At 56.1% G+C, this 57,282-nt stretch carries 50 protein-coding genes and 4 pseudogenes (2 of these 54 running past the window's edge); 27 read left to right on the forward strand and 27 right to left on the reverse strand.

Annotated features, from left to right (window positions below; translation table 11 throughout):
• On the reverse strand, positions 1-65 hold the 5' portion of the coding sequence (coaBC, locus tag AC07O1_RS04570; protein WP_495088040.1) for a bifunctional phosphopantothenoylcysteine decarboxylase/phosphopantothenate--cysteine ligase CoaBC. It extends 1,144 nt beyond the left edge of the window; 65 of the gene's 1,209 nt are visible here — the first part of the coding sequence; the start codon lies at positions 63-65; its stop codon lies off the left edge, out of view.
• Positions 66-204: 139 nt separating this feature from the next.
• Here coaBC and radC point away from each other — a divergent pair, with 139 nt between their 5' ends.
• The gene (gene radC / locus AC07O1_RS04575) at positions 205-879 is read left to right on the forward strand and encodes a RadC family protein (RefSeq protein ID WP_495088041.1); all 675 of its coding nucleotides are present in this window, start codon (positions 205-207) and stop codon (positions 877-879) included.
• A 12-nt stretch (positions 880-891) separates the two neighbouring features.
• On the opposite strand, the gene AC07O1_RS04580 is transcribed toward radC, so the two are convergent.
• Complete coding sequence (locus AC07O1_RS04580) at positions 892-2,478, reverse strand: ABC transporter substrate-binding protein (RefSeq protein ID WP_495088042.1); 1,587 nt, start codon at positions 2,476-2,478, stop codon at positions 892-894.
• A 545-nt stretch (positions 2,479-3,023) separates the two neighbouring features.
• Between AC07O1_RS04580 and rpmB the strand changes: the two genes are divergently transcribed.
• Positions 3,024-3,260 (forward strand): 50S ribosomal protein L28, encoded by a 237-nt coding sequence (rpmB, locus tag AC07O1_RS04585; RefSeq protein WP_150803776.1) that lies wholly within the window; start codon positions 3,024-3,026, stop codon positions 3,258-3,260.
• A gap of 11 nt (positions 3,261-3,271) precedes the next feature.
• Positions 3,272-3,427 (forward strand): 50S ribosomal protein L33, encoded by a 156-nt coding sequence (rpmG, locus tag AC07O1_RS04590; protein ID WP_274106790.1) that lies wholly within the window; start codon positions 3,272-3,274, stop codon positions 3,425-3,427.
• 58 nt (positions 3,428-3,485) lie between these two features.
• Here rpmG and AC07O1_RS04595 read toward each other — a convergent pair whose 3' ends face one another.
• On the reverse strand, positions 3,486-3,848 hold the full coding sequence (locus AC07O1_RS04595; protein WP_494990892.1) for a cupin domain-containing protein: 363 nt from the start codon (positions 3,846-3,848) through the stop codon (positions 3,486-3,488).
• A 237-nt stretch (positions 3,849-4,085) separates the two neighbouring features.
• On the opposite strand from AC07O1_RS04595, the gene AC07O1_RS04600 reads away from it, so the two are divergent.
• Both AC07O1_RS04600 and AC07O1_RS04605 read left to right on the forward strand, forming a co-directional pair.
• Positions 4,086-5,579: an aldehyde dehydrogenase gene (locus AC07O1_RS04600; protein WP_495088043.1), complete on the forward strand. Its 1,494-nt coding sequence runs from the start codon at positions 4,086-4,088 to the stop codon at positions 5,577-5,579.
• 187 nt (positions 5,580-5,766) lie between these two features.
• A complete protein-coding gene (locus AC07O1_RS04605) occupies positions 5,767-6,909 on the forward strand; it encodes an MFS transporter (protein ID WP_494990890.1) in 1,143 nt (380 codons plus the stop codon).
• A gap of 114 nt (positions 6,910-7,023) precedes the next feature.
• Here AC07O1_RS04605 and AC07O1_RS04610 read toward each other — a convergent pair.
• A pseudogene (locus AC07O1_RS04610) lies at positions 7,024-7,232 on the reverse strand (phospholipase D family protein); the annotation flags it as partial.
• 60 nt (positions 7,233-7,292) lie between these two features.
• Complete coding sequence (locus tag AC07O1_RS04615) at positions 7,293-8,726, reverse strand: aminotransferase-like domain-containing protein (protein ID WP_495088044.1); 1,434 nt, start codon at positions 8,724-8,726, stop codon at positions 7,293-7,295.
• 179 nt (positions 8,727-8,905) lie between these two features.
• Between AC07O1_RS04615 and AC07O1_RS04620 the strand changes: the two genes are divergently transcribed.
• Entirely contained in the window at positions 8,906-9,151 is a 246-nt protein-coding gene (locus tag AC07O1_RS04620) for a DUF1127 domain-containing protein (RefSeq protein ID WP_495088045.1), read from the forward strand.
• Positions 9,152-9,229: 78 nt separating this feature from the next.
• Here the strand turns inward: AC07O1_RS04620 and AC07O1_RS04625 are convergent, their stop codons facing one another.
• Positions 9,230-10,543 (reverse strand): NAD(P)/FAD-dependent oxidoreductase, encoded by a 1,314-nt coding sequence (locus tag AC07O1_RS04625; RefSeq protein ID WP_495088046.1) that lies wholly within the window; start codon positions 10,541-10,543, stop codon positions 9,230-9,232.
• A gap of 148 nt (positions 10,544-10,691) precedes the next feature.
• Here AC07O1_RS04625 and AC07O1_RS04630 point away from each other — a divergent pair, with 148 nt between their 5' ends.
• Positions 10,692-11,045, forward strand: a complete 354-nt coding sequence (locus AC07O1_RS04630; protein ID WP_494990886.1) for a YkgJ family cysteine cluster protein — start codon at positions 10,692-10,694, stop codon at positions 11,043-11,045.
• A gap of 43 nt (positions 11,046-11,088) precedes the next feature.
• Here AC07O1_RS04630 and AC07O1_RS04635 read toward each other — a convergent pair whose 3' ends face one another.
• Complete coding sequence (locus tag AC07O1_RS04635; protein WP_494990885.1) at positions 11,089-11,577, reverse strand: Lrp/AsnC ligand binding domain-containing protein; 489 nt, start codon at positions 11,575-11,577, stop codon at positions 11,089-11,091.
• Positions 11,578-11,733: 156 nt separating this feature from the next.
• Between AC07O1_RS04635 and dadA the strand changes: the two genes are divergently transcribed.
• The 6 genes from dadA to AC07O1_RS04665 all read left to right on the forward strand — a co-directional run bounded on the left by dadA (position 11,734) and on the right by AC07O1_RS04665 (position 17,917).
• Positions 11,734-13,038, forward strand: coding sequence for a D-amino acid dehydrogenase (gene dadA, locus AC07O1_RS04640; RefSeq protein ID WP_495010430.1), 1,305 nt, complete (start codon positions 11,734-11,736; stop codon positions 13,036-13,038).
• A complete protein-coding gene (locus tag AC07O1_RS04645; protein ID WP_495088047.1) occupies positions 13,010-13,375 on the forward strand; it encodes a RidA family protein in 366 nt (121 codons plus the stop codon). The genes dadA and AC07O1_RS04645 overlap by 29 nt, the downstream gene beginning before the upstream one ends.
• A 95-nt stretch (positions 13,376-13,470) precedes the next feature.
• A complete protein-coding gene (gene alr, locus AC07O1_RS04650; protein ID WP_495088048.1) occupies positions 13,471-14,544 on the forward strand; it encodes an alanine racemase in 1,074 nt (357 codons plus the stop codon).
• A 128-nt stretch (positions 14,545-14,672) separates the two neighbouring features.
• On the forward strand, positions 14,673-15,221 hold the full coding sequence (locus AC07O1_RS04655) for a cupin domain-containing protein (protein WP_489069446.1): 549 nt from the start codon (positions 14,673-14,675) through the stop codon (positions 15,219-15,221).
• A 168-nt stretch (positions 15,222-15,389) separates the two neighbouring features.
• Complete coding sequence (locus tag AC07O1_RS04660; RefSeq protein WP_494990881.1) at positions 15,390-15,815, forward strand: c-type cytochrome; 426 nt, start codon at positions 15,390-15,392, stop codon at positions 15,813-15,815.
• 182 nt (positions 15,816-15,997) lie between these two features.
• Positions 15,998-17,917 (forward strand): acetyl-CoA hydrolase/transferase C-terminal domain-containing protein, encoded by a 1,920-nt coding sequence (locus AC07O1_RS04665; protein ID WP_495088049.1) that lies wholly within the window; start codon positions 15,998-16,000, stop codon positions 17,915-17,917.
• A 128-nt stretch (positions 17,918-18,045) separates the two neighbouring features.
• Here AC07O1_RS04665 and AC07O1_RS04670 read toward each other — a convergent pair whose 3' ends face one another.
• The gene (locus AC07O1_RS04670) at positions 18,046-18,618 is read right to left on the reverse strand and encodes a xanthine phosphoribosyltransferase (RefSeq protein WP_495010425.1); all 573 of its coding nucleotides are present in this window, start codon (positions 18,616-18,618) and stop codon (positions 18,046-18,048) included.
• A gap of 70 nt (positions 18,619-18,688) precedes the next feature.
• Positions 18,689-20,698: a DNA helicase Rep gene (rep, locus tag AC07O1_RS04675; RefSeq protein WP_495088050.1), complete on the reverse strand. Its 2,010-nt coding sequence runs from the start codon at positions 20,696-20,698 to the stop codon at positions 18,689-18,691.
• Positions 20,699-20,963: 265 nt separating this feature from the next.
• Here rep and AC07O1_RS04680 point away from each other — a divergent pair, with 265 nt between their 5' ends.
• Positions 20,964-22,634: a putative bifunctional diguanylate cyclase/phosphodiesterase gene (locus AC07O1_RS04680; RefSeq protein ID WP_495088051.1), complete on the forward strand. Its 1,671-nt coding sequence runs from the start codon at positions 20,964-20,966 to the stop codon at positions 22,632-22,634.
• Here AC07O1_RS04680 and AC07O1_RS04685 read toward each other — a convergent pair.
• Complete coding sequence (locus AC07O1_RS04685) at positions 22,631-24,043, reverse strand: NorM family multidrug efflux MATE transporter (protein WP_495088052.1); 1,413 nt, start codon at positions 24,041-24,043, stop codon at positions 22,631-22,633. The genes AC07O1_RS04680 and AC07O1_RS04685 overlap by 4 nt on opposite strands.
• 152 nt (positions 24,044-24,195) lie before the next feature.
• Here AC07O1_RS04685 and AC07O1_RS04690 point away from each other — a divergent pair, with 152 nt between their 5' ends.
• Positions 24,196-25,116, forward strand: coding sequence for a LysR substrate-binding domain-containing protein (locus AC07O1_RS04690; RefSeq protein WP_494990875.1), 921 nt, complete (start codon positions 24,196-24,198; stop codon positions 25,114-25,116).
• A gap of 198 nt (positions 25,117-25,314) precedes the next feature.
• Positions 25,315-26,529: an aldose 1-epimerase family protein gene (locus AC07O1_RS04695; protein ID WP_495010422.1), complete on the forward strand. Its 1,215-nt coding sequence runs from the start codon at positions 25,315-25,317 to the stop codon at positions 26,527-26,529.
• Positions 26,530-26,617: 88 nt separating this feature from the next.
• Here AC07O1_RS04695 and AC07O1_RS04700 read toward each other — a convergent pair.
• Together AC07O1_RS04700 and AC07O1_RS04705 are read right to left on the reverse strand one after the other, a co-directional pair.
• Positions 26,618-27,178, reverse strand: a pseudogene (locus tag AC07O1_RS04700) (ATP-binding protein); the annotation flags it as partial.
• Between the two features lie 150 nt (positions 27,179-27,328).
• Entirely contained in the window at positions 27,329-27,892 is a 564-nt protein-coding gene (locus AC07O1_RS04705; RefSeq protein ID WP_495088053.1) for a hypothetical protein, read from the reverse strand.
• A 640-nt stretch (positions 27,893-28,532) separates the two neighbouring features.
• Between AC07O1_RS04705 and AC07O1_RS04710 the strand changes: the two genes are divergently transcribed.
• A complete protein-coding gene (locus AC07O1_RS04710) occupies positions 28,533-32,600 on the forward strand; it encodes a KAP family P-loop NTPase fold protein (RefSeq protein WP_495088054.1) in 4,068 nt (1,355 codons plus the stop codon).
• A 284-nt stretch (positions 32,601-32,884) separates the two neighbouring features.
• A complete protein-coding gene (locus AC07O1_RS04715; protein WP_495088055.1) occupies positions 32,885-33,364 on the forward strand; it encodes a LysR substrate-binding domain-containing protein in 480 nt (159 codons plus the stop codon).
• A gap of 138 nt (positions 33,365-33,502) precedes the next feature.
• On the opposite strand, the gene AC07O1_RS04720 is transcribed toward AC07O1_RS04715, so the two are convergent.
• Both AC07O1_RS04720 and AC07O1_RS04725 read right to left on the reverse strand, forming a co-directional pair.
• Positions 33,503-34,003 carry a hypothetical protein gene (locus AC07O1_RS04720; protein WP_495088056.1) on the reverse strand — a complete coding sequence of 167 codons (501 nt, stop codon included), beginning with the start codon at positions 34,001-34,003 and terminating at the stop codon, positions 33,503-33,505.
• Between the two features lie 26 nt (positions 34,004-34,029).
• The gene (locus AC07O1_RS04725) at positions 34,030-35,703 is read right to left on the reverse strand and encodes a hypothetical protein (RefSeq protein WP_495088057.1); all 1,674 of its coding nucleotides are present in this window, start codon (positions 35,701-35,703) and stop codon (positions 34,030-34,032) included.
• A 193-nt stretch (positions 35,704-35,896) separates the two neighbouring features.
• Here AC07O1_RS04725 and AC07O1_RS04730 point away from each other — a divergent pair.
• Positions 35,897-36,454, forward strand: a pseudogene (locus tag AC07O1_RS04730) (LysR substrate-binding domain-containing protein); the annotation flags it as partial.
• Positions 36,455-37,369: 915 nt separating this feature from the next.
• On the opposite strand, the gene AC07O1_RS04735 reads toward AC07O1_RS04730, so the two are convergent.
• A complete protein-coding gene (locus AC07O1_RS04735; RefSeq protein ID WP_017337405.1) occupies positions 37,370-37,501 on the reverse strand; it encodes a hypothetical protein in 132 nt (43 codons plus the stop codon).
• Between the two features lie 62 nt (positions 37,502-37,563).
• Complete coding sequence (locus tag AC07O1_RS04740) at positions 37,564-38,046, reverse strand: toll/interleukin-1 receptor domain-containing protein (protein ID WP_017337404.1); 483 nt, start codon at positions 38,044-38,046, stop codon at positions 37,564-37,566.
• A gap of 755 nt (positions 38,047-38,801) precedes the next feature.
• Between AC07O1_RS04740 and AC07O1_RS04745 the strand changes: the two genes are divergently transcribed.
• A complete protein-coding gene (locus AC07O1_RS04745) occupies positions 38,802-38,999 on the forward strand; it encodes a hypothetical protein (RefSeq protein WP_495088058.1) in 198 nt (65 codons plus the stop codon).
• 81 nt (positions 39,000-39,080) lie between these two features.
• Here the strand turns inward: AC07O1_RS04745 and AC07O1_RS04750 are convergent, their stop codons facing one another.
• Complete coding sequence (locus AC07O1_RS04750) at positions 39,081-40,097, reverse strand: hypothetical protein (RefSeq protein ID WP_495088059.1); 1,017 nt, start codon at positions 40,095-40,097, stop codon at positions 39,081-39,083.
• Positions 40,098-40,936: 839 nt separating this feature from the next.
• Between AC07O1_RS04750 and AC07O1_RS04755 the strand changes: the two genes are divergently transcribed.
• Positions 40,937-41,266 carry a helix-turn-helix domain-containing protein gene (locus AC07O1_RS04755; protein WP_495088060.1) on the forward strand — a complete coding sequence of 110 codons (330 nt, stop codon included), beginning with the start codon at positions 40,937-40,939 and terminating at the stop codon, positions 41,264-41,266.
• A 107-nt stretch (positions 41,267-41,373) separates the two neighbouring features.
• Here AC07O1_RS04755 and gmtX read toward each other — a convergent pair whose 3' ends face one another.
• The 4 genes and pseudogenes from gmtX to AC07O1_RS04775 form a co-directional block, all read right to left on the reverse strand.
• Positions 41,374-42,003, reverse strand: a complete 630-nt coding sequence (gene gmtX / locus AC07O1_RS04760) for a gamma-mobile-trio protein GmtX (RefSeq protein WP_495088061.1) — start codon at positions 42,001-42,003, stop codon at positions 41,374-41,376.
• Positions 41,996-47,080, reverse strand: coding sequence for a VPA1269 family protein (locus AC07O1_RS04765; RefSeq protein WP_495088062.1), 5,085 nt, complete (start codon positions 47,078-47,080; stop codon positions 41,996-41,998). The genes gmtX and AC07O1_RS04765 overlap by 8 nt, the downstream gene beginning before the upstream one ends.
• Positions 47,081-47,085: 5 nt before the next feature.
• Positions 47,086-48,462, reverse strand: a complete 1,377-nt coding sequence (gmtY, locus tag AC07O1_RS04770; RefSeq protein ID WP_495088063.1) for a gamma-mobile-trio recombinase GmtY — start codon at positions 48,460-48,462, stop codon at positions 47,086-47,088.
• A 159-nt stretch (positions 48,463-48,621) separates the two neighbouring features.
• A pseudogene (locus AC07O1_RS04775) lies at positions 48,622-49,557 on the reverse strand (YifB family Mg chelatase-like AAA ATPase); the annotation flags it as partial.
• Positions 49,558-49,690: 133 nt separating this feature from the next.
• Between AC07O1_RS04775 and AC07O1_RS04780 the strand changes: the two are divergent.
• Positions 49,691-49,969: a type II toxin-antitoxin system RelE/ParE family toxin gene (locus AC07O1_RS04780; protein WP_495088064.1), complete on the forward strand. Its 279-nt coding sequence runs from the start codon at positions 49,691-49,693 to the stop codon at positions 49,967-49,969.
• A gap of 8 nt (positions 49,970-49,977) precedes the next feature.
• Positions 49,978-50,283 carry a HigA family addiction module antitoxin gene (locus AC07O1_RS04785; protein ID WP_494990871.1) on the forward strand — a complete coding sequence of 102 codons (306 nt, stop codon included), beginning with the start codon at positions 49,978-49,980 and terminating at the stop codon, positions 50,281-50,283.
• 54 nt (positions 50,284-50,337) lie between these two features.
• Here AC07O1_RS04785 and AC07O1_RS04790 read toward each other — a convergent pair whose 3' ends face one another.
• Together AC07O1_RS04790 and AC07O1_RS04795 are read right to left on the reverse strand one after the other, a co-directional pair.
• The gene (locus tag AC07O1_RS04790) at positions 50,338-50,865 is read right to left on the reverse strand and encodes a BRO-N domain-containing protein (protein ID WP_494990870.1); all 528 of its coding nucleotides are present in this window, start codon (positions 50,863-50,865) and stop codon (positions 50,338-50,340) included.
• Positions 50,866-51,250: 385 nt separating this feature from the next.
• Positions 51,251-51,511, reverse strand: coding sequence for an accessory factor UbiK family protein (locus tag AC07O1_RS04795; RefSeq protein WP_494990869.1), 261 nt, complete (start codon positions 51,509-51,511; stop codon positions 51,251-51,253).
• A gap of 419 nt (positions 51,512-51,930) precedes the next feature.
• Here AC07O1_RS04795 and glnK point away from each other — a divergent pair, with 419 nt between their 5' ends.
• The 4 genes from glnK (at position 51,931) to sutA (ending at position 54,718) form a co-directional block, all read left to right on the forward strand.
• Positions 51,931-52,269 (forward strand): P-II family nitrogen regulator, encoded by a 339-nt coding sequence (gene glnK / locus AC07O1_RS04800; protein ID WP_002555808.1) that lies wholly within the window; start codon positions 51,931-51,933, stop codon positions 52,267-52,269.
• A gap of 33 nt (positions 52,270-52,302) precedes the next feature.
• Positions 52,303-53,640 (forward strand): ammonium transporter, encoded by a 1,338-nt coding sequence (locus AC07O1_RS04805; RefSeq protein ID WP_495088065.1) that lies wholly within the window; start codon positions 52,303-52,305, stop codon positions 53,638-53,640.
• Positions 53,641-53,866: 226 nt separating this feature from the next.
• Positions 53,867-54,292, forward strand: coding sequence for a secondary thiamine-phosphate synthase enzyme YjbQ (locus AC07O1_RS04810; protein ID WP_494990867.1), 426 nt, complete (start codon positions 53,867-53,869; stop codon positions 54,290-54,292).
• A 102-nt stretch (positions 54,293-54,394) separates the two neighbouring features.
• Positions 54,395-54,718 (forward strand): dormancy-specific transcriptional regulator SutA, encoded by a 324-nt coding sequence (gene sutA, locus AC07O1_RS04815; protein ID WP_494990866.1) that lies wholly within the window; start codon positions 54,395-54,397, stop codon positions 54,716-54,718.
• Between the two features lie 204 nt (positions 54,719-54,922).
• Here sutA and AC07O1_RS04820 read toward each other — a convergent pair whose 3' ends face one another.
• The 4 genes in view from AC07O1_RS04820 to dapF are tightly spaced (at most 13 nt apart) and all read right to left on the reverse strand, a layout consistent with a single transcriptional unit that may run on beyond the window.
• Positions 54,923-55,627 (reverse strand): HAD family hydrolase, encoded by a 705-nt coding sequence (locus AC07O1_RS04820; RefSeq protein WP_495088066.1) that lies wholly within the window; start codon positions 55,625-55,627, stop codon positions 54,923-54,925.
• Complete coding sequence (xerC, locus tag AC07O1_RS04825; RefSeq protein ID WP_494990864.1) at positions 55,627-56,523, reverse strand: tyrosine recombinase XerC; 897 nt, start codon at positions 56,521-56,523, stop codon at positions 55,627-55,629. Before xerC ends, AC07O1_RS04820 begins: the two co-directional genes overlap by 1 nt.
• A gap of 2 nt (positions 56,524-56,525) precedes the next feature.
• On the reverse strand, positions 56,526-57,251 hold the full coding sequence (locus tag AC07O1_RS04830; protein ID WP_495088067.1) for a DUF484 family protein: 726 nt from the start codon (positions 57,249-57,251) through the stop codon (positions 56,526-56,528).
• A gap of 13 nt (positions 57,252-57,264) precedes the next feature.
• Positions 57,265-57,282 carry the end of a diaminopimelate epimerase gene (dapF, locus tag AC07O1_RS04835; RefSeq protein ID WP_495010419.1) on the reverse strand. The gene runs 813 nt beyond the window's last position, so the window shows 18 of its 831 coding nt (coding positions 814-831); its start codon lies beyond the right edge, outside the window; the stop codon is at positions 57,265-57,267.

A 57,282-nucleotide genomic window follows, 5' to 3' on the forward strand; every position in this document is an offset into this window, starting at 1 on the left:
CTCTTATAGGCGGCGATGCCGCCGCCGACGCCGAGAACAATGCGTTTCCGATACAGCCGCTGCATAGGCCTGCCTTTCAGTTCAGTGATGACTACGTTGCGGGTGCGATGCCCCCTCCCCAGGTGAAATCGCACGCAAAAAAGATGGGCTAAGATAGCACAGCGACCGCTATGGAACAGCGGCGCCCACACACATGGAGGTGCTATGAGCATTCGCGATTGGCCTGCGGCAGAGCGCCCGCGGGAGAAGCTTCTTGATCAAGGTTCGGCGAGCCTTTCCGATGCCGAGTTACTGGCAATCTTTCTACGAACCGGGGTTGCGGGCAAAAGTGCCGTCGATCTTGCGCGACACCTGCTGATTCAATTTGGCAGCCTGCGGACATTGCTGGAGGCGGATCAGCTGACGTTCAGCCGCCATCTGGGGCTGGGTCCGGCGAAGTTTGCCCAATTGCAGGCGGTACTGGAGATGGCCCGGCGGCACTTGGCCGAGAGGTTGCGGCGGGACTCCGTGCTGGAAAGTCCGTTAGCCGTACGCGATTACCTCAAAGCGTTGTTGCGTCATGAGCCGCACGAAGTGTTTGGCTGTTTGTTTCTGGATGCCAAGCATCGCGTGCTGGGATTCGAGGCGTTGTTCAGAGGCACGATCGACACCACCAGCGTCTATCCCCGGCAGGTGGTCAAGCGTGCTTTGGCGCACAACGCGGCGGCGTTGATTCTGTGTCATAACCACCCTTCGGGCATCGCCGAGCCGAGTCAGGCTGACCGCGTACTGACCAAGCGCCTGCAGAAGGCGCTGGATCTGATAGATGTACGAGTGCTCGACCATTTCATCATCGGTGATGGCGACCCCCTGTCGATGGCCGAGTACGGCTGGATGTAGCCGCACAAAGGATCAGGGCTTGATACTGACCTTTGAGAAGTCCTGACGACCGAACGGGCTGACCTGGTAGCCTTGAACCTCCTTGCGCGTCAAGGCGAAGGCGGTCGGGTGCGCCAGCGGCAGCCAGAGCGCCTGTTGCTGGATCTGCACCTGAGCCTGTTGGTACAGCTTGCTGCGCACACCTTGCTCGGTGGTGGTCTTGCCGGCGCTGATCAGCTTGTCCAGGCCTTGCTCGCAGTAGCGGGCGAAGTTGGTGCCGGACTGCACCGCGGCGCATGAGAATTGCGGTGTGAGGAAGTTATCCGGGTCGCCGTTGTCGCCGGCCCAGCCCATGAACAGCAGATCGTGCTCACCGGCTTTCGCACGGCGGATCAGCTCACCCCATTCGATCACCCGAATCTCGGCCTGAATGCCGATCTCGGCCAGATCTGCTTGCAACAGCTGGGCGCCCAGGCTTGGATTCGGGTTGAGCAGGCTGCCTGTCGGGCGGGTCCAGATCGTGGTTTTGAAGCCGTCCTTAAGTCCGGCCCTTACCAGCAAATCCCGAGCTTTTGCAACGTCATGGGGGTAGCCCGAAAGCTCCTTGGCGTAGCTCCAGGTGTTGGGTGAGTAAGGGCCGTTAGCGGGTTGGGCGGTGTCTTCGAAGACAGCTTTGAGGTAGCTGGTCTTATCGAAGGCGAGGTTGATTGCCTGGCGGACTTCAGGTTTGTCCAGCGGAGGGTGTTGGCTGTTGATGGCGACGAAGGCGGTCATGAAAGCCGGTGTTTTCTCGACTCTCAACGCCGGTTCCTGGCTGGCGGCTTGCACATCCAGCGGTTTGGGCGACAGGGCAATCTGGCATTCGTTACGCCGCAATTTTTGCAGGCGCACGTTCGCGTCTGGTGTGATGGCGAACACCAGGCTGTCCACCGGAGGTTTACCGGCGAAGTAGTCACGGTTGGCCTTGTAGCGAATCGACGCGTCCTTCTGGAAACGCCCGAAAATGAACGGGCCGCTGCCGATCGGCTGGCTGTTGAGCTTTTCCGGGGTGCCAGCCTTGAGCAATTGGTCGGCATATTCAGCGGAGTAGATCGATGCGAAACCCATGCTCAGGGTCGCAAGAAAAGTCGAGTCCGGATGGTCGAGGGTGAAGCGCACAGTCAGCGGGTCAAGCGCGTCGATCTTTTTGATCAGGGCCGGCAATTGCATTGATTGGGCATGCGGGAAGCCGCTCTGGGCGATTCGATGCCATGGGTTGGCGGGGTCGAGCATCCGCTCGAAGCTGAACTTCACGTCTTCTGCGGTGAGCTCGCGGCTTGGGCTGAAATAATCGGTACGATGAAATTTCACCTGCGGATGCAGTTTGAAGACATAGGTCAGGCCGTCGACGGAGACTTCCCAGCTGTCAGCGAGGCTGGGGACCACTTTGCCGCTGGCGGTATCGAAGTCCACCAATCGGTTCATCAGTACGTCAGCGGACGCATTGGTGGTCGTCAGCGAGTTGTATTGAACGACATCGAATCCTTCCGGGCTGGCCTCTGTGCAGACGCTCAGGGCGGCGGCATGGGCCAGCGGGCTCAGAAGAGGGGCGAGCAGCAGCGTTAGGGCAGCGAGACGCATATTCAGTTTCCTTTGCAGATCGAAGGCCCATCTGCGAGTGCAGTCTGGAAAAGGCTTACCCTAGTGGCCTCTTTTGAAAATGACTATCCAATTTTTCAGATTGCCGCTTTTCAGGTTTGTCGTTTATTAAGTGGTAAATTGCCAGATAACCGGCTTTTCTGACAAAGCCAGAGCCTTGTTTTCGGGAAAGCATCCGCTTTTTGGGCATTTTATCGGGGCAATTTACGGCTAATCTTTGTCGGTAGGTCGCGGGTAGGGCATCAAATCCCAAGCTCGGCGACGAGCGGTAACTACCTTTGTCAGCCTTTGGTTTGGGCGCCCGGAGCAAGAAAACCGGGACTTTATGAAAGACAGATCACACCGACTGTTGTTGCTATGGGGTCTTTCTGGTATAAAGCAGCGCTCTTTTCTAGGGGCCCGGTTCCTTCGCTTGTAGGTGTAGCCGGTAAGACCCTTAAAGAAACGCGGCGCCTGGCGCCAAATGACTGAGAGATTAAGCGGCCAACCCATGCCGGGTTGGGCATGTGGTTTTAGAGGGCTGAGGCATGTCGAGAGTATGTCAAGTTACCGGTAAGGGTCCGGTGACTGGGAATAACATTTCCCACGCAAACAACAAAACCCGTCGTCGTTTCCTGCCGAACCTGCAGCATCACCGCTTCTGGGTCGAGTCCGAGAAGCGTTTTGTGCGTCTGCGCGTATCTGCCAAAGGCATGCGTATCATCGACAAGCGTGGCATTGATGTCGTGCTGGTCGAAATTCGCCGCAATGGCGCTAAGGTCTAAGGGAGAGAATCATGCGTGAATTGATCCGTTTGGTGTCGAGCGCTAACACTGGCCACTTCTACACCACTGATAAGAACAAGCGCACCACTCCGGACAAAATCGAAATCAAAAAATTCGATCCGGTTGTTCGCAAGCACGTGATCTACAAAGAAGCCAAAATCAAGTAATTGGTTTTGCTTCTGACAAAAAAACCCGCCTTTTGGCGGGTTTTTTTGTGCCTGCGATTCAAGCCTTCTGTTCAAACACCACGTAGATCTTGCGGCAGTGTTCCAACACCTCCCAAGTGCCTTTGAAACCGGCCGGGATGACGAAGCGATCGCCAGCGCGCAAGGTCTTGGCGTTGCCTTCTGTGTCGCGCAAAACGGAAACGCCCTGCACTATCTCGCAATATTCATGCTCGGTGTAGTTCACCAGCCACTGACCCACCGCACCTTCCCACACGCCCGCGTTCATCTGGCCACAAGGGCTGTTGTAGTGGTTGTAGAGGGTTTGCTCGGGGTCGCCCTTGAGGATTTTTTCCTGCGCTGGGCGAAAGCGTTCCACCTTGGTGTTGGCCTGGTTGAAGTCTACGATGTCTTGGATGCTCATTCTTTTTATCCCCCGTGATTGCGGCGCGAGTGGCTGGAAAGCCCAAAGTCTATGTTTATTAAAATGAACATCGCAAGGCCGTTTGATGGCATTGTGTCAAATATATTGAAACTTGTGGTGCCGCTGGTTTAGGGTGGCAGTTGCCTTGGGCCGATGTGAAGGCTGGCCGGGCAGAATTCTTGAGGGTGCCTGCGTAGAACGCGTGGCGCTTGTATTCAATAAGAGGAGGACACTCGTATGACCACCCTGACTCGTGCCGATTGGGAACAACGCGCCCGCGATCTGAAGATCGAAGGCCGTGCTTATATCAATGGCGAATACACCGAAGCGGTCTCCAGCGAGACCTTCGAGTGCATCAGCCCGGTCGATGGCCGTCTGCTGGGCAAGATCGCCAGCTGTGACGCCGCCGACGCCCAGCGCGCAGTAGAAAATGCACGCGCCACATTCAATTCCGGTGTCTGGTCGCGTTTGGCGCCGAGCAAGCGCAAATCCACCATGATTCGTTTCGCCGGCCTGCTGAAAAAGCACGCCGAAGAGCTGGCGCTACTTGAAACCCTCGACATGGGCAAGCCGATCAGCGATTCCCTGGGCATCGACGTTCCGGGCGCAGCGCAAGCGCTGAGCTGGAGCGGCGAAGCCATCGACAAGATCTATGACGAAGTCGCTGCCACACCGCACGATCAGCTGGGTCTGGTGACCCGCGAGCCGGTGGGTGTTGTCGCGGCTATCGTGCCGTGGAACTTCCCGTTGATGATGGCCTGCTGGAAACTCGGCCCGGCGCTGTCCACGGGTAACTCGGTAATCCTCAAACCGTCCGAAAAGTCGCCGCTGACCGCCATCCGCATCGCTGCACTGGCCGTTGAGGCGGGTATCCCGGCTGGCGTGCTGAACGTGCTGCCGGGCTTCGGTCACACCGTCGGCAAGGCCCTGGCCTTGCATATGGATGTCGACACGCTGGTATTCACCGGTTCGACCAAGATTGCCAAGCAATTGCTGATCTACTCCGGCGAATCGAACATGAAACGCGTCTGGCTCGAAGCCGGTGGCAAGAGCCCGAACATCGTGTTCGCCGATGCGCCGGACTTGCAGGCTGCCGCCGAAGCCGCAGCCGGCGCTATCGCTTTCAACCAGGGCGAGGTTTGCACCGCCGGTTCGCGTCTGCTGGTCGAGCGTTCGATCAAGGACACCTTCCTGCCTTTGGTGATCGAAGCCCTCAAAGGCTGGAAACCTGGCAATCCCCTGGACCCGGCGACCAACGTTGGTGCACTGGTGGACACCCAGCAGATGAACACCGTGCTGTCTTACATCGAGGCTGGTCATTCCGATGGCGCCAAACTGGTGGCCGGCGGCAAGCGCATCCTGCAGGAAACCGGTGGCACTTATGTTGAGCCGACGATTTTCGACGGCGTGAGCAACGCGATGAAAATCGCTCAGGAAGAAATCTTTGGCCCGGTGCTTTCGGTCATTGCTTTCGACACCGTGGAAGAAGCCGTTCAGATCGCCAACGACACGCCATATGGCCTGGCCGCAGCGGTGTGGACAGCCAATATTTCCAAGGCTCACCTGACTGCCAAGGCCTTGCGTGCCGGTAGCGTCTGGGTCAACCAATACGACGGCGGCGACATGACCGCACCGTTTGGTGGCTTCAAGCAATCGGGTAACGGTCGTGACAAATCGCTGCACGCGTTCGACAAGTACACCGAACTGAAGGCGACCTGGATCAAGCTGTAAATTGTGGCGGGCCCCGGTCGCATCCGGGGCTCAATACAACGCAAATTCCTTGTGGGAGCGAGCTTGCTCGCGATAGCGGTATGACAGTCGACGTCAATGTTGAATGTTGCGCCGTCATCGCGAGCAAGCTCGCTCCCACATTGCTTTGTATGGCATGTAAAAAACAACAATCCACAGGAGCGTGGTAATGCGTTGGGCGACTTATTTCGCCGTATTGGCGTCTGTCCTGAGTGTCGGTCTGGCGCTGGGTGTCAGTATGCCTCTGGTGTCGCTGCGGCTGGAAAGTTGGGGCTATGGCTCGTTCGCCATTGGTGTGATGGCGGCGATGCCGGCGATTGGCGTGCTTCTGGGCGCCAGGATCTCGAGTCGCCTGGCGGCACGTTTCGGTACGGCGGCCTTGATGCGCTTGTGTTTGTGGGCGGGAGCAATCTCCATCGGTCTGTTGGCGCTGTTGCCCAGCTACCCGATCTGGCTGGTACTGCGCCTGATGATCGGGGTCATCCTGACCATTGTCTTCATCCTCGGCGAGAGCTGGATCAACCAGTTGGTGGTGGAGCAATGGCGTGGACGGTTGGTGGCGCTGTATGGCAGCAGTTATGCCTTGAGCCAACTGTCCGGGCCGTTGCTGCTGGGTGTTCTGGGAACCGAAAGGGATTTTGGTTTCTGGGTTGGCGTCGGGCTGTTGGTGGTCTCGCCGTTGCTGCTGCTGGGGCGAAGTGGAGCACCGACCAGCGAGTCGCTCAGCGTGACCTTGAGCGACTTGCTGGGTTTCTGCCGAGGGTTGCCGGCGATTGCCTGGGCGGTGGCGCTGTTTGCCGCGTTCGAGGCGATGATACTGACCTTGTTGCCGGTCTATTGTTTGCGCCAGGGTTTCACCACCGAAATGGCCTTGGCTATGGTCAGCACGGTGGTGGTTGGCGATGCCTTGTTGCAACTGCCGATTGGCGCGCTGGCTGACCGGCTGTCGCGCCGTACGCTGTTTACCGGTTGTGCAATGGTTCTGCTGGTGTCGAGCCTGGCGATTCCACTGCTGATCGACACGTTGCTGATCTGGCCGCTATGGGTGCTGTTCGGTGCCAGTGCCGGTGGGTTGTTTACCTTGTCGCTGATTCTGATCGGCGAACGCTATCGCGACGATGCGCTGGTCCGCGCCAACGCCCATGTTGCACAGTTGTGGGGCATTGGCTGCCTGATCGGACCGTTGGCGGCAGGAGCGGGCAGTCAGTGGATCAGCGGGCATGCCTTGCCGTTGCTAATGGCGGCCGGGGCTTTAGGGTTGGTGATTCTTGTATCGCGCCAAGGGGCGTTTGGCGCTGTGCAGCCGGTGTAACGTTTATCGGGGAGTTGGTAGTCCTGAAAGCTCGTGCGAACGCGGCCCGAACCTTCGGCAGCTCACAGCATCCGCTCCGGGCCGACGCTGAGCATGTCGATGTCGGTGAAATTTCAGCTCGGCGCGGGCCATGAAAGCTTCGCTGCTGTTGGGCAGCAAGCGAAAGCCGGAGCGGCCCTGATAAGGCGCTGCCTGGGCCTGGATCGAACGACCAAACGCCGAATCCGCCGCTGGCAAGGTTCTCGCGGTACGTCGAACGTGGCGCAACCGCCAAAGGGCAGGGCGAAAAGCAGAAGAAAGTGCAGTGTCCGTGTGGGTCTCAAGTCGGATCGTCCCGATTGGCGGCGGTTGTCCTCATGTGGACGCTGGCTTGTGGTCAAAGGTCAGTCGACGGCGCCATCGGTTTCGGCCAGCAGCTTGATTGCCGCAGCCCCCACCTTGCGCACAGCTTCTTCAATCTGTGCCGTCGGCTTGGCTGCGTAGTTCATCCGCAGACAATTGCGATATTTGCCTGAGGCCGAAAAGATACTGCCGACAGCGATCTGTACGCCTTGTTCAAGCAGCACGCGATTCAGTTTCAAGGTGTCGAAGCCCTCGGGCAGCTCGACCCACAGCATGAAGCTGCCTTGCGGGCGGCTGGCGCGGGTGCCGGCGGGGAAGTAACGGCTGACCCAGTCGATCATCAAGTCGCGGTTACGTTGGTACTGCGTGCGCATGCGCCGCAAATGCGGCTCGAAATGTCCGGCCTTGAGGAATTCGGCGATAGCGATCTGTGGTTGCGGTGCAGTCGAGCCAGTGCTGATGTATTTCATGTGCAGGACCCGCTCCAGGTAACGCCCCGGCGCTACCCAGCCAATGCGCAAACCCGGTGCCAGGGTTTTCGAGAACGAACTACAGAGCAGGACGCGACCGTCTTCGTCGAAGGATTTGATGGTCCGTGGGCGCGGGTAGGTGTAGGCCAGTTCGCCATACACATCGTCCTCGATGATCGCCACGTCGAAGCGCTGGGCCAGGGTCAGCAAGGCCCGTTTGCGCGACTCCGGCATGATGTAGCCCAGCGGGTTGTTGCAGTTGGGGGTCAACTGTATGGCCTTGATCGGCCATTGCTCCAACGCCAGCTCCAGGGCCTCGAGGCTGATCCCGGTGAGCGGGTCGGTGGGGATTTCCAGGGCTTTCATGCCCAGGCCCTTGAGGGTCTGCATGGCGCCGTGAAAGCTCGGCGAGTCCACGGCGACGATGTCGCCTTGCTCGCAAGTGGCGCGAATGCTGGTGGACAGCGCTTCATGGCAGCCGGTGGTGATCACCAGATCGCTGGCACCTAGCTGACAACCGGAGTCGAGCAACAACCGGGCAAGCTGTTCACGCAATTCCAGGGTGCCATAGATGTTGTCGTAATACAGGCCGGGCATGTCCTGCCGGCGGCTGATCCGCGCCAGGCCACGTAGCAGCGGCTGCATGGTCGGCGTGGTGATGTCCGGCATGCCGCGGCCCAACTGGACGACATCCTTGCGCGGTACGGCGCGGATCAATTCGAGTACCTGATCCCACTGGGAAATTTCCACCGGCCGTTGTGCGGGGCGCCCGACCGCGGGCAGCGCCGGCAACTCGCGGCCGACCGGGACGAAATAGCCGGATTTGGGCTTCGGCGTCGCCAATCCGCTGTCTTCCAACACCCGATAGGCCTGCTGCACCGTGCTCAAGCTGACCCCGTGCTCGACGCTCAAGGCCCTCACCGAAGGCAACCGGTCACCAGGGCGATAGAAGCCCTGTTCGATACGCGTGCCGAGCAGTTCAGCAAGATTGACGTAAAGGGTCATGGCGGGGCCTCGATGGGATCGATTCGGATAAGCAGTACAGATGGAGCAAAAATACAGGATTCAGTGCTGCGATTGGAAATTCTGTATGGAAATAATACAGCTACTTTGAATCTGTAATGGTTTTGGACACCCGCGCATCATGTCTGCTCATGGCTACCCAAGTAAACAGGAGCAGAAAAATGAACGGCTTGAGCGATGTGCGGCTCACATTACACAGTCAGGAACTAGTGGCAGGGCAGGAGAAAGGGTCACGTGCGGCGACTATGCGCAACGCCCCGTCCGGTCCGAGCCGTTGGGGCCTGTTCTGGCATCGCCTGCGCACCCGCAAAACCCTGCTCGATTTGACGACCGAGGAGTTGCGCGACATCGGCTTGAGCCGTGAACAGGCGCGGCAAGAAGGGTTGAAACCGTTCTGGCGGATTTGAGGAGAAGCCTGGCGGCAACACATCCCGTAGCAGCTGCCTGGCGGCAGCTGCTACGCGGAAGGGTGTCTTCCCTCAGCCTCAGGTCAGCTCTTTAAGCCTGTGCCAGAGCATTCCCAGCGCCAGCAGCGGAGAGCGCAGGTATTTGCCGCCGGGAAAGGTGATGTGTGGAACCTGGGCGAACAGATCGAAGCCGCCGCTCTGCTGGCCGCTGATGGCCTCGGCCAGCAACTTGCCGGCCAGGTGCGTGGCGTTTACGCCATGACCTGAGTAGGCCTGGGCGTAATACACATTCGGCTGGTCCTTGAGCCGTCCGATTTGCGGCAGGCGATTGGCGCCGATGCCGATCATCCCGCCCCATTGATAGTCGATCTTCACCCCGGCCAGCTGCGGGAATACGTCCAGCATTTTCGGCCGCATATAAGCGGCGATGTCCTGCGGGTCGCGCCCGGAATAGTGACAAGCACCGCCAAACAGCAAGCGCCGGTCCGCCGAGAGACGGTAGTAATCCAGCGCTACCCGTTGATCGCAGACCGCCATGTTCTGTGGCAATAACGCGTGAGCCTGGGCTTCACTCAAGGGTTCGGTGGCGATGATATAGCTGCCGGCCGGCAGCACTTTGCCGCTGAGTTGCGGGTTGAGTCCGTTGAGGTAGGCGTTGCAGCCCAGCACTAACGTTTTGGCCCGCACTGAACCCTGAGCGGTGTGAACACGAACTTCAGGGCCGTAATCGATGCGGATAACCGCCGATTGCTCGAACAGCTTGACGCCCAGTTGCTGCGCGGCGACGGCTTCGCCCAGCGCAAGATTCAACGGATGCAGATGCCCCGAGCCCATATCGATCAAACCGCCGACATAACGGTCGGAGCCGACCACAGTGTGCATTTCATGGGCTTGCAGCAGGCGGGTTTGGTGACGATAACCGAGGCTGCGCAGTTCTTCGGCATCCTCGGCGAATCCTTCAAGATCGCGAGGTTTGTTGGCCAGATCGCAATAACCCCAGGTCAGGTCGCAGGCGATCTGGAAACGTTCGACCCGCTGGCGGACTATTTCCACCGCCTCAAGCCCCATCAACTTCATCTGACGCACACCTTGCGTGCCTACCACATTGGCGAACTGATCGAGGCCGTGGCCGACACCGCGAATCAGCTGCCCGCCGTTGCGCCCGCTGGCGCCCCAGCCAATCTTGCGCGCTTCCAGCAGCACTACGCTCAAACCGCATTCGGCCAGTTCGATCGCCGTGTTCAACCCCGAGAAGCCGCCGCCGACCACGCAGACGTCGGCCTGTAACTCACCTGTGAGCACCGGATGGTCGGGCTGCGGCAGGCTGCTGGCGGCGTAGTAAGACGCGGTGTGCTGGTTGCTCGGGACAGGTTTCTGAGCACGGGCATTCATGTGCGTAATCCGGATTATTGTGTTTGGAAAACTTTACGGAGCATAAGCCGGACCTTTCAGGTGCGGCAACACTGGTCGGCTGGCGCTGTCTGGAACGTGGCTTTTAAGGCAGAATCCCAATCCATCCACTTTCCCGGTAACCGCTTCGATGAGCTGCAACAGCCAGAAAATTCGCACTCTCCGGCAGCAGATCCCCTCGTTCGAGTGTGTCCCCGGTTGCCATGACTGCTGTGGTCCGGTGACCACTTCGACCGAAGAAATGTCCCGTTTACCGCGCAAGACGGCGGCCGAGCAGGAAGCGGCGATGGATGAGTTGAACTGCGTTCACCTGGGCCCCAACGGTTGCACGGTGTACGACGAGCGTCCGTTGATCTGTCGTCTATTCGGCACTACGCCGACCTTGCCATGCCCCAATGGCCGCCGCCCGGTGGAGTTGATTCATCCGCGAGTCGAAAAGCAGATCCATGAGTACATGGCCAGCACGCGGCAGGTTCTGGTTTGAAATGATCGTTCCCACGCAGAGCGTGGGAACGAGCGTGATGCGCTCAATCCGGAATCGGTAGATTCAAACTCTCTTTCACCTCTTCCATCACGATATAGCTCTTGGACTCCCGCACATGGGGCAGTTTAAGCAGGATGTCGCCCAGCAATTTACGGTACGACGCCATCTCGGAAATCCGTGCTTTCACCAGATAGTCGAAGTCGCCCGACACCAGATGGCACTCCAGCACATGGGGCAGCTTCAGCACGGCTCGCCGGAACTCTTCGAAGGTGTCGCCGGATTTGTAGTCCAGGCTGATCTCGACGAATACCAGCAGGCTGCCCTTGAGGTGCTGCGGGTTGAGCCGGGCGTTGTAGCCCATGATGATTCCTTCGCGCTCCAGACGACGTACCCGCTCGGTACAGGGTGTGGTCGACAGGCCGACCTTTTCCCCCAGTTCGGTGAAGGAAATGCGCCCGTCCACCTGCAGGATGCGCAAGATGTTGCGGTCGATCTTGTCCAGCTCACGTTTGGTCTGGGTGTTGGTACGCATAGGGGATGCGCCTCCGTGAAAAGGGTTTTTGCCGAGAATTCTCGCCAAATATAGGCACTTATATAGTGAAAAGCACTGGCAAATGTTTTTTACACTGCGCGCATCTTCGCTCTGAACAACAAACGTCAGCGGTAAGCCGCGATGAGGGATATGAAAATGCGCGTTCTGGTCTTGGGTAGCGGCGTCATAGGTACCGCCAGTGCCTATTATCTGGCTCGGGCCGGCTTTGAGGTGGTGGTCGTCGACCGCCAGCCGGCCGCTGCCATGGAAACCAGTTTCGCCAACGCAGGCCAGGTCTCGCCGGGTTATGCCTCGCCCTGGGCCGCGCCGGGTGTGCCACTCAAAGCCATCAAGTGGCTGTTGCAGCGCCACGCGCCGCTGGCGATCAAGGCCACTGCCGAAATTGATCAATACCTGTGGATGGCGCAGATGCTGCGCAACTGCACCGCCAGCCGCTATGCGGTGAACAAAGAGCGTATGGTCCGTCTGTCCGAATACAGCCGTGACTGCCTCGACGAACTGCGCGCCGAAACCGGTATTGCCTACGAAGGACGCAGCCTGGGGACTACCCAGCTGTTCCGCACACAGGCGCAACTCGATGGCGCGGCGAAAGACATCTCGGTGCTCAAAGAGTCCGGCGTACCTTTTGAACTGCTCGACCGCGCCGGCATCGCCCGCGTTGAACCCGCACTGGCCAGCGTCACCGACATCCTCGCCGGTGCCTTGCGCTTGCCGAATGACCAAACCGGTGACTGCCAGATGTTCACCACCCGCCTGGCCGAAATGGCTGTGAAACTGGGTGTGGAATTCCGCTTCGGCCAGGACATTCAGCGCCTCGACTACGTGGGTGATCGGGTCAATGGTGTGTGGATCGACGGCAAGCTGGAAACCGCTGACCGCTACGTGCTGGCACTCGGCAGCTATTCGCCGCAGTTGCTCAAGCCGCTGGGCATCAAGGCGCCGGTGTACCCGCTCAAGGGTTACTCGTTGACCGTGCCGATCACCAACCCGGAGATGGCCCCGACTTCGACTATCCTCGACGAGACTTACAAGGTCGCGATCACCCGTTTCGACAACCGCATTCGTGTCGGTGGCATGGCTGAAATTGCAGGTTTTGACCTGTCGCTCAATCCGCGTCGGCGCGAAACCCTGGAGATGATCGTCAACGACCTCTATCCTCAGGGCGGTGATTTGTCCCAAGCCAGTTTCTGGACCGGCCTGCGTCCGACCACGCCGGATGGCACACCGATTGTCGGTGCCACACCGTTGCGCAATCTGTTTTTGAACACCGGTCACGGTACGCTCGGCTGGACCATGGCGTGTGGTTCCGGTCGCTTGCTGGCTGACCTGATGGCGAAGAAAACGCCGCAGATCAGTGCCGAAGGTCTCGATATTTCTCGTTACGATAACAATCCCAAGGAGTCAGCTAAACATGTCAATCCAGCGCCAGCTCACCAATGAGCGCATGAGCCAGATCGTTGTACACGGCAATACCGTGTATCTGGCAGGACAAGTTGGCGACGATATGAACGCCGGGATTGAGCAGCAGACCCGTGAAACCCTTGCCAACATCGAGCGTTTGCTGGATCTGGCCGGGACCGACAAGAATCGTCTGCTGTCGGTGACGATCTACCTGAAAGACATCGACGCTGACTTTGCCGGTATGAACGCTGTCTGGGACAAGTGGCTGCCAAAAGGTGTGGCACCTGCCCGCGCAACCGTCGAAGCCAAGCTCTGCGAGCCGGAAATTCTGGTCGAGCTGTCGGTTGTGGCCGCTCTGCCTCAAGTAACGCTTTAAGTAACAACGATCCCTCTCCCGGCGCTGTTGGTGGTTCACGCTGTCAGCCAGCGCCGGTTTTTTCTTCCCTCATGACCGCCTAGAAGTCTGCCGCCATGCGTCCTGCCCGTGCCCTGATCGATCTTCAAGCTCTGCGTCACAACTACCAACTGGCCCGCGAAGTGTCGGGAGCCAAGGCTCTCGCCGTGATCAAGGCCGATGCTTATGGCCATGGCGCGGTGCGCTGCGCCCAGGCTCTGGAAGCTGAGGCTGACGGTTTTGCCGTGGCCTGTATCGAGGAAGCGCTGGAACTGCGTGCAGCCGGTATTCGTGCGCCGGTGCTGTTGCTTGAAGGCTTTTTCGAAGCCGATGAGCTGGCGCTGATCGTCGAGCATGATTTCTGGTGTGTGGTGCATTCGTTGTGGCAGCTCGAGGCGATCGAGAACGCCGCACTGGCCAAGCCGCTGACCATCTGGCTCAAGCTCGACTCGGGCATGCACCGCGTCGGACTGCATCCGGCGGATTATCAAGGGGCCTATCAACGACTCCTGGCCAGTGGCAAAGTGGCAAAGATTGTCCTGATGAGCCACTTCGCCCGCGCCGATGAGCTCCATTGTGCCCGCAGTACCGAGCAGGTCGCGGTGTTCGAAGCCGCTCGCCAGGGGTTGTCGGCTCAGGTCAGTTTGCGCAACTCGCCGGCCGTTCTCGGTTGGCCGAACATTCCCAGTGACTGGGTGCGCCCGGGCATCATGCTTTACGGCGCGACTCCGTTCGAGGAGGCCAATGCGGTGGCTGCGCGTTTGCAGCCAGTGATGACCCTGGAATCGAAAGTGATCAGCGTGCGTGAGCTGCCCGCCGGCGAACCGGTTGGTTACGGTGCGAAGTTCATCACGCCCAAACCAATGCGTATTGGCGTGGTTGCCATGGGTTATGCCGACGGCTATCCGCGTCAGGCGCCTACCGGTACGCCAGTGTTGGTGGCTGGTCAACGCAGTCAGCTGCTTGGGCGGGTATCGATGGACATGTTGTGCATTGATCTGACCGATGTACCGCAGGCCGGCCTCGGTTCGACGGTCGAGTTGTGGGGCAAGAACATCCTTGCCAGCGACGTAGCGATGGCTGCCGACACCATCCCTTATCAGATTTTCTGCAACCTGCGCCGAGTGCCACTGCTCTATTCCGGGAGCTAAAGGGCACTCTGCCTTACCGGAAGTCGCCTTCCTGAAGCGGATTCAGGCCCAAGTGTTGTAAATACTGAACGCTGTCGCCATGATAACGCTCAATACCCCTACAACCTGAATCCTGGGAGGCTAATGCATTGGACGTCGGTGAACGACTGCAATCGATCCGTAAACTGAAAGGTCTTTCCCAGCGTGAGCTTGCCAAGCGTGCGGGGGTCACCAATAGCACCATTTCGATGATCGAGAAAAACAGCGTCAGTCCCTCGATCAGTTCGCTGAGGAAGGTTCTTGGTGGTATCCCCATGTCCATGGTCGAGTTCTTTTCCGAAGAAATCCTCCAGGAAAAACCGACTCAGATCGTCTATAAAGCTCACGAACTGATCGATATCTCCGATGGCGCGGTCACCATGAAACTGGTCGGTAAGGCTCATCCGAGTCGGGCAATCGCTTTTCTCAACGAGATTTACCCGCCAGGCGCCGATACCGGCGGCGAAATGCTCACCCACGAAGGTGAGGAGACCGGGATTCTCCTGGAAGGTCGTCTGGAGTTGGTGGTGGGGCTTGAGACATTCGTGCTTGAGGCCGGTGACAGCTACTACTTCGAAAGCACCAAGCCGCACCGTTTCCGTAATCCGTTCGACGCGCCGGCGCGGCTAATCAGCGCAGCCACGCCAGCGAATTTCTAAGAGGAAGGCGTCCAGCAAGGTTTGTGCAGGCGCTCTGGTTAGTTTTCCGCCACGACTAATACCCCTTCGACTTTAGGGTTGTTTCAGTGTGGCGGGCTAACCGCTATACTTGCGCCCGCCTGCGAACCGTGGCCGTGGGCGTGACTAGCCACCATTGAGGGTGTACGCGTGAACCTAATTATGAAAATGCTGGCTGCACCAGCAACCGTATTGGCCCTTTGGGCAGTCAGCGCTCAAGCTGCGACCAACGACGATATCGCTAAACGCCTTGAACCAGTCGGCCAGGTCTGTGTACAAGGTCAAGAGTGCAAGGGGATGGAAGTCGCTGCTTCGGCGGGCGGCGGCGGTGCGAAAACCCCTGACGACGTGATTGCCAAGCATTGCAATGCTTGCCACGGCACCGGCCTGCTGGGTTCGCCAAAAATCGGCGACGCTGCCGACTGGGGCAAGCGCGCCAAAGAGCAAGGTGGTCTTGACGGCCTGTTGGCCAAAGCCATTACCGGCATCAACTCGATGCCGCCCAAAGGCACTTGCGCCGATTGCTCCGATGGCGATCTCAAAGGTGCAATCCAGAAGATGTCCGGCCTGAAATAAGCCCTATCTTCCGCGAAAAAGCCGCTTACGAGCGGCTTTTTTGTGCCCGATGTCTCGTCCTGAATAAGGTTTACACCTGTTTCAGGACTAGACACGAGATTTGACCTAAAGGCTGTTCTTTGCAGCAAAGACCCGGCAAGCTCAGTCCCACCCCGGCTCAAGGCGCGTCCACGGAGGGTCAGATGGTGCAGTCCTGTTCAATCGAGCATGCGGTCGATGCTGTGCTCGCACGTTTACCGGTACATATTCATATGGGTTTGCCGCTGGGCCTTGGCAAACCCAATGCTTTTGTTAACGCGCTGTACCAACGCATTGCACAATTGCCTGGGCGCCGGCTGACGATCTACACAGCCCTGAGTCTGGGTCGCCCATCCTTGGGTGATGGCTTGCAGCGGCGCTTTCTCGAGCCCTTTGTCGAACGTGTATTCGGCGATTATACGGAACTGGATTTTCTCGCTGATCTGCACCACGACAGCCTGCCGGCCAACATCCGCATCGAACAGTTCTTCATGCAGCCAGGGAGTTTGCTCAACAGCCTGCCCGCTCAACAGGACTACGTCAGCAGCAACTACAGCCATGCCGCGCGGGACATCAATGCCGCCGGTTTGAACCTGGTCGCGCAACTGGTCGCTCGTGATCCACAGGCGGATCGCCTGAGCTTGAGCTGCAACCCGGATATCACACTCGACTTGCTGCCGATGATCGCCAAGCGCCGCGCGGCGGGAGAAACCATTCTGCTGCTCGGCCAGGTTCATCGCGATCTGCCCTACATGCCGGGCCATGCGGAAATTGGCAGTGACGCCTTCGATCTGCTGATCGACGAGGAGGACCACACAACGCTGTTTTCCACGCCGAATATGCCCGTGGGCTTGCAGGACCATTTCATCGGGCTGCACGCCAGTACTTTGGTGCGTGATGGCGGCACCTTGCAGATCGGCATCGGCTCCATGGGCGATGCGCTGACTGCAGCACTGCTGGCACGTCAGGCGGATAACGACGGTTATCGAGCGCTGTTGGCGGAGATCGATGTCACACACTGGCAGCGTCTGATCGAGCGTGAAGGCGGCGTCGAGCCCTTCGCCAAAGGGCTTTACGCTTGCAGCGAAATGTTCGTCAACGGGCTGTTGGTTCTGGCCGATGCAGGAATCGTAAGGCGTAAGGTTTATGCGCAGGTTGCGCTGCAAGAGCAGGCGAATGCCGGAGCGCTGGATGAGGCCGCACAGCAGGGCGGTATCTCAGTGCATGGCGGGTTCTTTCTCGGGCCGCGCAGTTTCTATCAGCGGTTACGCGAGTTGCCGCCGAGCAAGCTGGTTGAATTCAACATGACCGCCATCAGCTACATCAATGAGCTGTACGGCAATGAACAGCTCAAGCGGTTGCAGCGCCAGGATGCACGTTTCATCAACAGTGCCTTTACCATGACCCTGCTCGGTGCCGGGGTGGCGGATCAACTGGAGGATGGGCGGGTACTCAGCGGTGTCGGCGGGCAATACAACTTTGTTGCCCAAGGCCATGCGCTGGAGGGTGCGCGTTCGATCCTGATTTTGCGCAGCTGGCGCGAATCAGGCGGCGAAGTGAGTTCGAACATGGTCTGGGAGTACGGTCACTGCACGATCCCGCGGCATCTGCGCGACATCGTGGTGACCGAGTACGGCATCGCCGATCTGCGCGGCAAGACCGATGCGGCGGTGATCGAGGCCTTGCTGAGTATCAGCGATTCACGCTTCCAGCAGGGCTTGATCGAGCAGGCACAGAAAGTCGGCAAGTTGCCCAAGGACTTCCGTCTTGATCCACGTTTCACCGACAACAACCCGCAGCGTCTGCAGGCGATTCAGGCACGGCATTCCCAGCTTTTTCCGGAGTATCCGTTGGGCAGCGACTTCAGCAGCGAGGAGCGTGATCTGTTGCGGGCGCTCAACTGGTTGAAGAGCAAGTTCAAGCTCACCGAGATTCTCGAGCTGGGCAAGGCCGCGCTGGATGCGCCACAGCCATCGCAATACCCGGCTCATCTTGAACGGATGCAACTGACGAAGCCTGAGGGCCTGCGCGAGGACCTGTATCAGCGATTGCTGTTGGCAGGTCTACAGGCCACCGCGAAGTAACTACCAGCGACGATCAAATGTGGGAGCGGGCTTGCTCGCGAAGACGGCGGCACATCCAGCATTGATGTGACTGACAAACCGCATTCGCGATCAAGCCCGCTCCCACAGGGGGTTTGTGGTGTGGCGGATTAGTCGATAAAGGTCACGACGCCGCCCGCCAGGGATTTCACCCGGGCCAGGGATTCAACGCGATAGCCCTGAGCGTCCAGCTCGGCACGGCCGCCCTGGAATGACTTCTCGATCACGATACCCAGGCCTGCCACGGTGGCGCCGGCTTGTTTGATGATCGAGATCAGCGCTTGCGAGGCCTTACCATTGGCCAGGAAGTCATCGATGATCAGCACGCGGTCGCTGCTGGTCAGGTGCCGTGGAGAAATCGCCACGGTGCTTTCGACCTGCTTGGTGAACGAGTACACAGTCGCCGACAGCAGGTTTTCGGTCAGGGTCAGGGACTGATGCTTGCGGGCGAAAATCACCGGCACACCGAGATTCAGGCCGGTCATGATCGCCGGAGCAATACCCGAGGCTTCGATGGTAACGATCTTGGTGATGCCCGAATTTGCGAACAGGGTGGCGAACTCATCGCCGATCAGCTTCATCAATTGCGGGTCGATCTGGTGGTTCAGAAAGGCGTCGACTTTCAGGACCTGATCGGAAAGCACGATGCCTTCTTCGCGAATTTTCTTGTGCAGGGCTTCCACGGAACTTCCTCTTTTAGCGCTTTGTGCGCCTAAGCTCTGATAAAAAGTGTTCGGTTAAAAAGTATTCAATTTAGCGCTTTAACATTGCGCGTATATCCGCTAATGCGGTATTGCCACGAACGGCTTTGACTTCGGTAGGGATGTCGTCGGTGCCTTCCCAGGCCAGGTCGTCCGGCGGCAGTTCATCGAGGAAGCGGCTCGGCGCACAGTCGATGATCTCGCCATATTGCTTACGCTTGGCAGCGAAGGTGAAGGCCAGAGTCTGACGAGCTCGGGTAATTCCGACGTAGGCCAGGCGGCGTTCTTCTTCGATGGTGTCGGCTTCGATGCTGGAACGGTGAGGGAGAATTTCCTCTTCCATGCCCATGATGAACACGTAGGGGAATTCCAGGCCCTTGGAGGCGTGCAAGGTCATCATTTGCACACCTTCGGCGCCGTCTTCCTCTTCCTGCTGACGTTCGAGCATGTCGCGCAAGACCAGCTTGCCGATGGCGTCTTCGATGGTCATTTCGCCATCTTCGTCTTTTTCCAGGGTGTTCTTCAGCGCCTCGATCAGGAACCAGACGTTGCCCATGCGGTAGTCCGCGGCTTTGTCGCTGGAACTGTTGGTGCGCAGCCAGTTCTCGTAATCGATGTCCATGACCATGCTGCGCAGTGCGGAAATCGGGTCCTCTCCCGCACACTGCTCACGCACGCGGTCCATGAAGCGCTTGAAGCGTGCCAGGCGATCGGTGAAGCGGCTGTCCAGGTGCTCGCCAAGGCCAATTTCTTCGGTAGCGGCGTACATCGAGATCTTGCGCCCAGTGGCGTAGTTGCCGAGCTTTTCCAGGGTGGTCGAACCGATTTCCCGGCGTGGGACGTTGATCACCCGCAGGAAGGCGTTGTCGTCGTCCGGGTTCACCAGCAGGCGGAAGTAAGCCATCAGGTCTTTTACTTCCTGACGTCCGAAAAAGCTGTTGCCGCCGGAGAGGCGATACGGAATCTGGTGATGCTGAAGCTTGAGCTCAATGAGCTTGGCCTGGTAATTACCGCGATAAAGAATGGCGAAGTCGCTGTAGGGCCGGTCGGTGCGCAGGTGCAGGGTGAGGAGCTCCACGGCCACGCGCTCGGCTTCGGCGTCTTCGTTGCGGCAGCGGATCACGCGGATTTCGTCGCCGTGCCCCATGTCGCTCCACAGTTGTTTTTCAAACGCGTGGGGATTGTTCGAAATCAGCACGTTGGCGCAGCGCAGGATACGGCTGGTGGAGCGGTAGTTCTGCTCCAGCATTACCACTTTCAAGGACGGATAGTCGTCCTTGAGCAACATCAGGTTTTCCGGGCGTGCGCCGCGCCAGGCGTAGATCGACTGGTCATCATCACCCACCACGGTGAACTGGTTACGCTTGCCGATCAGCAGCTTAACCAGCAAATACTGGCTGGCGTTGGTGTCCTGGTATTCGTCCACTAGCAGGTAGCGGACCTTGTTTTGCCATTTTTCCAGGATGTCGGCGTGCTCCTGGAACAGTTTTACCGGCAGCAGGATCAGGTCGTCAAAGTCCACCGCGTTGAATGCCTTGAGCGTGCGCTGATAGTGGGTGTAGACGATGGCGGCGGTCTGCTCCTTGGGGTTGCGGGCATTTTCCAGGGCTTCGGGCGGCAGAATCAGGTCGTTTTTCCACGAGCCGATCATGTTCTTGATCTCGTCGACGCCGTCGTCGCCCGAGTATTCCTTCTGCATGATGTCAGTCATCAGGGCTTTGACGTCGGTCTCGTCGAAAATCGAGAACCCTGGCTTATAGCCCAGACGTGCATGCTCTTTGCGGATGATGTTCAGACCCAGATTGTGGAACGTACACACCGTCAACCCGCGGCCTTCGCCGCCGCGCAGCAGGCTGCCGACTCGCTCCTTCATCTCCCGCGCGGCCTTGTTGGTAAAGGTCATGGCGACGATGTACTGCGCACGGATGCCGCAGCTCTGGATCAGATGGGCGATTTTGCGGGTGATCACGCTGGTCTTGCCGGAGCCTGCGCCGGCGAGCACCAAAAGAGGGCCGCCGACATAGTTCACGGCTTCTTGCTGCCGGGGATTGAGTCGGGACATGACGGAAAAGGAGGTCGCTTGCGAAATGGGCGGGCATTTTAACAGGCTGGAAAGATTCTGCCGCTCCTCTGCGACTTGTGACGTAGCACTCGATCTAAATTTGCCGGTTTTGTTACTTTCCCGCAGGATGCGCAATGAATTTGCGTCTAATGTTCGTGTTTGAGCGGTACAAGCCGGTTTTTGATAATCAATAGCATTGGTCAGTGTTTATCGGCACGTCATAATGCCCGCCGCCAACATCTTTTGCAGAGTCTAGGGAGCTAGCTTGTCTACGCCTGTCGAACCCTTGCGTTTGCTGCTTCTGGCCCAAGAGCCAGCGTGGGCAGCGTTGTTGCGCGAGTGTCTGGCTCCGATGGGGAGCTCGGCTGTACTGATCAGTGCGCCGAGCTGGGAGTCGGTCAGTAGTTTGTTCGATGACGACCGCACTGCGGTGTTATTGACGACTCCAGCCCTGCAACCCGCTCCGGGTCGCTGCAGTTTGCCAACGGTATTGCTGTTGGAGCACGAACCGGTAGTCGCACCGGACGGTGTCAGCGACTGGTTGGTCCACGATGCTCTGGATATTGCTACGTTGCGCCGTTGTCTGCGCCATGTTCGTGAGCGAGGTGTGCTGGAAAACACCTTGCAACGCCTGGCTGAACAGGACCCGCTGACCGGCATCGCCAATCGCCAGGGGTTTCAGACCTTGCTGGCGGCCCGTCTTGCCGAGAATGAAGGGCGTGGCCTTGCGCTGGGTCATCTGGACCTCGACAACTTTCGTCACGCCAATGATGCCCTCGGTCACCAGGCCGGTGACCGGCTGATCCTGCAGGTGGTCTCGCGGCTCAAAAGCCAGCTTGAAGCCGGCGATCAACTGGCGCGTCTGGGCAGTGATGAATTTGCCTTGTTGGTCGACACCCGCCGGGCGCCGCAGCGTGCCGAGTGGATGGCTGAACGCATTATCGAAGCCATGTCCGAGCCCTATTGGGTCGATGGTGAAAGCCTGCTGATCGGCTGCAGTCTGGGTATTGCCCATGCCCGCACACGGGCCGGTGCCGACCCGCTGATGTGGCACGCGCATATCGCCATGCAACAGGCCAAAAGCACCCAAGGCTGCACTTTTCATATTTTCAATGAGCGCATCAATCGTAACGCCCGCAGCCTCGCCGATCTCGAAAGCGAACTGCGCCGTGCCTTGCGTCGTGACGAACTGGAACTGCATTACCAGCCACGGCTGAACCTGGAAGACGGGCAGATTGTCGGTCTCGAGGCGTTGGTGCGCTGGCGGCATGGCGAGCGTGGCCTGTTGCCGCCCAGCGAATTCGTTCCGCTGGCCGAGCAAAGCGGTTTGATCGTGCCGCTCGGTTATTGGGTGATTTCCCGCGCCCTGCGGGATATGCAGGCTCTGCGCGAACGCGGCCTGCCGCCGTTGCACATGGCGGTCAACCTGTCGTTCCGGCAGTTCCAGGACAGTCAGTTGCTCTCGACGTTGAGTCGCCTGATTGCCGAGCGTGGCGTCGAGGCGCAATGGCTGGAGTTCGAACTGACGGAAACCGCAGTGATGCGCCGAAGTGACCTGGTCAAGCAGACCATGGATGCGCTGGGTCGTTTGGGTGTGCGTTTCTCACTGGATGACTTCGGCACCGGCTTCTCTTCGTTCGTTCACCTCAACAGCCTGCCGATTGCGCTGCTGAAGATCGACAAGAGCTTTGTCGGCGGCATGGAACTGCGCGAAGAGAACCGCAAGCTGGTCCACGCGATGATCAATCTGGCGCACAACCTCAACCTGGAAGTGGTGGCCGAAGGCGTCGAAACGCCGGAGCAGCTTGCGTTACTGCGCGGCTTCGGCTGCGATCAGGTTCAGGGTTACCTGATCAGCAAGCCGTTACCCTTGGTTGAATTGGTCGAGTACTTGACGTTCGGCGTCTGCCAGCAAACCGTGCAGGATGTCTGCTAAGCCGACAGGTCGCCGATGCCTTGCTCCAGAGCCCTCTGCGATGAGGGCTTGCCTTTGATCATCCGCTTCATCTTCCCTTCGAACGCCAGCGTCAGGCTCACTGCCGCGCAGGCCAGCCCCAACGCCAGACCCCACCATACGCCGGTCGGCCCCCAGCCGAGGGTAAAGGCCATTAACCACGCAGCGGGTGCGCCGATCAGCCAATAGCAGCCCAGGCCCACCACAAAGGTGGTCTTGGCATCCTTGAGCCCGCGTATCGCGCCCATGGCGATGGTTTGCGTGCCGTCGAACAGCTCGAACCAGGCAGCCACCGCCAGCAAGCTCACAGCCAGGTTGATCACGTCGCGAAAGGCCGGGTCGTTATGATCGAGGAACAGCCCGACCAGCTGGTTCGGCACTAGCCAGAACACCATCGCGAAACCGAGCATCGCGGCCCCACCGAAGGCGATCCCGACCCGACCGGCCAAGCGGGCGTCCAGCAATTGCCCTGCGCCATAGTGCTGACCGATGCGCATGGTAATCGCATAGGAAATACCCGCTGGAACCATGAACGCCACCGAGACGATTTGCAGCGCGATCTGATGTGCGCCCAGTTGCGTGCTGCCCATGGTACCCATGCACAGCGCGGCGAACGCAAAAAGGCCGACTTCCACCGCATAGGTGCCACCGATTGGCAGCCCCAGACGCCACAGCTCGCGCAGGTACTGGCGGTTTGGCCGCGACAGCCCCTGACGCAGCGGATAAGCGTCGTAGGCCGGATGCCGACGGATATGCCAGGCCAGCGCCAGAGCCATGCAATTGGCGACGATTGCCGTGACCAGGCCGATCCCGGTCAGACCGAGCTTCGGCAGGCCGAACATGCCGGTGATCAACGCATAGTTGAGCAGGAAGTTGGCCACGGTACCGCCCAGGCTGATGACCATCACCGGAGTCGCGCGGCCGATGGCGCTGGTAAACCCGCGCAAGGCCATGAAACTCAGGTAGCCGGGCAGGGCGAATGGCAGGATCAGCAGGAACTGGCCGGCGGCGTGGACGTTGGTTTCGGTCTGGCCGAACATCAGCAGAACGGGCTTGAGGTTCCACAGCAGCAGACCGGCCACCAGTGCCATCAGCCAGGCCAGCCAGAGCCCGGCCTGGGTCAGGCGGGTAGCGCCTTCGATGTCGCCTGCGCCCTGGCGAATGGCAACCAGGGTGCCAACCGCGGCAATCACACCGATGCAGAAGATCGACACGAACGTATAGCTGGCGGCGCCCAAACCGCCACCCGCGAGGGCTTCGGGGCTCAGTCTGGCCATCATCAAGGTGTCAGTGAGCACCATCAGCATGTGTGCCAACTGCGAGGCGATCAGCGGCCCGGCCAGCCGCAGGATGGCCCGGAGTTCGATACGTGCTGGATGCTGCATTATCATCAGTCTCGATTGTTCACAAGGGCAGGGAAGGGTTGATTCTCGGCGCTCTCGGGCGTGTGCACAAAGGGATAAAAACGATTGCTCGCATGATTAAAACTCATGCGTCGAGGTTTCTGGTAGGGTTTTGCCATTGCGCTATAGGAACGCTCCCAATGTCCCGTCGTCTTCCTCCTCTTTACGCTTTGCGCGCTTTTGAAGCGGCGTCGCGGCATAGCTCGTTTACTCGTGCGGCCGAAGAGCTGTCGATTACCCAGAGCGCTGTCAGCCGACACATTCGCACGCTGGAAGAGCATTTCGCCTGCCGTCTGTTTCAGCGAAGCGGTCGAAACTTGCAGCTGACCGAGGCTGCGCGTCTGCTGCTGCCAGGGATACGTGAAGGCTTCTCGGCACTCGAGCGTGCCTGCAATACCCTGCGCGCTGAAGATGACATCCTGCGAATGAAGGCGCCGTCGACCTTGACCATGCGTTGGCTGCTGGCGCGCCTCAGCCGTTTCCGGCATTTGCAACCGGGTAACGAGGTGCAACTGACCAGCGCCTGGATGGATGTCGACTCGGTGGACTTCAACCAGGAGCCCTTCGATTGCGCGGTACTGCTCAGCAACGGGCACTTTCCCCCGGATTGGGAGGCCAGCTACCTGTTCCCCGAGCTGCTGATCCCGGTAGGCGCGCCGAGTCTATTGAGCGATCAACCCTGGGACGCCGCGCGGCTGGCTAGCGCCGAGTTGCTGCATCCGACGCCGGACCGTCGCGATTGGCGCAATTGGCTGGAGCGCATGGGCCTCTCCGAACAAGTGTCACTCAAGGGCGGCCAGGTCTTCGACACACTGGAGCTGGGCATGATCGCCGCTGCCCGTGGCTACGGTGTTTCCATGGGCGATTTGCTGATGGTGGCTGAGGATGTCGCGCAGGGGCGGTTGAGTCTGCCGTGGCCGACAGCCGTCGCCAGCGGTGAGAATTATTACCTGGTCTGGCCGAAAACCCGTCCAGGAGGTGAGCGTTTGCGCAGGCTCAGCGATTTTCTCCAGAGCGAAGTCCAGGCGATGGAGTTACCTGACGTCGAGCGCCTGAGCTGAAACGATGACGCCCTGATTTCCCCTTGGAGCGAGCTTGCTCGCGAAGACGTCAGAACAAGCAACTCGAATCCCACGAAATGACCGAGGTGACGGATCCGCTGCCAAAAGCTCAATTGGCGTTCAACTGTGCATTTTTATACTTGATGAATCGTTTCATCAGCGCTATAAAAATTGCACAACTCCAAGAAAGGCTTTCCCATGACCCCGCTCAAATTGATCGTTGCCCTCAGCGCACTGACTGCTGCATCTCAAGCCATGGCTTGGGATTATGTGTTGCTCGATACCGACAAAGCCGCGCAAAACTTTCAGATCACCAGCGAAAAGTTGGGAGTGAAAACCGCCAAGCCATTCTCCGTGACGATGCGCACGCTGCATGGTGGTCGTCAGGAGGGCGTCAGCATCGTCGACATCGATAACGGTGCAATGAAGCTGTCCGTGGTGCCGACTCGCGGGATGAACGTCCTGCAGGCCTCGGTGGGTAATGTGCGCATGGGCTGGGATTCTCCAGTGAAGGACGTGGTCAACCCGTCGTTTATCGAGCTCAACGGCCGCGGCGGACTGGGCTGGCTGGAGGGTTTCAACGAACTGGTCACCCGTTGTGGCTACGAATGGGTCGGCCATCCGGGCATGGACAACGGAGAGCTGCTGACCCTGCATGGCCGCGCCGCCAATATCCCGGCGAACAAGGTCACCCTGCATATCGACGAAAAGCCGCCCTATGCCATCAGCCTGCGCGGTGAGCTGAAAGAGCAGGCCTTCAAGAAAGTCGACTTTTCGGTGGCGACCGAACTGGTCACCGACCCCGGCAGCGTGCGCTTTGCGCTCAACGACACGCTGACTAACAACGGCGACTATCCGAAGGAATATCAGGCGCTTTATCACAGCAACTTCAGCACGCCATTCCTGGAGCAAGGCGCCCGTTTCGCCGCGCCGGTGAAACAAGTCTCACCGTTCAACGACAAGGCCAAAGCGGATTTGTCTGACTGGCAAACCTATCGAGGTCCGACCAAGGATTACGACGAAACCGTCTACAACGTGGTGCCATACGCCGACGCCAAGGGCGACACGCTCACCGTTCTGCACAACAAAGCGGGCAGTCTGGGCGTGGCGGTCGGTTTCAACACCGAGCAATTGCCTGTGTTCTCCCTCTGGAAAAACACCGACACCCAAGGCCAGGGTTACGTTACCGGCCTGGAGCCGGGCACGAGTTTCTCCTACAACCGTCGCTATCAGCGGCCACTGAACCTGGTGCCAACTATCGGTGCCAAGCAGCAGCGTCAGTTCCAGATCAATTACAGCTTGTTGGCGGATAAGCCGGCTGTGGATAAGGCACTGAAGCGAGTCAACGAGATTCAGAACGGGCGACAGACCGAAGTGCGGCAGACGCCGTTGGTGGATCTGAGCAAGGGGTGAGCGAGGCGAAACCTGAAAAATCGATTATTCGTTGAGAAAAACGATTAGAAATGAGGGTTTTCATTAAAAAAATGATTACAAACGCGGCTTACTGACCCGTCGGCCGATACTGCAACGCCTCAGCCAGATGTTCCCGGCTGATCAAGTCGACCTGCTCAAGGTCCGCCAACGTGCGCGCCACCTTGAGCAGTCGATGGGCCGCCCGCAGCGACAACGTCAACCGCTCGCATGCCGTCTCAAGCCAATTCTCATCGACTGTGGATAGCTGGCAATGCTGGCGCAGCCCCGGCAGGTCGAGGAAGGCATTGGCACAACCCTGACGCCGTTGCTGCCGTTCGCGGGCATTGGCGACCAGTAAAGCGGCACTGGCGGTGTCATCGTCGGATGGTTTCGCAGGGTTGAGCGCCGTGGCTTCGCGAGCGACAGTCAGGTGCAGGTCGATGCGATCCAGCAGAGGGCCGGAGAGCTTGTTGCGATAGCGCTGAATCTGTTCCGGCGTGCAGCGACAACGTCCGCTGGGCTCGCCGAGATAACCGCACGGGCAGGGATTCATGGCTGCCACCAATTGGAAGCGTGCCGGGAAACGTACCCGGTCTCGGGCTCGGGCAATGACGATTTCACCGGACTCCAGGGGCTCTCTTAAAACCTGCTTGGTAGTTATCCCTAAATTCCCCCAAAAATTGTGAAATTGTGCTTATTTAATTGATTTCTCGTCATTTATTTATGGATGTGTATTGAGAGCATTTAGTCCCTGTGATCCTAAAACGGCCGGCAAGGTGTGTTGCCGGACGGATGCCAATCATCGCCACATGGACAGCAGCCAGACAGCCCCTAAGCCGGCCGCGGCGCTAATTCCTATCCAAGCCTTATCGATTGCGCCCGAATGCCAAACCTTCGCAGCGAGCACAACGAAGCTGATCACACCTGTCAGCCATTTGAATTTTGTGAGCGTACCGGCGAATCGAAGCGAGGACGTAGCGAGCCATAACAGTGAGACTTGGGCGAAGGAAGGGAGACGGCGGTAGGCTCCACCGAGCCAGGTAACGACAATTTGATTCACAAATATATTTTTGTCCGGTCCATTACCCTCCATGGAAAAAACAACCGGGACGACTTCGGATCGGATCAATCTCAAAGTCTGACTCAACTCGAAAGCTATTTTTTGACGTTGATAGAAAGCGCTCTGTATCTGCTGATCGAGGTGACTCAACGCCTCCTTCGAAGCCTCAACACCCATGACCTCCAACTGATCATTCTTAAGCAATTGAGAATAGTTGTGTTTCGAAATCCGTCCGGCGTTCGCTTCTTCAATCAACCTATTGATCAAGAACTGCTTAGCTCGCGCGGTGAACTTACTCACCATAATCTTGCCACCCCATATTGTTGCCTCAAGCCAGACGGTCTGACCTACGAAGAGGCAGAGATTGTCTCACGCTGTGGCGCTACGCTAGGAGCGGTGCCGAGGTTGCGAGAACTCCCGCTGATGGGGCAGAAATCGAGGCCACTTCAACTGGGTGAGCACCATGGCCTTTGAAGGGGCAGCAGGTGTGCTGGCCGGAAGACGCTGTGCTTTGCCTTAAGCGATGGGGAGATCGGGGGGGCGGGAGATGGGCCTATCCGTGGAGTTTGGCTGGAGGAACACCATCCCTAGCTATCCGTCAAAAAATCACGTCCCCGAATGAGTTCAAAGACTCGCGCCAGGCTCGGTCAGCGCACATAACGCTGGGAGTTGATATGTGGTGTAAACCGATTTTTTACCCTGTTAACTACTGATGGTTACAACGCAAAAAATAGGTTTACAAGGTGGCTAAAAACTCTCGAGCCATAGACCATTTTCCAGCATAAAGGGCCACTCAAAGTCCTCCATTCTGGAATCTTGAGAAGAGAAGGAGGTCAGCTGCTTTCGCGGCTGCGCACTCCCATTGAGCGGCAATAGCTATTGCAGCCCTATCGAAGTGACTACAGTATGTGTAGCCAAATGCCAGCGGCCAAAGGAATGATTAATGCCCACCGACAATAAAGTCATGCCCGCCATTCTGGATCGTGAAATTTCAGGTGCCGATCAAGATGCATTTGGCCACAGGCATTTCGCTGAGGGCCTGCAAAGCCTGATCGAATCAGAAGAGTTAGCTCCTCCGTTTAGCATAGGTCTCCTTGGTGGTTGGGGTACCGGCAAAAGCAGCATCAAGGAGCTGTACACAAACCATCTGAAAAACGATGCTTCCAAACAAGGGGGGAGGCTGAGAAAGGATCGATTTCATTGCATCACCTTCAACGCCTGGCGATTTGGCGGGCATGATCAAGACATCAAGCGTGCTTTGTTGCGTCATGTATTCCTAGAGCTTGGGGGTAAGGAAGACCACCTCCACGACAAGCTGTTTCGACAGGTTAGCGAGACAACTCAAAAAGCTAAAGGGTGGTTCAACATCACGCTGGAGACGCTCAGGGCATGGGCGTTGCCGATACCTGCGTTGATAGCAGCAATGGCCTTATTGCTTGGGATTTGCTGGCTCACGTTGATCGGATTGGATGTTAAAAGCGAGTTTTTGAAAAGCGTCATCGTTGTTTGCGTAACGTGGGCCTACACGTACCTTCTAAAGAACGTAAAACCACCTGCTGTTGTTTCGTCGATGCCGATCACGCGAGTAGAGCTCCCCAATACCACGTCCGAACAATACGAAGATTTGCTACTCGATCAAATTCGGAGCTACAAATCTGGCGACTGTAAATCCCTGGATGGGCGCTCTGGAAAGACATGTGAAAGGTTGGTGGTCTTCGTTGACGATTTGGATCGCCTTTCAGCCGAGGAAATGGTGCTTGGTCTGGATGCTGTACGCACGTTCATGGAGATACCCGCTAATCGTCTGCCAAAGGGCATTGGTTTGGTTTTCGTTATCTCCTGTGACGAAGCAAAGGTAGCTGACGCTCTTGCTCGGGGGCGCAGAAATAGTGATCTTCCTGGCTCGGTAGTTACTCACAACGACGCACGTAGATATCTGGATAGAATCTTCCAATTTCGCTTAGAGATACCGCCGCCCCCTCGGCATGACATGCGCGAATTCGCGCGTGCTCACTTGGCTAAGTTGACCAGCATCACCGCAGATCTTGAGGCGCGTGGTTTCCACCTGGCACCGATTATTGATCGCATGATTCACGTCAGCGTCCAAGATCCGAGAAACGCCCTTCAGATCGTGAATGCTTTTGCTCAAGCTTGGTGGGTTGCTCAAAAGAGGGAAGCCGAGGGACTTGGTACGAACAAGCCTGGAGGATTACACGAAGGCGCTGTCACATCGCACCCCATCTCACTTGGTGCCCTATGTGCGATGAAAGTAAGTTTTCCTGACTTTTATCGCGACCTCCAAGAAGACCCCTTATTTCTGCAGCGCTTCACTGATGTCGTCATCCGTAAATTGAATCTGGATGATCAGCCCCTGCAAACACAGGACCGTTTAAAGGAGCGCTATTTCAAGCTGACTACTGATGGTGAGTTCATTCTCAAGGCTGAGCATCGGCCACTCCGACAATTTGTCGCAAGCTTGGATGGTTTAAGATGGCCGCCCTCCCTACAAAGCCTGCTTCTACTTTCCGAGGACCCTGTCACTCGACGTTTGGGACCAAAGATGGCGCCAATCTACGGTGATTTTGTTTCTGGAAATACGCAAGGGGTCTTGGAGGGACTCGCCAGGCATAACGACAACGCTCCTCTCCACGAAAACGAAGCCCGAGCGCTCTATCAGATGTTTGAAGACCTTCGGCAGGAGTTACCTACGCTCAGAGCGCGTGCATCACGGGTCATAGCTGACTTAGTAGAGCGCCTACCCGAGCCGCCGGCCTACCAGCTCATTAGTATGCTCTGTCGTGAAATAGGGGATTCTCTGGATCTACGCTCACAACTTGGCCTAGAGAAGATCGGGAAGATCCTGCGATCTGCCGTTACTGACGACCAGCGTGTTGTTGCGTCCCGCCTTGTTGGTGATGTACTCGGCGGTTCCGAAGCCGTGAAGCTTCTGCGCGAGACTATGCAACCGCCTAGCCTTGATGAAGCCGTCGCTATGGTGCACATGGCGGTCCCGATGATTTTAACAGTGCGTGCAAGCATCGGGTTGGAGCGTCGGGCCGACGAACAGCTACTTAGCTGGTTGCTCGATCGGAATATCTCAATCGGCAACAAACACATACAGCTTTCTTTCAAAGAACTGGAACAATGGCTGGAGAGTTATGGCGACAATCTAGTTTCAGACTTAGGCCTTAACTACATAAATGCGCTCGCAGACGAGCTTGAGAGAAGTAAAGCTCCTCAATTTGATATGGTCTCCAGTGTCACTCGGGCACGAAAAATATTTGACCAGATGATGGATCAGGGCGACGAGTCGAGACCACTGCTTTGGGCCCCCTTGGCACGATATGTATCTCTCTCTGGTGTGGTCGCTGTGCGCATGGCTTGGGAAGTGGCTGAAAGCAACATTCAGCACGCAAATGATGAAGATATTTGCCAGTTCGTCAGGGATTTCGTCGCACGCCTGTTGAAGGACTTCGATGATGAAGAGTCTACGATGGAGCATGAAGTGGCAGCATCAAGCTTGCTCAGATTTGTCCGCGAACGAAGAGAGGCCCTAGGTGCTGAAGCCGTAAAAGCCACCGCCGATTTAGCTGATTTGTGGGCTAAACACGACTTCCTGCCTGAGCAAGCGTGTGCGTTACTGTCCGAGCTACGAAAAAATGATGAAACGGACTTTATGCGAGTGATTGGTGGGTGGGTGCCTCAGCTCTTTGTGGGTCTTCCCATCGATTGCGTCAAACTGATTGCGACTCAATTCGAAACTTTGCTTGATCCAACTAAGACTGCAATCGCAGCTTCTCTCTCTACCTTTCTCACAAGCACCGCTGCAAGTGATCCGGCTCTGAAAAGGTATAAGGTGTTCATTCTCCATACACCGACATCAGCTTGGAAAATCGGCCCGCTGCATGGCTACGTGGACAGCCTCATTCAGCACCTGGCGGCTCAGGTTAGCGCCGAGGCATTCATTAAATCTCTACTTCAGCCAAGCGTACCACTCCTAAAATACGCATCGCCGAGCGTTTTAGGTCCTTACCTTCAACAGCTCTTTGTTCAAGGGAAAAGTTATCCAGGTCACTTTTCATGGCTGCACTTCTGCCTAGCTCAACATTGGCCATCGAAGTCAGACGATCTCCCAGGCTACGACCCTCAAGTCATATTCGATGAGGCTGGCGCCTTTGCGTTGACTGATGCTGCAAATACAAATCAAGGGATCTTATCGTCCATGCGCCACATGGTTGAGCACGGCCTAGTGGGTAGCGATGGCCGAGGAAAACTCATTGCAGCAACTTGTTCAGCCTGGTCAGCGGCCCCTAAAGTCTCATTGAGCATTTTCGAGGGGGGGTACTGCGAGCTAACCCCTGAGCAAGCTGCAAACCTAACGTCACCCATAGAATGGGCAAACGCCGATCATACCGACACACTACAAAAAGCTTGGAAAGCTATCGCTGCTAATAAGGATGGCCCTGTTCCGAGTGAGGTACTGGTGCGGATTCTTCAGCAAGGGCCGAAAGGCAGTGCAGAGCAACCTGATTTGGCGATCCGTATATGGCTCCAATCCCAGGAGGACACAGGCCACGAACTGATGGCGGATGTGCTGGCAAGAGAAGCTCTGGATGACAGCCATAGACGGCGGTTGTGGGCCTGTTCTATTGAGAGGGCCAAAGAGCTTGGCGCCCCGTTCTTCCTAAAACTGATTCCCCAAATTAGTGCGCTCGCTAATGCAGATGAGACAATCAAGGCGGTATTCGACGACTTCAAAATCGTCATGAGCGTACTGAACTCTCAAGATCTACAGGCTGAAATGGCAATTCGTTTGATGGACGTGTTCTCGGTTGCCACCACCAATTCGACGAAAGGGCGTATTGCCGAAGCAAGCAACCAGCTTGTCAGTCAAGCAGCGTTGAAACGCTTTAAACCAAAGTCACTTCACAAGGATGAATTAGAGATTCTGGTTGCGCATTTTGGCGCTCGCCCCATGAAAAGCTTCGAGAAGCTGGTGGTCAGTGAGTGACGTGTATGGTCACCAAAGAGTGCAACGTCTTGGCAGGGAGCTAATCGATCACAATGATGAAAGTACGCGATAATTACGACAGTGTTCGAGCGTCAAGAGACGGTCATGAGTTCTGTGCCAAGACATTTGCTGGAATCCCGTCATCAGCCATACCCAACGGCAGGTCGGCCTGCACCGGACGCTGTCACGCATCTCGGCCAGGACAAATTGCCGTTGGTGAAGTCCATAGGCAGGTAGAAGCTCTGCATTCCGATTAACTCTTACAGCCTGAACGTCGATACCAGATGATTAAGTTTGCTATCGGTCTCGATCGAATCGGTCGCCTGGCATCTGGGATCAGAGAAAACACGGCGGGCTCGTTAAGGATTGCGGCAATGCCGGCAGTGGCAAACACGCTATTGCCGAGATTTTTGGCGTACTTTCTTCCAGAGAGGCCGAACCTCCAAATCAGCACTCTGGGAGTTCCATCGCATGAAGTTGCGGAAATGGTTTCAGCTGGCCAAGTTGATATCGGTTGCGCCGAAGGCCCCATTAATCCGCACGGCGTCGAGATGCAATCTGTGGACATGGATGCAGTTGCAGTGATGCCCAGCAATCATCCCATGGCCAAGCTGGAGGTCGTGTCGCCGAGCGATTTTGAAGGGCAGCGATTTGTCGCGCCTCGCCCAGGGTCGATTTTTTCCTCCGGTGTGCAGATTGCCCTGGCTCAAGTCCCCCGAGTGCGTAATTGCACTGACTTGACCACCCAATTGCATTCGTATTGACCACCCGTTTGCATCCGGCTGACCACTGCACGCAAATGAGACGAGCGGCAGAAACCGGCCAACAGCTGCCGCTCACAAAAGGCGGCTTTCGCCCCAAAACCGACCCGGAGAATTTACGCACAATTGGCTCGACCTTTTTTAAATCCGCCACTCTTGGAGTGTTGCGGCGATTTTTGCCTCCAGAGCCTCTGGTGAAACTTCATGTCCAAGTACGAATTTTTCCGAAAGCGCTGAGATTTCCTTCAGCAACCGCCCAGCTTCATCCACAATCGACTCCAGCCTTCGATGAAGGCCGATGTAGGCGTCTTCACTAACCAGGGCTCTTTTGCTATCTGCGTTGGAGCTGTGTACCAACCAGTTCCGGTCTTTGAGCAGTGCCTGGAAGCGCTCCAACAGGTTTTTGGGAAGGTGATCACTTTCGGATAGTCGCGTGATGCTTCTACCAAAGGTCTTCTTCTGGGCGTCAGTGACAAGGATGTTGCCTTGCTCCTCTCCCATTTGCGGTATGGCTTGTTCAACCAGCACGAAAAATTGTGCTGTTGATCCTTCCAGCGTCTGGAGTTGCCACAAAGTGAAGCCGATTGCTTGGCAGATTTCACCAAACCTTTCAGATCTATCCTGACTGTTTACCGCGTTCATTTTCTTTCCATGTGGCGATAGAGAGTTTACAAGGTGTTTTGTGGATTCATGAAGCCAGCGTACACACCAGGTGCTGGCGGGGTTGCTGAAGGGGGAGGTGGTGCCTCTACAGATGACGTCTTCAACCTAGCCTTTGCTTTGTCGGCCTTGCGCTGTTCGCGCTTCTGGGCCTCCTCAAACTCCTGCATAGGGTGCGTCACGAAATGCTGCCGGTAGGTTTTTAATAGGCCGGCATCATTACTGGCGCTGGCTTGGGCCAAGACGTATTCAGCGTCACGTATCTGGATGTCGAGTTTCGGGCTCTTCGCCTGCGCGGCCTTGACCATCGCAATCGCATTTTCGGACAATTTGCCGCTCGTCCACAGCTCGAATCTGTGGCGGATGCTTGCCCATTCCGAATGCGCCTTCACAAAACCTCTGATCACAGGGATACGTTTGTCCAGCCATTTGACAACTTCATCGTCACTGAGGGTACTGATCGGATGTATCCCTTTGCATTCGATGAACACGACCTCGTGATTCGTTCGCTGTGCCAGTACGTCGATTTCAGCTTCTGCCCCGATTGAGTCTTTGACGATCCGATTCATCTCCTGGGAATACCCCAAAAATGTGGATCTCGCGATTTGGGCCACGGCAAACTCGAACAGGCTCCCGCGAAGGGTCGATGCAGCGCCTTCGATTCGGGACAGGTCGTTGAAGATCTTATCCAGCGCCTCCGGGTTCTGGGTGAGTTTCGCTGTATCGCTCAACACCGCACAAAGGCTTTTCAGCGCCAGTGCCACATCGCGGCCAAACAGGCTTTCAGTTGTCGCCGGAATGATGCCCTTCTCCTTCAGAAGGGCGAAGGCTTCATTGTCATAGCTTTCGGCGACAAAAATCTGAAGGCATTTACCCACCTTCCTGAGACTTCGCAGCGTGACGCATTTGCTGACGAACCCTGCGAGCTGATCAACGTTCACTCTGCCATTCAGGGCAAGGTCGCAGACGAAGAAGCCTGGCTTGAGAGTGTTGTTAACGTACTCTCGCATCGGAAACAGGTAAGAGGGACCGGCCAGGTCCCAATTGAACGTCCCGACCTTGGGTAACGCTTCTGAGCCTTCGTCCTCGCGAGTTTCCACGGAGTCGTAGCTGACCATTCCCAGATTGCGGGACCAATCCTTTACCGCCAACAGCGTAACCTTCTCGGCGATCAGACGGCCTTTCATCTTTGCCCATAGTGAGGTCACCTCGAGCATCTGGTGGTAATCACATCGCACCACACAGGATTCACCACCTGGGAGTGTCACTTCCTTCACGAGAGTCGCTTTTACCAGTCGCTCCAGCAGGCTTTCTGCTGAAATGTGCTTCTTCTGAGCAACGGGTGCACCACAGGCGATCAGAAAATGATTTCGGGGCATCACGTTGCCTCGAAGCCCGAGAGCCTGGAGCGCGGCAAAATACGTGCTCCGCGTTTTTTTCAGGGCCTCCATCAAATTATCGAAGAAATATGGGGACCCATAGTCTTCTTGAAGGTAGCTAAAGCGGGCCCGATGAGGGAAAACGATGTGGTTGAGTCGAGTCATGCCGGGACAGCCACGCTCGACACGCTTTCTGGCCGCTTCGGGATTCAGCCCATATTTGCTCTCAAGCAGCTTCGACAAATCGCTGCTGAGCATGGGGCCATTTTTCTTCAGCAGGTCGATGAGCGCATTGTCAGCCATGATCGTTCTCGCGGTATGTCACACAGCGCTATTTATACTATTTGTAAACAAGTGCCAGCACCTCTTTTCTGCGCCTGTTGTTTGATATAGGAAAAATGGGCCTTCTGGAGATTTCGACTGAGAATTTTGCAGAAAATGTCACAATGCTGTTGAGCTGAGGAAAATCTCACTGGTCCCCTTCGGCGTAGCCGGTTACGCAGCGCAATACCTGACGCCTGTCTTGAAACGCTTCGCTCCTCGAAACTGTGGCGTCGACATTGAGCTGACATGCGAGCTGTCGACAGCTCTCATCCCTCGGGTGGGCAGTGGGGAACTCGATCTGGCGTTGGTCTCACGTGATGATTCCAGGCGTGGGGCGTTTCTTTTTCAGGAGACCATGGTTTGGGTTGGCGCGGCGCAATTCGATCTGTGGCGGAGAGATCCGCTGCCCATCGCTGTCTACGACTCTACCAGCCTGGCGCGGCGGTGCGCCGGCGATGCGCTGAACAAACAGGGGCAGCGGTTTAAGGTGATCTATAACAGCTCAAATCTCGCCGGTCAGATCGCTGCGGTCGAGAGCGGGATTGCAGTAGCGGTGCTGACCTGTTGCACTGTGCCTGAGCATCTGCAGAACCTGGGGCCAGAGCATGATCTCGGCCCCTTGGGGCCAATGGATGTTGCGGTCTACCGAAGCAAAGCGTCGCAAGGGGCCAAGGCAGTTGATAGTCTGCGGGACTTTCTGATCAAAAACCTTCGTGATCGCAACCCTTGATGAGTTGATCGACAACCGTCCGCTTCTGGCCGATTTCTGTCGGTCATGTCCACGAGTCGTACTGGTCAAATTTGATGCAAATGACTGGTCAGGTCGAATGCAAATGGGTGGGCAAGTCTTTGCAATTACGCAGGTTGCTCATGGCACCTCCTGATTGGCCTCACTTTAAGGCATGTAGGTGTCTACGAAACCCGGGGCGATTCATACGGAATCGGTCGACGCCGCAAAAGTGAATGGCCAGAAACGGCGAATCCCGCTCCAGGCGGGATTCTCAGCCGTCGATTGTATGCGTTCGACGGGGCAGGACGCTGTTACCTGGCGCTGGGCCATCTGATTTTCATCAGAAGCGGGGTGCGATCCGAAGATCCCTGTAACCACCCTGTAGTTCACGCCTAGGCGCAGATGAATAGTAGTCAATCAATAATCACTATGTCTATCTGCTGTTACCTCTTGGATTACCTAGATAACCCCGGTCACCCCTCAGCTGCCGTTCAGAACCGCCCTCACAGCGTCCAATTCATCGGCCAATTTAGCAGGCCTATCAGGCGCTCATACAGGGTCAAAAAATGCTGCTGGCCGTCCAGGACACGCTCTACCCGGCGCTACTGCTCGGCGGCGAACAAATCGCGCAAGTGCTTGGCCTGCACTTTGATGGCTTCGTGGCGTGTAATCGGTGCAATAAGTTTCTCCGACGCTCCCAAGGAGCGACATTGGGAGGCCGTTATTGGCGGACTTCTTCCGGTGCCGATCGGCAGGAGTCGGCCAGAAGCAGACGCTCGTGACCGACTGCTTACGTCTGATTGTTGAACGTCAGGAATAACAGCTAATGGCCGTTTTCAGTCGGACGCGATAGACGGAATACGGCCAGAAGGGGCCAAACCTACGTGAATCACCCCTCTATCACCGCTTTTAAGGTCAGTCACCTTTTTTGTGTTTATGTACTTCCAGATCGGGATGTTTGGGTTTGTTTTCTTCAGTAACACGACGGCGTTGGTCCTTTTTGCCGGTGGATTCAGCGATCGGTTTGGGGCCGGGTTTAATACTCATGTGTTCAACTCCTTCGATTGATAACAGGTCTGTAAGTAAAGCCGTACGCATGGACAGTGAAGCTACGGGGCGACCAACTCGGCAAGCTTGGCCGCGATATCTGCAAACGTATCTTCAGCAGTGCTCAGGCCGCTTCTCGAACCGAGTAGAGGACTGACTTCGCGCAGCGATTCGTATGTGGTGTCGTGAATGATGGGAACCAGCAGATCCCTTGCGAGGAGCGCGGAAAGTTCTTTGTCAGCGATGCCTTCGGCTGCTAGGCGACGCAGCAAAGCAGGGGTCACCAGCACAATTCCTACTCGAGACTTCGCCAATCCCTTATCAATTTCACGCAGTAAGGAAGAGCCTAGAAGGACATCTTTCTCGCTGAACCAAACGGAAACACCGAGCGACTCGAGTACATCATGCAGCTCCTTCGCGGATCCTTTCCGGTCGTCCCAGGCGTGACAAAGAAAGACGTCACGTAGATCAGGTACTGTCGCACGCCTCTCGACATTTTCGCGTACCGGTGTGAGCGTTCTTACCTCGGCGGAGGTGTAGGCCACAGAGGATCCGGGCTTCGACCAGCGCGGCTTTGCGCTGCTGGATGAACCGCCGCTACTGCGACCACCCCCGCCATGAGACGGGGACGAATAGGATGGTGTGTAGGACGAGGATGAATACGATCGCGATCCGTACCCGCTATATCCGCTGCCACATGCGGGACACGCTGCTCTTGCGCTTGCCGAACGATGACCATGTACCGGTGCTGTACATCTAGACATGTCGTAAACCTTCCGTTTGTAGCTGCTCGCCCAAGAGATGATTAAGCAGCGGCTGTACCGAGCCATCAGCTTTTGAAAACACCGCAGCCCATCCTTATTGGCTCGAAATCAACCTGCACTTCAGATCGTGATTCCAATATGCCGGCACGAACAATAGCCCATAGCGCGAATTCCGCTAGCAGGCGTAGCGTGAATGTTCGCTAGCGGCTTCCGATACAAATGCCTCCCTGGTCTAGAGCTATCTATCATAGCGGGTAGCTCTCGACCCAGGTTTCAGGTCTTTGACGTTCAACGGCCCCGCCATCGATGCCGTTGTTTAATCGACGAACGTCGCCTATGGGTCGTGTGGAGCCAGTCGTCAATACGGCGTGCATTGGTCAAACCGGATGCAAACGGGTGGTTAATACGAATGCAAATGCCTGGTCAGGTGGAATGCAATTGGGTGGTCAAGTCAGTGCAATTTCGCACCCCGAGTCACACACTTGGAGACGAGCTTGCCCTATACCGCTTGCGCACTCGTTGCCCAGGGGCTTGGCGTGAGTATCGTTGATCCGCCTACAGCATTTGATTTTGTGGGGAAGGGACTCGAAATGCGCCCGCTCTCAGTGATAGTTGATACTGGCTTCCTTGTCATCCGCTCCAGCAAAGGCTCTCAGCAGGCGTTAACAGAGGAGTTTTCTCATCAGTTCCTGGCGTTCTACAAAAATGGCTGGATGGACCTGCCTGGGCTCTAAAACTCTGCAGGTCTAAACCGTCCAAAAGCTATTTTTGAAGCCACCGGTTCTTGTCAGTGGCTGGAGGGTATAGAGGTCCGACTATGTGGATGAAGCATTGATCGCTACATTAATTTTCAGCATCACTTGCTCAGCAACCTGCGAGTCGCACAACCCTCTTGCATCAATGATTGCACTCCCTGGGAAATGTTTTTGGATTAACTGGGCATAATCGTAATAGGTGACGAAAAGTACGTCGCTTCCTCTTGTCCTTTCCTTCAGATTTGGGAGGTAATCATGTGCAGCATCTGTTCCCATGATCATGACTCGAGGTGAGATTGTCGGAACCATTAGCCCTCGATCCAAAATACTCGCAGAACGATTAGTACTTTTGATGGCATTGTTCCAGCACTTGTTAATAAGTGTGAGGATTAGTCCAGTCTGATTTGTATCGAATATAATGTCTAAATATCTAGGATGCCACGCAACATGCCCAATCGATTCAGGCGTCAGTTCTTCTGAGGAAAAACAAGCGCGAACAAGGTCCCCGGCTACTTTGGCAAGCTTGTCGTCGATGTAGAACGAACGAGCGACCAGATCTCTATAGTGATAGTCATCGATCGCATCGGATATTTGCAATATTCCCTTAACATCCAGATTTCCTGCGCCCTGGCTTGGACGGATTTGGAACTGTACGGCTATAAAAGATCTTCGAAGCATCTGTAACTGTGCTTCGGAAAGCTCACGAAGCGTAAGGATCATGAACCGTCGACTGCTGCCTTTGACGTCGCCGCGGCCTATTGCTGCTGCCAAGCGTCCATAGTATTGGGTCTTCTCATTTTCCACATCGTCCATACAGCCTGAAAGTAACGCATTGTAATCATCCGCGGTAAGATACTCTGTTACTTCAGGGCTGACGTTCCCATTGAAAACGCTTTTGATGAACTCCTCGAATCGCGCTTGAGTGCGCCGTTCCATCTGTTTAGCCACCTCTTCACTCAAGAGCTGAATTCCTTCAAATCCTGCCGTGAGTAAGCCTCCGCCAGGCAACAACCCAATACCTGCTTTCGTCGCAATGGCTATTAGCTTGGACAATGGGTGCTCTTGATTATCAGCCATATGAATGATCTACCTCGTTATGTAGTGGTGCGATGATCATCTAAATAGTCACGAATTTCTATCTACTTTAACAATATTAGTACCGCCATTTTTCCTGACGTAGATCAGTAACCGACATGAGGAGTAAAGTCGCAACGGCTGGATATACATAAGTATTTCGGCCCATAGCGAAAGGCGAACCATACCGCAGAATTCGTACCAGTCAGTCCAGCCAGTTTTGGCATAAAATGTTGCGGGACTAGTAGGCAGGCTGCCGGCAAAAAGCAGCCATTCAAGAACGACTACTCCGACCGATAGTTGTCGGACAAAAGGTTTGGCGGCTAGGCGCTACCGGCCGGCGGTTTTGGGAATAATTTCACACGATACGTCGTGGAGGCGCCAGGCTGCGCTGCTGGGAAGTAGTAATGCCGGCCATCCTGGAGTGTGTACCTCAACGAGGTACCATCCTGACTTTGAGTCACCTCCAACAGCTTCTCCATCCGCCAGTCCCCAGTTCCATTGAGCCATCCAGGTGACACCAGCTGAACGGACTTTACCAGGACACCTAGATCAGTGAGGTCCAGTATGGACGTTAGCGTTTGCAGGCTATCCACGAACACCACATCATAAATCTCTAGGCCATCTTCGTATCTGGCTATCGTCGTATGAAACCAAGGTGACATTAGGTCCTGTTGGACAAAATGCCAGCCTTGATGCCCTGGTTCGAGCGATGTCTGAGAGCCGTTTATCTCTGCTTGGCGATTGGTTATGAACACGGCCGGCTCCCAAAATGAACAGTATACGTTGTAGTTATATACTGTTCAAAAGCGCCTTATCGTTCCTTTTGCAAGGCATGCAAAATGGAATTGAAAAGTGCTTTCGGAACAGTTCTTCGATGGCTACGAGTGAAACAAGGCCGTACCCAAGAGGATTTTTCCACCCTCAGCAGTCGGACATACATCAGCACACTGGAGCGAGGGTTGTACGTTCCGACCATAGAGAAGCTCGATGACATCGCTGCTGTCCTCGGCGTGCATCCAATAACGCTGATGGTCGGTAGCTACGCACTAAAAGACAATCGCTCGGTTGCGAAAGTATTGGAGGAAGTCATTGAGGAGATCGAGCGCCTCGAGGTTGCAGAGGGCGTTTCCAAGCTTCGTAAGCCTTTTCCCAAAGCCAAGCAGGAGTGAGTGCTTCTGAAACACGCGATTGAGTACGTCGCTGAGCTACCGCATGCGTGAGGGCTATCGAGGCTTTCGTAGAATTCGTTGGGTCGATTACTCTTGGTCTAGACCTTTCATTTCGTTTGAGTCGACAAGATTTTTTCTATGGCGTCGCGGAATCCTGGTTTGTGAATTTGTCGTCCGGTAGCGTCAATCACTTCGCCCCTATCCCCAATCAACAACCCAACAAGTCTAAGGGCCGCCGGCTCGATCGCCGCTTTCAGCGCCGCCAACTCCGCGCCGTTCAGATTTTGCTGTGTTGCAAAGGCTTGCGCCGCCGCGCTGCTCAAAATTATCGGAGCACCACTCTGTTGGCTTTTTCGTCCTTCTTTTGCCTTGAGTGCTCGCAGCTCCTTGGCCAGCAAGGTGACGCTCATGCGTAGTACTGGGTCTTCAATATGCTCGATCCAGTCGTTGGGCTGAGCTTTGGTTTTACTGGGTACCGAAGCCAGTTTCCACGCCTGGATGAGCTCGCGATAGTGCGTGCCAGTCGAATTCACGATGGATTTTTCGCCGGGCACTGGCAACCCTCGATCCTTGCCAAGAGTAATTATCGATTTGTAGGAGAAGTCAGACGAATTACGCTCATGCAGCAGCCGGCACGTCTCATTTAACGCTTCTAGGCTGCGCTTGCGCCGGCTGTCGCTCGCCTCGTTCATAAGCCGTTCGTAGGTTTCAAGCGGTGAAGTCAGTAGCTCACTCATGGCGTTTTACCTCGTGGCTAAGCGGGTGAGTGCCGCCATGCAAAAGAAGATTTTGAATCTCCATCGAAATACGCGTCAGCTTGGGTTCGTGCGCGTCAATGTCAAGCAGCATAAGGTCACCTGAGAACAGGTCCTCGATCCGCTCCCAAGAACCAAGCCGGTCTAGGAGTAACTTATTCAGTTCATTGATAACAATCAGCTTTTGTTCATCTGTGAGGCGGAACATCGCAGGTGCCAAGTTGTTATTCGCAGCCATTCTGTCGATGGCTTGGGAAATAAGGGGGATTGCACGCGAAGGATTAGCCGATTGATAGATAGTCGCGTTCTGACATATTTCGGCTAATAGGTGATACTGGGTTTTCGACTCCTCGATGGCCACGCCAATCTCCTGTAGGTCGCCAGAGGTAATCAGCCTGATCTCTTCGGCGCTCTCACCGCTCTGATTTGCCTTCTTCATTAGCGTCAGGCAACTTTGGACGTAGTGATTGATTGCAGCGTAGTCAGTCAGCAGGCTATCGAGTTTCCCCGCACTTTGTTGCTCGTTAGCAATCGCCTGCTTGCGCTGTGATTGTTTCATATCAGGCATGTTCAATTGGCAGGTATCGTAGAATTCCTGTTCTAAAGCCACAACTGCCGATGCATAGTCTTGAAAACGCCCGCTTTCAATATGAATCTCTAGTGCTATTTCATTGGCAAGCGACACCAGGCCTGCCAGGAAAGGAATGCCAGTTATAAAGAACCGGCAGCGTAGGCAGTTTTTTTGTCCAAGGTAGCCTACTTCAACTGCACCATATGTTTTTTGGCACTTTCTCTCGTACAGAAGCTCACCACCCATATGGCAAGCCGCCGCCGACATTGGACAAACTCCGCAATCAAATATAACGCAGGCTGAATTTGGTACATCATTTTCGATTAGAGAGCGATTTCCGTCGGTCGCAATCAGAACTTGACGAAGCGGTTTTAACCCTTGGGCCCGGACTGCTTCGCATTGACGCTCTGTGACCGTTTGGGCGACGCGCTTTTCAGTCTCGCCCATGGTTCGCCGCATCTGCTCACTATTTAGTTTGGTGTAATAGATCGTCATTACCAGCGATGTATGACCAACTAGTTTTGACATCAAGTGGATGGGTGCATCGCCGTCTACGATGAAGGCAGTGATCAAACTGACTCGCAAACTATGAGGGGTATAGGGCGTGATGTAGCGCTGGCCAGTGGCATTACGGTTTTCTGTCGAGAGATTTTCACCCTTGCGCTGAATTTGATAGAGCAGCGCCGGCACCGAACTGTCGAATGCTGTATTAACACCAAACGGTCGACCTGAGGAATCTCTACGAAAGAGGAAGCATTGGGTTCCTCGAGCTTTTAGGATCTTGCTATTCGTATTTATGCTCCCTACTAACGATAACCATGGCGTGGGCTCTATTAGAGGATTGTATTTGGCTTGCCAGTTACGGAGCAGTATGAACCAGTAGACAAGTTCGTCAGGTATCCATTCCACTTCGTACCCGCCTGGTCTACGTCCAGTCTTGTTGGTGGTTATGCTAAAATTGGGTGCATCTTTGTAACCGCGTTGTAGGACTCCCTGCGGGCGGCGCTTTTTGCTCCCTTTCCCTGCCAAGGGGCCGGAATTTTTCTCCCACCGTATATTGATGCTCTCAGCGTCCAGAACAGCAATCTCGTCATCTGCTTCGCCGCTATCGAGCCACAAGATTTGCTGGCCGCGGAGCGGCACACGCAGCAGCGTGTAATTCGACAAAAACCGAACGGGTGACCAAATTTGGTAAACGTCGATCTTCTGTCGTTCCCCATCGACATATCGAAGGACGCCCGTTAGAAGGCGCCATACGCAATTCGGGTCCGCTCGGTCAATTTGCGACTTATCAATATCCATCCAGTCGGAATCAAAAAATGTCTGGAGGTGAGGTAGGTCTTTTAGTGTTGGTCGACGTTGCAAAGCCTGTTCGCCGTCTGGCACAAGGAATCGACGCGCGCGCAGGATGTACTCGTAGCCAAGCACAGCCTTTGTAGACTCGTTGGGCCGATAAAACTGCAAGCTATCCGCGTAACCGGCGAGAATTGTCTCGAAAGGATTGCGATAGATTGGAAGTACGTTGCGTTCATCGGCGGTTGCATCAGTACAGTGTTCGTTCAACACCCACTTGAAGAATGCGCAGATAGCGCTGTGCGTCGACTTTTTAGTAGATTCAGCCTGCGCCTCAATAAATTGCTGATAAGCCTCTACATTGAAAGGGCTTGTTCGCAATAGGAGGTATTTGGGGTCGTCAGGTAAACCTTGTGGTTTAAGATGGCCACTCAAAAAAAGTTTCAAGGCAAACGTCTTTTTGTCTAAATTTGTTTCATCCTCCAGCCACTTTTCAACGCAAGACCATATCTTTGGATAGTCGGGTGATATTCCGATGGGCTTTTCAGTCCCCAAAAAATCGTACCAGCTTTCCCAGCCAACTTTAGAATAAGCAGCTTCTGGGTTGGAAGGAAGTCTGGAGTCTTGTCTATAGCGCTTTTGGTACTCTTTCTGGCTTTTCGCGCACAGCGTGTGGGCAGCTGCCTGAGCCTCAATATAAGTGGCATAAATTTGGTGTTTTTCAGTGCCTAAAAAATCATACCAGTCTTTCCACCCCAACTCGGCGTAACGCCTTAAAGGTTCTGCGGGTAGCTTTGAATCTTTATGGCGAGATTCTCTATATTCGTAAATACTTTTAATGCCTAGTTCATGCACTGCCGCCTGGGCCTCGGCGTAGGTTGCATAGAAAGAGCGCCTTTCTCTGCCTAAAAATTCAAACCAGTCAGTCCAGCCAGTTTTGACATAAAATGATGCGGGACTAGCAGGCAGTTTTGGGTTTTCTCGAAAGCGTGCCGAGTAATCTTTACAGTTTTTGATACCGAGAGTTTGAACTGCAAACTGCGCTTCGACATAGGTAAAGTAATCTTTCGATTTACCCAAGAACGTGGGCAAATCCTTCCAGCCGGTTTCGGCATAAACCCGACTCGGATTCGCAGGCAGCATCGGGTCTGTTCGATAGCGCATGAGGTAATCATGTTGCCCCTTGATGCCCATCGCTTGGGCTGCCAACTCTGCCTCTGCATACGTGGGATAAAACTCACGCTTTTCCTTGCCTAGGAAGGTGTACCAGTCCGTCCACCCAGCGTCGGCATAAAATTGCTGTGGATTGGCAGGCAGCCTCGGGTCGACTTGATGCCGTGTCCGATATTCCACCCCATTTTCGAAAGCCAGCTCTTGGGCAGCGGTCTGAGCCTCGAGGTAGGTGAAGTAAAAGGGTGCTTTTTCGATCCCAAGGAACTTTTGCCAGTCGATCCAACCAGCTTCCGCATAGTACTGATTGGGGTTGGAGTGCAACCTTGGATGGAGGAGGAAGCGCGCTCGGTAATCATCGCGGCTTTTGAAGCCTATAGCTTGAACTGCTGCTTGCGCCTCATCGTAGGTCGGGTAAAAGTCGCGTTTTTCGTTACCCAGAAACTCGTACCAGTTTTCCCAGCCCGCAAAGGAATAAACAGTTTCTGGATGGCGCCGTAACCGTGGGTCTCTTCGATAGTGAGCCAGGTACTCTTCATAGTTTTTTATACCCAGTGCTCGTGTTGCAGCCTGCGCCTCGGCGTAAGTGGCATAGATGGGTGTCCGAGTTTTACCCAGAAAATCATACCAATCAATCCAGCCGGCGTTAGCATAGGTACGATGGGGGGCGCGAGGTAGCCTTGCATCTTCATGGAAGCGTGCCTTGTAATCATTAACGCTCTTCAGACACAACATTTTGGCAGCTGTCTGCGCTTCGGCGTAGGTGGCGTAGAGTTGGGGCTTCTCTTTACCCAGAAACTCGTACCAGTCGGTCCAGCCTGTATTCATATAGCGTTTATAGGGTTGGCTAGGTAGCCTAGGATCTTGAAAACAATTCGCACGGTAGTCTTTCGCGCATTTAATGCCCAAGAACTGTGTGGCTACCTGTGCTTCGTCATAGGTGGGGTACGAGTCAGGTTTATTATTCCCTAAGAAATCATACCAATCCTTCCAGCCTGCTCCCGAGTAGGCGACGTCAGGCGCGCCAGGCAATTGTGGATGATCACGATAGCGTGCCAGGTAGTCTCTCATGCCACTGAACCCCAGCACTTGGGCTGCCGTTTGCGCCTCCTTGTAGGTCGTATAGATTTGCCGCTTTACTGTACCTAAGAACCCGTACCAGCCAGTCCAACCTTTTTCGGCATATTGATATTCTGGGTGACGCGGTAACTTTGGATCGCACCGGTAGTCCCTTTCATAGTCAAGCGAACTCTTGAACCCAAGAGCTTGGACTGCTGTTTGTGCCTCAGCGTAAGTGGCATAGAAGGGTGATTTTTCTTTGCCGAGAAAGTCATACCAATTTGTCCAGCCTGCACCGGCATAAAGCTTGTGAGGTTCGCGGTGCAGCTTTGGATGTTGCCGACAAGTCGATTGATAGTCCCTTTGATTTTTGAAGCCCAAGGATTGAACAGCTGCCTGCGCCTCTGCGTAGGTGACATAGTACGAGGGCTTTGTTTTGCCTAAGAAGTCATACCAATCTACCCAGCCAGATTCTGCATATATTTCATAAGGGCATGAGGGCAGTTGGGGATTCTCTCGATAACGGGCTTGGTAGTCTTTTACGCCCCTGATGCCAAGCGCTTGGGCTGCTGTTTGTGCCTCGGTGTAGGTGGTGAAGATATGTTGTTCTTCTTTCCCAAGAAACCTGTCCCAACCAGCCCAGCCCGTGTCGGAAAAAAACCTATCAGGGTGGCAAGGTAGTGTTGGATCGTCTCGAAAGTGCGCTTTGTAGTCTTTCGTGTCCGTAATCCCCAGCGCTTGTGCTGCTGCTTGGGCCTCGGCGTAGGTGGAAACTCTCTTTTCCTTGCCGAGGAAGACATACCAATTTATCCAGCCAGTACCAGCATAGAATTGATCAGGAGCGGCAGGTAACCTAGGGCATTGCGAGCGGTTGTCCTGATAATCCTGACTACTCTTCCAGCCTAGCGACTCGCTTATCGACTGCGCCTCGACGTAAGAATAAAAATCTGTTCTTTTTCGAGGCATCACCGTCACCTCTCTTTGGTGTCAGTCATCGAATCATCAATGTGCTGCAACTGCAGCTGCGCTTCCACGTTTCTTAGGCGTTGACGTATTTGTATCGCGGTGGGCTGTGTGTAGATTTGGCTCGATTTGATTGATGCATGATGCATCGCGTTTTTGATCAGCAGCGGATCTGCGCCACCTTCAGCTAAGCGTTGACCATAAGCATGTCGATGGCCATGTGGGGTCGTGCCTTGAAGCTTTGCGCACTTCAAGCCTATGCGTTCAATCGCCAATTTATGAGCCTTTCGGAACATACGGTGCGAGTAAGGCTGGCCATATTTTGTGGTGAGGGCGTATGGATGGTTATCACCGCCGATTGGCTTCACTCTTTGTTTTAGGTGGTAGTCACGCCACAGCTCAGCGAAGACGATCCCGGTGTCGTGCGGGTAAAAGAACACCTCGAAGCAGCGCCGATGCGGGTCGGTGAGAAGACAGTTTTTCCAGCCTAGGAAAAGTGGGTCGGTAGCCTTTACCAGGGTATTTCTGGGTTGTAGTCCGTAACGCTGCTGCAAGATAACGGAACGTTTGGTTCCGTCATCTGCTCTGCCATATCGAGGATGAAATACACGGACGATGACCTCACCGGCCTCAATGCTTACGTCATCGCTCCAAAGCGATAGCGCTTCGGATAGCCTTAGCCCGCCATAGTGCATGAGGTAGGTAACTAGTACATTTCGGAGGTCTGTCGACCCAAGCGTGTCCTGGGCCCGTCTTCGAAAGCCGTCTTCTATCAACAGTCCAAGTTTTTCATCAGGAAAGGTTTTGACAGGGGTTTGGCGATCAATTGGCAACGTCGATGCGCGATTTAAACGGGAGTATTCCGTTGTTGTTTCCCGCCAAAGATGAGACAAAAATGCGTTATCTCTCCGGTGCGAGTAGGCAGCCCAATTTAGTCGTTGCTCATGCCGAGTAGCTTGCTTCCATGGATTGAGCTGAAGATTGGAGTTTTCGTTAACGAGAGCCAGCCAATCAGAAAAAAGTGTGATATGGCCAATCAGTTTACTCGCGTCCTCGGGTTGTCGAGGCTGCCACCAAAGGCCCGAAGGATCCTTGAACCTCTCAATCGTTCCCGTGAAAAGCGCAGTTGAGAATGCTGAAAACAAAGCTCTGGGTGCATCAAAGTAACTTTGGTTCGCTTCCATGAACTCTAGGAGCAGTTGAACGGCATAAGTCACTGAGTCTTGCCAGGAGCGGCTTCTCAGGCGATTGAGATGGATATATCGTGCGAATTGATCCAGCACGCCATTGTTGGTGACGATAACTGGCAGAACAGGCTGAACACCAGTTTTGTCAGCTATGAAGGTTCTGTACTCACGATGGGACACTTCAAGAAAGGTTTTCATCTCGATCATCCACAACAGTTTTGTATCTCTTGTCCTTTTTTGGGATCCCTTTAACTGAGTCTTGGATAGGCGAGCTCATCGTACGCCTGAAATCAAAATACTGGGCCAATGAAAATGAAATAGAGAAGGTATTTCTTGGGCCTAAGATTGGGGTAACTAATCCAGAACCTTGCGATCAAACTCCGGCAGTTCATCGAGAAACAGTACACCGTTGTGGGCGAGGGTGATTTCCCCCGGTTGCGGTTTTGAGCCACCACCCACCAGCGCCGGGCCGGATGCCGAATGATGGGGTTGGCGAAACGGCCGTTGTGGCCAGTGGCTCAGCGGCACATGGCTGGCGACTGACTGAATCGCTGCGACTTCCAGCGCTTCATGCTCGTCCAGTGGTGGAAGCAAACCGGGCAAGCGACTGGCCAGCAGCGTTTTTCCGGTGCCTGGTGGGCCACTGAACAGCAGGTTATGAGCGCCCGCTGCGGCGATCAGCAAGGCTCGCTTGGCCGCGAGCTGACCCTGCACTTCATTCAAGTCGGGATAAGGCTTGTTCGCCAGTAGCAAACCGTTGGAAACAAAAGGTTCGACAGGTGTGTGGCCGTTGAAGTGCGCGACTATCTCCAGCAGATGATCGACCGCGATCACCTTCAACCCCGAAGCCAGGCAAGCTTCTTCGGCATTGGCGCGCGGCACCACCAGGGTGCGTCCGGCCTTGCGGGCGGCCAGTGCGGCCGGCAATACCCCGCGTACCGCCCGTACGGCACCGGACAACGCCAACTCCCCAAGACACTCCACATCGTCCAGCGTCAATGTCGGAACCTGCATGCTGGCCGCGAGAATCCCCAAGGCAATCGCCAGATCAAAGCGCCCGCCGTCCTTTGGCAGATCGGCAGGAGCGAGATTCAGCGTAATGCGGCGCGCCGGAAAATCGAGACCTGAATTGAGAATCGCACTGCGCACCCGGTCTTTGCTTTCCTTGACGGCTGTTTCCGGCAGGCCCACCAGCGTCAGGGATGGCAAGCCGTTGGCCAGATGGACCTCAACGGTGACAGCGGGTGCGTCCACGCCGATCTGGGCGCGGCTGTGGACGATGGCCAGAGACATAGATCATTCCTTGATGGTGCGAAAGCGGCGTCCTGCGGTTTTGGAAGGATAGTTGAGGTGAACGAGCGAGCAGGTTGCATTTATGTATCTTGACTATACACTTCACGTTAACGAATAACGTTAAGCTTTAATCATGATCGTAAGCTTTAAATGTTCTGAGACCGAGTACTTGTTTCGCAACGGTAGGACCCGTCTGTGGTCAGCCATTCTCAGTGTCGCGGAACGGAAACTGGCGATGCTTGTTGCTGCTGCCGTGTTGATGGACCTTCGGTCTCCTCCGGGCAATCGCCTGGAGGCGTTGGAGGGAAATCGCAAAGGGCAACACAGCATCCGCATCAACGCTCAATGGCGAATTTGCTTTATCTGGGGTCCTAGCGGACCTGAAAATGTCGAAATCGTCGATTATCACTGAGGTGAGAAATGACTAAGAACGGTATGCGCCCGGTTCACCCCGGCGAAATCCTTAAAGAGGAATACCTTGAGCCTCTGGGTCTTACGGCAGCGGCTTTGGCCAGGGCGCTGAATGTATCCACCCCAACGGTGAATGACATCGTGCTTCAGCGCCGCGGCGTGAGCGCCGATGTTGCGCTCAGGCTTGCCATTTGCCTGGACACCACCCCCGAGTTCTGGCTGAACCTGCAATCGACTTACGACCTGCGCAAAGCTGAAATCGAGCGTGGCGCTGCGATCCGGGATCAGGTTGAGCGTCTTCCACACTGCGCCTGACAGACCTGTTGATCGAACCCCATGCCAAAGCGTGGGGTTCGTTCTTTGCAGGACTTAAAACGATTGAAGCAACCGTGAAGCGCGTTTCCACCAAGGTGCATTGCTCACACTCCGTGGCCGCTCACCCTCCGGCAGCATGTGTGGAACATCCTGCAACCGGATCCATGGCTGGTTATTCCAGTGCAACAGGCTCAGGGACATCTGCGGCCAATCCAGCAGGCTCAGAATCGGGCGTTCGCTTGAAGTCGCTTGCTGGGCATCCCTCAACGCAGGGACCACATCGTGAGTCAGCCACTCCCGCAAACCCCGGTACTCGGGGCAGTAGTGATAGACCAGTAACGCATAGACCCCGGACTCGCTGATCAGTAGCGTGTGCTCAACTTTGCCATGGCAAAGCAGCCGCAAGGTCTGGCGCTGATCGGAATCAAGTTTGCGCAACGCACGCTCATCCAGAAAAAGCCGGAGCAAACGCCCAAGATCGCGGGCGCTGAACCATGCCTGGTTTTCCAGCAGGAGTGCGTGGAGGTGGAGTCTGTGGCGGGTGAAGACGTGGGGGACTAGATAAGCTTCATTTTTATTCATTGATACAGCTCCTTCTGCTTAAGGGGCTGCCAGCAATCGTCGCCAAACGATTGGGTGGCAGCTGTACGCGGGTTGGCGAACCGGAGCAAAAGGAACCCGGCAGACCCGAAAGTCTCCCACGCACAGCCGCCATGACATGAGTCGACGGACATAAAAAACGCCCGCTACCGTATGGTGGGCGTCGTGCGCCTAAAGCTTCCGGGTCGCCAAACCCAGTGCTGAATGTTCAGCAGGGGGTGAGCGTAGAGACCCGGGTCTAGCGGCGCAATCGGAAATCGGTGGTGGTTTTTGTAGGAACCAGCCTGGATGTAGGGCGGGCTTCAAGATTGCCGGAAGGTCGTTCCGACCTTATCGCGGGCAAGCCTCGCTCCCACAGGGATGAGCGTTACTCAGCAGGCGGACTCAGCTTCGCTTCAAGTTCGGCCACCTTCGCTTCCAGGCTTTCCAGCCGAGCGCGCGTGCGCGCCAGTACCACCATCTGGCTGTCGAACTCTTCTCTGCTCACTAGATCAAGCTTGCTGAAGCCGCTTTGCAGCAGGGCTTTGAACTGGCTTTCGATTTCGTTGCGTGGCAGCGGGGTGTCGCCGCTGAACAGGCGGGAAGCGTGGCCGCTCAGGGCGTCGAGGAGATCTTTGGGCGCGAGCATGGGAGGTGTCCTGAAAACTGATGGCCGCCAGTGTATCACGCAGTGTCTATAGTCAATGGCGCAGGCAGGGATGCACGCTTTTCGCGCATGTTGGCGGGCGATCGCGCACTGTTGTTGTGCGGATCTGTTGCGCTGGTTGTGAAGGGACGCCTGCTGCAGCGGCCAAGGGATTGAAATCAATGGGTTTTCACGAGATGGCAAGCTTTCTGCTTAGTCGTTGGTAACCCATGCACTGATGCAGTCGCTGTGACGAATGCAGTGCGCCGGGCGGAACGGGGAAGTGTTTCGTCAGGAGCGGTTAGCTGGCGTCGGGATGGCTGTGTCAGGCCGACGATGCGTTACAAAGCCAGGCACTGCGCTTAGACTTGAGCCGGGTTTGTTTTCCTGGGGCAAGTCCACCAATTCGGGAGAGAGTTTTCATGAAGCTAGTCACTGCCATCATCAAGCCGTTCAAACTGGACGATGTGCGCGAGTCGTTGTCCGAGATCGGCGTGCAGGGCATTACCGTTACTGAGGTCAAAGGCTTCGGTCGGCAGAAGGGTCACACCGAGCTGTATCGCGGCGCGGAGTACGTGGTCGATTTTCTGCCCAAGGTGAAGATTGATGTCGCCATTGACGACAAGGATCTTGATCGGGTTATCGAGGCGATAACCAAGGCGGCCAACACCGGCAAGATTGGTGACGGCAAGATCTTTGTGGTCAATCTGGAACAGGCTATTCGCATCCGTACCGGCGAAACCGACACCGACGCAATCTAAGCCACCAAACCCAACGCCCCAGGAGAAAACAATATGACTCTGCGTAATTTCGCAGGGCTAGGAGCCCTGTTGTCCCTCGTAATGCCCAGCCTGGCCATGGCGGCAGATCCGGTGGCGGCTCCAGTCCTCAACTCCGGCGATACCGCCTGGATGTTGACCTCCACTGCACTCGTGCTGTTCATGACTATTCCCGGCCTCGCGCTGTTCTACGGCGGCATGGTTCGCTCCAAAAACATTCTTTCGGTGATGATGCAGTGCTTTGCCATTACCGGTCTGGTCACCATCCTGTGGTTCCTGTATGGCTATAGCATGGCGTTTGACACGACTGGCATGGAATTAAACGTCGTCAACTTCAACTCGTTTGTCGGCAGCTTCGCCAAGGCCTTCCTCGCCGGCATCACGCCTGCCAGTATTACCGGTCCTACGGCGCTGTTTCCTGAGGCGGTGTTCGTCACCTATCAGATGACCTTCGCGATCATCACCCCGGCGCTGATTGTCGGTGCCTTTGCCGAGCGGATGAAGTTCTCCGCGATGCTGATCTTCATGGGTTTGTGGTTCACCCTGATTTACGCACCGATTGCGCACATGGTCTGGAGTGGTCCGGGTTCGCTGCTGGGTGACTGGGGCGTGCTCGACTTTGCTGGCGGCACCGTGGTGCATATCAACGCCGGTGTCGCCGGGCTGGTGGCCTGTCTGGTGCTGGGCAAGCGTAAAGGCTTCCCGACCACGCCGATGGCACCGCACAACCTTGGTTACACCCTGATGGGCGCCGCCATGCTGTGGGTCGGCTGGTTCGGCTTTAACGCCGGTTCCGCCGCTGCGGCCAACGGCACTGCTGGCATGGCGATGCTGGTGACTCAAATCGCTACCGCTGCTGCGGCCCTTGGCTGGATGTTCGCCGAGTGGCTGACCCACGGCAAACCTAGCGCACTGGGTATCGCTTCGGGTGTGGTTGCCGGTCTGGTGGCGATTACCCCGGCGGCCGGTACGGTCGGCCCGATGGGTTCGCTGATTATCGGTCTGGCGGCGGGTGTGGTGTGCTTCTTCTGCGCGACCACCCTGAAACGCAAACTGGGTTATGACGACTCCCTGGACGCCTTCGGCGTGCACGGTATCGGCGGTATCCTTGGCGCGATCCTCACCGGTGTGTTTGCGGCTCCGTCGCTGGGCGGTTTCGGCACCGTGACTGATATTGCGGCGCAAGTCTGGATTCAGTGCAAAGGTGTTGGCTTCACGGTGATCTACACCGCGATCGCGACCTTTATCATTCTCAAGGTGCTGGACGCCGTCATGGGGCTGCGTATCACCGAAGAGGAAGAGTCGGTCGGCCTCGATCTGGCGCAACACAATGAGCGCGCCTACAACGTGTAAGCTCTCGAGAAAGTAACGCGAGAAAAAAATGCCCGACCCCGTCGGGCATTTTTTTGTCTGGCTTTTGTCGATAAGGGAACAGCTGAAAGGTTTTTTCCTTCGCTTCCTGGCGTGTTCATCGAAGCTATTTTTTTTGGGTCAATGACTTACAGCATTGAAGGAATATTAGACCCTTTGTTTTTTTCCTGAGCGCGCTAGAATGCGCGCCGAATGTGCGGAGAACTGTATGTGGCAACAGACTCTGATTACCCTGCGGGCAAGGCCTCGGGGCTTTCATCTGGTAACGGACGAGTTACTCGCCGGCCTGCCTGAATTGAAGGCATGTCGGGTCGGTCTGGTGCATTTGTGGCTGCAGCATACCTCGGCGTCGTTGACCATCAACGAGAACGCCGACCCGGCGGTACGTCGCGACTTCGAACGTTTTTTCAATCGGCTGATCCCACAAGGCATGGCCGGCTATGAACATGAGGACGAAGGCGCGGATGATCTCCCGGCGCACTTCAAGGCCAGCTTGCTTGGCTGTCAGTTGAGTTTGCCGGTGACGGCAGGTCGACTGGCGTTAGGTAGCTGGCAAGGTGTTTATCTGGGCGAGCATCGTGATCATGGCGGTGCTCGTAAAGTCCTTGTCACCTTGCACGGTGATGGGGCATAAGCCGCTGGTTACCAGCGGATATTGATTTTTTTCCGGCAGCCGTCGACAGTCGGCGTAGCTGGGCTATAACTAATCTGCTTTTCGCAAGTCATGAGGTAGAACATGAGCGACGATGATCTGGAAAACGACGACCTCGAAGTAGGTGACGAAGACGAGACCGAAGAAGGTCTTGAAACGGCGGCCGAAGACGTTGCTGACGACGACAGCAGCGATGTGCCTGTTCCGACCGCTAAAGGCAAGGCCAAGGCTGCTATTTCAGTCGATGAGCTGCCGAGTGTCGAAGCCAAGAACAAAGAGCGTGATGCTCTGGCGCGCGCTATGGAGGAGTTTCTCTCCAAAGGCGGCAAAGTGCAGGAAGTCGAGGCCAACGTGGTGGCCGATCCACCAAAAAAGCCTGACAACAAGTACGGCAGCCGTCCTATCTAAGCGCGCCGATTACTTGCTTGCTGAAAAAGCCCGCCGTCGCTGCGGGCTTTTTCATGGGCGTAAGGAAATGGTCTTGGGCTTGGCGCGATACCCTGTGGGAGCGAGCTTGCTCGCGATGAGGGCGTAACATTCGGAATTGATATCGGCTGACACTCCGCTATCGCGAGCAAGCTCGCTCCCACAGGGGGTGTGTGATATTCAGGTTCAGTGTTGGGCGCTCCACCGTGCCAGCAACGCAGGCAGTTCAGTCAAACTGCGAATCTCGGCATCCGGCGCCTTCTCGGCTTCCCACACTTTACCCGCCGGGTTGAACCAGATCGCCCGCAGTCCGGCTTGCTGCGCGCCGGCAATGTCATCCCCGGGATGATCGCCGATATGCACGGCGGTTTGCGCTGTCGCCTCACCACGTTGCAAGGCTTCGTGAAACAGGCGCGAATCCGGTTTGGCAATGCCGATGTCTTCGGCACAAAGGGCAAACTTGAAGTAGTCAGCAAGGCCCAGGCGGCGGACATCAGCATTGCCGTTGGTGACGACCCCAAGCGTGTAGTGCCTGGCGAGGACTTCAAGGGTCGGTTGCACCTCAGGAAAGATCTCGAGCTGATGCCGCGCGTGCAGAAACACTTCAAAGCCCTGATCGGCCAGTTCCGACGCTTGCTGATGGGCGTAACCGGCTTCCTCCAGTGCGTGGAACAATACTCTGCGCCGCAAGGCGCTGATCCGGTGCTTGAGGCCAGGTTCGTTGCTCAGGACACGCTCACGGATCGCCCAGAGGTGTTCGACAGCTACACCGCCGAGGCCTGGCGCGTGCTCGGCCAGCCACTGGCGCAGTACCGCTTCCGCGCTGACGATGACCGGGGCGGTGTCCCACAGGGTGTCGTCGAGGTCGAAAGTGATCAGTTTGATCGTCATTACTCACCGCCTTTGTTGCGTTTGGCCCGAGGATGGGCGCTGTCGTAGACCGACGCCAAATGCTGGAAATCCAGATGAGTGTAAATCTGCGTGGTCTTGATGTCCGAGTGACCGAGCAACTCCTGCACGGCGCGCAGGTCTTGCGAGGACTCCAGCAGGTGGCTGGCGAAGGAGTGCCGAAGCATGTGCGGATGCAGGTTCTGCCCCAGTTCGCGCTCGCCAGCGGCTTTAACACGCAGCTGGATGGCTCGCGGTCCCAGGCGCCGGCCCTGTTGGCTGACGAATACTGCGTCGTCTGCCGGGTTGGTCAGGGCGCGCAGTGGCAACCACAGCTGCAATGCCTCCCGAGCCTTCTTGCCGACGGGTAGAACCCGGGTTTTGCTGCCTTTACCGAGGACTTGAACCAGGCCATCTGCTAAATCAAGCTGATCGAGATTGAGCCCGGTCAGCTCGGAGAGTCGCAGGCCGGAGGAGTAGAACAGCTCCAGAATCGCCTGATCACGATGAGCCAGGAAGTCGTCCTCGACAGCGCCGTCGAGCAGTTGCAGCGCGCGGTCGGTATCCAGGGTTTTGGGTAGCCGACGTTCGCCTTTGGGCGGTGCCAGACCATTGGCTGGATCGTGGTCGCAGAGGCCTTCGCGGTTCAAGTAGTGGTAGAGCCCGCGAACCGCCGAAAGCAGGCGCGCCAGGCTGCGGGAGGACTGGCCCTGCTGATGCAGGCGGGCGATCAGGCTACGCAGGCGTTGAATATCCAGCGTGGCCCAGCTTGAAATCTGCTGTTTCTCGCAGTACGCCAGCACTTTGTTCAGGTCGCGGCGGTAGGCTTCCAGCGTATGGGGTGACACTTGGCGCTCACTGCGCAGGTGAGCGCAGTAGGCGTCCAGTTGTCGTTCCATTGTTAGCGTACCGAGCGTAGAGAGTTGTGGATGCGCGGAAGTACGCGGCCCATGACTTCGGCGATGTAGCTCAGGAACAGCGTGCCCACCGAGCTTTTGTAATGCTGCGGATCGCGGCTGGCAATGGCCAGGACGCCGTACAGGCCTTGGTGACTGAGGGCGACGACGGCCGTGGAGCCAATTTGCTTGCGCTGTTCTTCGCCGAACAGGAAGTCCAGTTCGTGCTCACGCAGACTGCCGCTGACGGTTTTGCCGTTCGACAACAAGCCGCCGATGGTCTGCTGCGCTTCAGCACTGGTGACCCAGCGGCCGACCGGCAGGGCGCTGTCGCTGAATAGAATCAGACTGACAAAAGGCACCTGAAAGTCCTGTCGCAGGCTGTCTTCAACGCTGATCACCACGTCTTCCAGGCTGCTGGCGTCCATGAGCGCGAGCGTCAGTCGGCGGGTCTTGTCAAACAGCCGGTCATTGTCGCGAGCGACGTCCATCAGTTGTGAGAGGCGATGACGCATCTCGATATTGCGTTCGCGCAACAACTTCAACTGGCGCTCGACCAGTGAAATGGTATCGCCGCGCTGATGGGGGATGCGTAATGCCAGGAGCAGTTCTTCGTGCTCGGCGAAGAAATCCGGATGAGCCTCCAGGTACGCGGCAATGGCCGCCGCCTCAAGGCTTTCGGAAGGTGATTCGTCGGGCTGTTGGGCTGGAACCTGAGGCTGATCGGTCATGGATTTCGCTCACTCATAGACGCACCTGTCC

The organism is Pseudomonas sp. GW821-FHT07G10 (assembly GCF_059418545.1).

Coding starts and splice junctions, on each gene's coding strand:
- radC (WP_495088041.1), top strand. CDS start 205: ATGAGCATTCGCGATTGGCCTGCGGCAGAGCGCCCGCGGGAGAAGCTT.
- AC07O1_RS04580 (WP_495088042.1), bottom strand. CDS start 2,478: ATGCGTCTCGCTGCCCTAACGCTGCTGCTCGCCCCTCTTCTGAGCCCG.
- rpmB (WP_150803776.1), top strand. CDS start 3,024: ATGTCGAGAGTATGTCAAGTTACCGGTAAGGGTCCGGTGACTGGGAAT.
- rpmG (WP_274106790.1), top strand. CDS start 3,272: ATGCGTGAATTGATCCGTTTGGTGTCGAGCGCTAACACTGGCCACTTC.
- AC07O1_RS04595 (WP_494990892.1), bottom strand. CDS start 3,848: ATGAGCATCCAAGACATCGTAGACTTCAACCAGGCCAACACCAAGGTG.
- AC07O1_RS04600 (WP_495088043.1), top strand. CDS start 4,086: ATGACCACCCTGACTCGTGCCGATTGGGAACAACGCGCCCGCGATCTG.
- AC07O1_RS04605 (WP_494990890.1), top strand. CDS start 5,767: ATGCGTTGGGCGACTTATTTCGCCGTATTGGCGTCTGTCCTGAGTGTC.
- AC07O1_RS04615 (WP_495088044.1), bottom strand. CDS start 8,726: ATGACCCTTTACGTCAATCTTGCTGAACTGCTCGGCACGCGTATCGAA.
- AC07O1_RS04620 (WP_495088045.1), top strand. CDS start 8,906: ATGAACGGCTTGAGCGATGTGCGGCTCACATTACACAGTCAGGAACTA.
- AC07O1_RS04625 (WP_495088046.1), bottom strand. CDS start 10,543: ATGAATGCCCGTGCTCAGAAACCTGTCCCGAGCAACCAGCACACCGCG.
- AC07O1_RS04630 (WP_494990886.1), top strand. CDS start 10,692: ATGAGCTGCAACAGCCAGAAAATTCGCACTCTCCGGCAGCAGATCCCC.
- AC07O1_RS04635 (WP_494990885.1), bottom strand. CDS start 11,577: ATGCGTACCAACACCCAGACCAAACGTGAGCTGGACAAGATCGACCGC.
- dadA (WP_495010430.1), top strand. CDS start 11,734: ATGCGCGTTCTGGTCTTGGGTAGCGGCGTCATAGGTACCGCCAGTGCC.
- AC07O1_RS04645 (WP_495088047.1), top strand. CDS start 13,010: ATGTCAATCCAGCGCCAGCTCACCAATGAGCGCATGAGCCAGATCGTT.
- alr (WP_495088048.1), top strand. CDS start 13,471: ATGCGTCCTGCCCGTGCCCTGATCGATCTTCAAGCTCTGCGTCACAAC.
- AC07O1_RS04665 (WP_495088049.1), top strand. CDS start 15,998: ATGGTGCAGTCCTGTTCAATCGAGCATGCGGTCGATGCTGTGCTCGCA.
- rep (WP_495088050.1), bottom strand. CDS start 20,698: ATGTCCCGACTCAATCCCCGGCAGCAAGAAGCCGTGAACTATGTCGGC.
- AC07O1_RS04685 (WP_495088052.1), bottom strand. CDS start 24,043: ATGATAATGCAGCATCCAGCACGTATCGAACTCCGGGCCATCCTGCGG.
- AC07O1_RS04690 (WP_494990875.1), top strand. CDS start 24,196: ATGTCCCGTCGTCTTCCTCCTCTTTACGCTTTGCGCGCTTTTGAAGCG.
- AC07O1_RS04695 (WP_495010422.1), top strand. CDS start 25,315: ATGACCCCGCTCAAATTGATCGTTGCCCTCAGCGCACTGACTGCTGCA.
- AC07O1_RS04705 (WP_495088053.1), bottom strand. CDS start 27,892: ATGGTGAGTAAGTTCACCGCGCGAGCTAAGCAGTTCTTGATCAATAGG.
- AC07O1_RS04710 (WP_495088054.1), top strand. CDS start 28,533: ATGCCCACCGACAATAAAGTCATGCCCGCCATTCTGGATCGTGAAATT.
- AC07O1_RS04715 (WP_495088055.1), top strand. CDS start 32,885: ATGATTAAGTTTGCTATCGGTCTCGATCGAATCGGTCGCCTGGCATCT.
- AC07O1_RS04720 (WP_495088056.1), bottom strand. CDS start 34,003: ATGAACGCGGTAAACAGTCAGGATAGATCTGAAAGGTTTGGTGAAATC.
- AC07O1_RS04725 (WP_495088057.1), bottom strand. CDS start 35,703: ATGGCTGACAATGCGCTCATCGACCTGCTGAAGAAAAATGGCCCCATG.
- AC07O1_RS04735 (WP_017337405.1), bottom strand. CDS start 37,501: ATGAGTATTAAACCCGGCCCCAAACCGATCGCTGAATCCACCGGCAAA.
- AC07O1_RS04750 (WP_495088059.1), bottom strand. CDS start 40,097: ATGGCTGATAATCAAGAGCACCCATTGTCCAAGCTAATAGCCATTGCG.
- AC07O1_RS04755 (WP_495088060.1), top strand. CDS start 40,937: ATGGAATTGAAAAGTGCTTTCGGAACAGTTCTTCGATGGCTACGAGTG.
- gmtX (WP_495088061.1), bottom strand. CDS start 42,003: ATGAGTGAGCTACTGACTTCACCGCTTGAAACCTACGAACGGCTTATG.
- AC07O1_RS04765 (WP_495088062.1), bottom strand. CDS start 47,080: ATGCCTCGAAAAAGAACAGATTTTTATTCTTACGTCGAGGCGCAGTCG.
- gmtY (WP_495088063.1), bottom strand. CDS start 48,462: ATGAAAACCTTTCTTGAAGTGTCCCATCGTGAGTACAGAACCTTCATA.
- AC07O1_RS04780 (WP_495088064.1), top strand. CDS start 49,691: ATGATCGTAAGCTTTAAATGTTCTGAGACCGAGTACTTGTTTCGCAAC.
- AC07O1_RS04785 (WP_494990871.1), top strand. CDS start 49,978: ATGACTAAGAACGGTATGCGCCCGGTTCACCCCGGCGAAATCCTTAAA.
- AC07O1_RS04790 (WP_494990870.1), bottom strand. CDS start 50,865: ATGAATAAAAATGAAGCTTATCTAGTCCCCCACGTCTTCACCCGCCAC.
- AC07O1_RS04795 (WP_494990869.1), bottom strand. CDS start 51,511: ATGCTCGCGCCCAAAGATCTCCTCGACGCCCTGAGCGGCCACGCTTCC.
- glnK (WP_002555808.1), top strand. CDS start 51,931: ATGAAGCTAGTCACTGCCATCATCAAGCCGTTCAAACTGGACGATGTG.
- AC07O1_RS04805 (WP_495088065.1), top strand. CDS start 52,303: ATGACTCTGCGTAATTTCGCAGGGCTAGGAGCCCTGTTGTCCCTCGTA.
- AC07O1_RS04810 (WP_494990867.1), top strand. CDS start 53,867: ATGTGGCAACAGACTCTGATTACCCTGCGGGCAAGGCCTCGGGGCTTT.
- sutA (WP_494990866.1), top strand. CDS start 54,395: ATGAGCGACGATGATCTGGAAAACGACGACCTCGAAGTAGGTGACGAA.
- AC07O1_RS04820 (WP_495088066.1), bottom strand. CDS start 55,627: ATGACGATCAAACTGATCACTTTCGACCTCGACGACACCCTGTGGGAC.
- xerC (WP_494990864.1), bottom strand. CDS start 56,523: ATGGAACGACAACTGGACGCCTACTGCGCTCACCTGCGCAGTGAGCGC.
- AC07O1_RS04830 (WP_495088067.1), bottom strand. CDS start 57,251: ATGACCGATCAGCCTCAGGTTCCAGCCCAACAGCCCGACGAATCACCT.